Origin of the sequence: Colwellia sp. C2M11 (assembly GCF_018860915.1) — a bacterium.
In the GTDB taxonomy this organism is placed as follows: Bacteria; Pseudomonadota; Gammaproteobacteria; order Enterobacterales; family Alteromonadaceae; genus Colwellia.
Genome location: NZ_JAHKQD010000029.1, coordinates 1 through 57,039 on the forward strand (window position 1 = coordinate 1; position 57,039 = coordinate 57,039).

Annotated in this window: 49 protein-coding genes and 3 tRNA genes; 18 read left to right on the forward strand and 34 right to left on the reverse strand. The window is 36.1% G+C overall.

The genetic code is table 11. From position 1 onward, the window contains the following. From KO509_RS08435 to KO509_RS08445, 3 genes are all read right to left on the reverse strand, one after another. Positions 1 to 611: fumarylacetoacetate hydrolase family protein (locus KO509_RS08435; RefSeq protein WP_215972846.1), on the reverse strand; the 611-nt coding region annotated here is incomplete at its 3' end. Positions 612 to 665: 54 nt separating this feature from the next. After that, the gene (hda, locus tag KO509_RS08440) at positions 666 to 1,385 is read right to left on the reverse strand and encodes a DnaA regulatory inactivator Hda (RefSeq protein ID WP_215972847.1); all 720 of its coding nucleotides are present in this window, start codon (positions 1,383 to 1,385) and stop codon (positions 666 to 668) included. After that, positions 1,385 to 2,593, reverse strand: a complete 1,209-nt coding sequence (locus tag KO509_RS08445) for a DUF2066 domain-containing protein (RefSeq protein WP_215972848.1) — start codon at positions 2,591 to 2,593, stop codon at positions 1,385 to 1,387. The genes hda and KO509_RS08445 overlap by 1 nt, the downstream gene beginning before the upstream one ends. Positions 2,594 to 2,874: 281 nt before the next feature. Here KO509_RS08445 and purM point away from each other — a divergent pair, with 281 nt between their 5' ends. The 3 genes from purM to KO509_RS08460 are packed head-to-tail and all read left to right on the forward strand — an operon-like array spanning position 2,875 to position 5,465. Next, on the forward strand, positions 2,875 to 3,915 hold the full coding sequence (gene purM, locus KO509_RS08450) for a phosphoribosylformylglycinamidine cyclo-ligase (protein ID WP_215972849.1): 1,041 nt from the start codon (positions 2,875 to 2,877) through the stop codon (positions 3,913 to 3,915). 41 nt (positions 3,916 to 3,956) lie between these two features. Continuing rightward, the gene (purN, locus tag KO509_RS08455; protein WP_215972850.1) at positions 3,957 to 4,613 is read left to right on the forward strand and encodes a phosphoribosylglycinamide formyltransferase; all 657 of its coding nucleotides are present in this window, start codon (positions 3,957 to 3,959) and stop codon (positions 4,611 to 4,613) included. Between the two features lie 54 nt (positions 4,614 to 4,667). Continuing rightward, the gene (locus KO509_RS08460; protein ID WP_303495782.1) at positions 4,668 to 5,465 is read left to right on the forward strand and encodes a DUF3108 domain-containing protein; all 798 of its coding nucleotides are present in this window, start codon (positions 4,668 to 4,670) and stop codon (positions 5,463 to 5,465) included. Between the two features lie 88 nt (positions 5,466 to 5,553). On the opposite strand, the gene KO509_RS08465 is transcribed toward KO509_RS08460, so the two are convergent. Then, positions 5,554 to 6,339 (reverse strand): class II glutamine amidotransferase, encoded by a 786-nt coding sequence (locus tag KO509_RS08465; protein WP_215972851.1) that lies wholly within the window; start codon positions 6,337 to 6,339, stop codon positions 5,554 to 5,556. Positions 6,340 to 6,490: 151 nt separating this feature from the next. On the opposite strand from KO509_RS08465, the gene fadE reads away from it, so the two are divergent. Together fadE and KO509_RS08475 are read left to right on the forward strand one after the other, a co-directional pair. Continuing rightward, the gene (gene fadE / locus KO509_RS08470) at positions 6,491 to 8,917 is read left to right on the forward strand and encodes an acyl-CoA dehydrogenase FadE (RefSeq protein WP_215972852.1); all 2,427 of its coding nucleotides are present in this window, start codon (positions 6,491 to 6,493) and stop codon (positions 8,915 to 8,917) included. Positions 8,918 to 9,233: 316 nt separating this feature from the next. Then, the gene (locus tag KO509_RS08475) at positions 9,234 to 9,626 is read left to right on the forward strand and encodes a hypothetical protein (protein ID WP_252727460.1); all 393 of its coding nucleotides are present in this window, start codon (positions 9,234 to 9,236) and stop codon (positions 9,624 to 9,626) included. Positions 9,627 to 9,758: 132 nt separating this feature from the next. Here the strand turns inward: KO509_RS08475 and KO509_RS08480 are convergent, their stop codons facing one another. From KO509_RS08480 to KO509_RS08530, 11 genes are all read right to left on the reverse strand, one after another. Beyond that, positions 9,759 to 10,052 (reverse strand): integration host factor subunit alpha, encoded by a 294-nt coding sequence (locus KO509_RS08480; RefSeq protein ID WP_159820640.1) that lies wholly within the window; start codon positions 10,050 to 10,052, stop codon positions 9,759 to 9,761. Positions 10,053 to 10,055: 3 nt separating this feature from the next. Continuing rightward, the gene (gene pheT / locus KO509_RS08485; RefSeq protein ID WP_215972853.1) at positions 10,056 to 12,488 is read right to left on the reverse strand and encodes a phenylalanine--tRNA ligase subunit beta; all 2,433 of its coding nucleotides are present in this window, start codon (positions 12,486 to 12,488) and stop codon (positions 10,056 to 10,058) included. Positions 12,489 to 12,498: 10 nt separating this feature from the next. Further along, positions 12,499 to 13,494 carry a phenylalanine--tRNA ligase subunit alpha gene (pheS, locus tag KO509_RS08490; protein WP_215972854.1) on the reverse strand — a complete coding sequence of 332 codons (996 nt, stop codon included), beginning with the start codon at positions 13,492 to 13,494 and terminating at the stop codon, positions 12,499 to 12,501. Between the two features lie 334 nt (positions 13,495 to 13,828). Further along, the gene (locus tag KO509_RS08495; protein ID WP_215972855.1) at positions 13,829 to 14,416 is read right to left on the reverse strand and encodes a cytochrome c3 family protein; all 588 of its coding nucleotides are present in this window, start codon (positions 14,414 to 14,416) and stop codon (positions 13,829 to 13,831) included. A gap of 8 nt (positions 14,417 to 14,424) precedes the next feature. Further along, complete coding sequence (locus KO509_RS08500) at positions 14,425 to 14,934, reverse strand: nitrate reductase cytochrome c-type subunit (RefSeq protein ID WP_215972856.1); 510 nt, start codon at positions 14,932 to 14,934, stop codon at positions 14,425 to 14,427. 9 nt (positions 14,935 to 14,943) lie between these two features. After that, positions 14,944 to 17,439, reverse strand: coding sequence for a nitrate reductase catalytic subunit NapA (napA, locus tag KO509_RS08505; protein ID WP_215972857.1), 2,496 nt, complete (start codon positions 17,437 to 17,439; stop codon positions 14,944 to 14,946). Between the two features lie 72 nt (positions 17,440 to 17,511). Further along, positions 17,512 to 17,799: a chaperone NapD gene (locus tag KO509_RS08510; protein WP_215972858.1), complete on the reverse strand. Its 288-nt coding sequence runs from the start codon at positions 17,797 to 17,799 to the stop codon at positions 17,512 to 17,514. 45 nt (positions 17,800 to 17,844) lie between these two features. Continuing rightward, positions 17,845 to 18,408, reverse strand: coding sequence for a ferredoxin-type protein NapF (napF, locus tag KO509_RS08515; RefSeq protein ID WP_215972859.1), 564 nt, complete (start codon positions 18,406 to 18,408; stop codon positions 17,845 to 17,847). A 4-nt stretch (positions 18,409 to 18,412) separates the two neighbouring features. Continuing rightward, positions 18,413 to 18,577 carry a periplasmic nitrate reductase, NapE protein gene (napE, locus tag KO509_RS08520; protein WP_215972860.1) on the reverse strand — a complete coding sequence of 55 codons (165 nt, stop codon included), beginning with the start codon at positions 18,575 to 18,577 and terminating at the stop codon, positions 18,413 to 18,415. 142 nt (positions 18,578 to 18,719) lie between these two features. Further along, the gene (locus KO509_RS08525; protein ID WP_215972861.1) at positions 18,720 to 18,968 is read right to left on the reverse strand and encodes a hypothetical protein; all 249 of its coding nucleotides are present in this window, start codon (positions 18,966 to 18,968) and stop codon (positions 18,720 to 18,722) included. Positions 18,969 to 19,003: 35 nt separating this feature from the next. Then, positions 19,004 to 22,111 carry an FAD-binding and (Fe-S)-binding domain-containing protein gene (locus tag KO509_RS08530; protein ID WP_215972862.1) on the reverse strand — a complete coding sequence of 1,036 codons (3,108 nt, stop codon included), beginning with the start codon at positions 22,109 to 22,111 and terminating at the stop codon, positions 19,004 to 19,006. 651 nt (positions 22,112 to 22,762) lie between these two features. On the opposite strand from KO509_RS08530, the gene KO509_RS08535 reads away from it, so the two are divergent. Together KO509_RS08535 and alr are read left to right on the forward strand one after the other, a co-directional pair. Then, a complete protein-coding gene (locus KO509_RS08535) occupies positions 22,763 to 24,346 on the forward strand; it encodes a GGDEF domain-containing phosphodiesterase (protein ID WP_215972863.1) in 1,584 nt (527 codons plus the stop codon). 252 nt (positions 24,347 to 24,598) lie between these two features. After that, complete coding sequence (gene alr, locus KO509_RS08540; RefSeq protein ID WP_215972864.1) at positions 24,599 to 25,681, forward strand: alanine racemase; 1,083 nt, start codon at positions 24,599 to 24,601, stop codon at positions 25,679 to 25,681. A 103-nt stretch (positions 25,682 to 25,784) separates the two neighbouring features. Here alr and queE read toward each other — a convergent pair whose 3' ends face one another. Next, entirely contained in the window at positions 25,785 to 26,456 is a 672-nt protein-coding gene (gene queE / locus KO509_RS08545; protein WP_215972865.1) for a 7-carboxy-7-deazaguanine synthase QueE, read from the reverse strand. Positions 26,457 to 26,541: 85 nt separating this feature from the next. Between queE and queC the strand changes: the two genes are divergently transcribed. The 3 genes from queC (at position 26,542) to KO509_RS08560 (ending at position 28,604) form a co-directional block, all read left to right on the forward strand. Continuing rightward, positions 26,542 to 27,231: a 7-cyano-7-deazaguanine synthase QueC gene (gene queC, locus KO509_RS08550; RefSeq protein ID WP_215972866.1), complete on the forward strand. Its 690-nt coding sequence runs from the start codon at positions 26,542 to 26,544 to the stop codon at positions 27,229 to 27,231. A 56-nt stretch (positions 27,232 to 27,287) separates the two neighbouring features. Continuing rightward, positions 27,288 to 28,232, forward strand: a complete 945-nt coding sequence (locus tag KO509_RS08555) for an ion transporter (RefSeq protein WP_215972867.1) — start codon at positions 27,288 to 27,290, stop codon at positions 28,230 to 28,232. Between the two features lie 159 nt (positions 28,233 to 28,391). Continuing rightward, positions 28,392 to 28,604, forward strand: coding sequence for a hypothetical protein (locus KO509_RS08560; protein WP_215972868.1), 213 nt, complete (start codon positions 28,392 to 28,394; stop codon positions 28,602 to 28,604). A gap of 108 nt (positions 28,605 to 28,712) precedes the next feature. On the opposite strand, the gene uvrB is transcribed toward KO509_RS08560, so the two are convergent. Both uvrB and KO509_RS08570 read right to left on the reverse strand, forming a co-directional pair. Then, positions 28,713 to 30,713, reverse strand: a complete 2,001-nt coding sequence (uvrB, locus tag KO509_RS08565) for an excinuclease ABC subunit UvrB (RefSeq protein WP_215972890.1) — start codon at positions 30,711 to 30,713, stop codon at positions 28,713 to 28,715. A gap of 23 nt (positions 30,714 to 30,736) precedes the next feature. Further along, positions 30,737 to 32,125 (reverse strand): MATE family efflux transporter, encoded by a 1,389-nt coding sequence (locus tag KO509_RS08570; protein WP_215972869.1) that lies wholly within the window; start codon positions 32,123 to 32,125, stop codon positions 30,737 to 30,739. 492 nt (positions 32,126 to 32,617) lie between these two features. On the opposite strand from KO509_RS08570, the gene KO509_RS08575 reads away from it, so the two are divergent. From KO509_RS08575 to KO509_RS08585, 3 genes are all read left to right on the forward strand, one after another. Continuing rightward, positions 32,618 to 32,693, forward strand: a tRNA-Asn gene (locus KO509_RS08575). Between the two features lie 137 nt (positions 32,694 to 32,830). Then, positions 32,831 to 32,906 (forward strand) — tRNA-Asn (locus KO509_RS08580). Between the two features lie 326 nt (positions 32,907 to 33,232). After that, positions 33,233 to 33,308: transfer RNA gene (locus KO509_RS08585), tRNA-Asn, on the forward strand. A 300-nt stretch (positions 33,309 to 33,608) separates the two neighbouring features. Here the strand turns inward: KO509_RS08585 and KO509_RS08590 are convergent. The 3 genes from KO509_RS08590 to KO509_RS08600 all read right to left on the reverse strand — a co-directional run bounded on the left by KO509_RS08590 (position 33,609) and on the right by KO509_RS08600 (position 35,607). Continuing rightward, the gene (locus KO509_RS08590) at positions 33,609 to 33,944 is read right to left on the reverse strand and encodes a chaperone modulator CbpM (RefSeq protein ID WP_215972870.1); all 336 of its coding nucleotides are present in this window, start codon (positions 33,942 to 33,944) and stop codon (positions 33,609 to 33,611) included. A 4-nt stretch (positions 33,945 to 33,948) separates the two neighbouring features. After that, the gene (locus KO509_RS08595; protein WP_215972871.1) at positions 33,949 to 34,902 is read right to left on the reverse strand and encodes a DnaJ C-terminal domain-containing protein; all 954 of its coding nucleotides are present in this window, start codon (positions 34,900 to 34,902) and stop codon (positions 33,949 to 33,951) included. Between the two features lie 246 nt (positions 34,903 to 35,148). Further along, a complete protein-coding gene (locus KO509_RS08600; protein ID WP_215972893.1) occupies positions 35,149 to 35,607 on the reverse strand; it encodes a PGPGW domain-containing protein in 459 nt (152 codons plus the stop codon). Positions 35,608 to 35,656: 49 nt separating this feature from the next. On the opposite strand from KO509_RS08600, the gene KO509_RS08605 reads away from it, so the two are divergent. Further along, entirely contained in the window at positions 35,657 to 37,111 is a 1,455-nt protein-coding gene (locus KO509_RS08605; protein WP_215972872.1) for a phospholipase D-like domain-containing protein, read from the forward strand. A gap of 292 nt (positions 37,112 to 37,403) precedes the next feature. Here the strand turns inward: KO509_RS08605 and clpA are convergent, their stop codons facing one another. Beyond that, positions 37,404 to 39,665: an ATP-dependent Clp protease ATP-binding subunit ClpA gene (gene clpA, locus KO509_RS08610; RefSeq protein WP_215972873.1), complete on the reverse strand. Its 2,262-nt coding sequence runs from the start codon at positions 39,663 to 39,665 to the stop codon at positions 37,404 to 37,406. Positions 39,666 to 39,719: 54 nt separating this feature from the next. Next, complete coding sequence (gene clpS, locus KO509_RS08615; protein WP_215972874.1) at positions 39,720 to 40,040, reverse strand: ATP-dependent Clp protease adapter ClpS; 321 nt, start codon at positions 40,038 to 40,040, stop codon at positions 39,720 to 39,722. Positions 40,041 to 40,287: 247 nt separating this feature from the next. Between clpS and cspD the strand changes: the two genes are divergently transcribed. Next, positions 40,288 to 40,506 (forward strand): cold shock domain-containing protein CspD, encoded by a 219-nt coding sequence (gene cspD / locus KO509_RS08620; protein WP_215972875.1) that lies wholly within the window; start codon positions 40,288 to 40,290, stop codon positions 40,504 to 40,506. Positions 40,507 to 40,580: 74 nt separating this feature from the next. On the opposite strand, the gene KO509_RS08625 is transcribed toward cspD, so the two are convergent. From KO509_RS08625 to KO509_RS08665, 9 genes are all read right to left on the reverse strand, one after another. Beyond that, positions 40,581 to 40,880 carry a PilZ domain-containing protein gene (locus KO509_RS08625; RefSeq protein ID WP_215972876.1) on the reverse strand — a complete coding sequence of 100 codons (300 nt, stop codon included), beginning with the start codon at positions 40,878 to 40,880 and terminating at the stop codon, positions 40,581 to 40,583. Positions 40,881 to 41,026: 146 nt separating this feature from the next. Then, on the reverse strand, positions 41,027 to 45,061 hold the full coding sequence (gene hrpA / locus KO509_RS08630) for an ATP-dependent RNA helicase HrpA (protein WP_215972891.1): 4,035 nt from the start codon (positions 45,059 to 45,061) through the stop codon (positions 41,027 to 41,029). Between the two features lie 216 nt (positions 45,062 to 45,277). Continuing rightward, entirely contained in the window at positions 45,278 to 45,712 is a 435-nt protein-coding gene (locus KO509_RS08635; protein WP_215972877.1) for a CBS domain-containing protein, read from the reverse strand. A 174-nt stretch (positions 45,713 to 45,886) separates the two neighbouring features. Continuing rightward, positions 45,887 to 46,747 carry an aminotransferase class IV gene (locus tag KO509_RS08640; RefSeq protein WP_215972878.1) on the reverse strand — a complete coding sequence of 287 codons (861 nt, stop codon included), beginning with the start codon at positions 46,745 to 46,747 and terminating at the stop codon, positions 45,887 to 45,889. A gap of 41 nt (positions 46,748 to 46,788) precedes the next feature. Beyond that, on the reverse strand, positions 46,789 to 47,643 hold the full coding sequence (locus KO509_RS08645) for a glutamate cyclase domain-containing protein (RefSeq protein WP_215972879.1): 855 nt from the start codon (positions 47,641 to 47,643) through the stop codon (positions 46,789 to 46,791). A 27-nt stretch (positions 47,644 to 47,670) separates the two neighbouring features. After that, positions 47,671 to 48,618, reverse strand: coding sequence for a biotin-dependent carboxyltransferase family protein (locus tag KO509_RS08650; RefSeq protein WP_215972880.1), 948 nt, complete (start codon positions 48,616 to 48,618; stop codon positions 47,671 to 47,673). Further along, positions 48,615 to 49,370 (reverse strand): 5-oxoprolinase subunit PxpB, encoded by a 756-nt coding sequence (gene pxpB, locus KO509_RS08655; protein ID WP_252727462.1) that lies wholly within the window; start codon positions 49,368 to 49,370, stop codon positions 48,615 to 48,617. Before pxpB ends, KO509_RS08650 begins: the two co-directional genes overlap by 4 nt. Next, entirely contained in the window at positions 49,370 to 50,095 is a 726-nt protein-coding gene (locus KO509_RS08660) for a 5-oxoprolinase subunit PxpA (RefSeq protein WP_215972881.1), read from the reverse strand. The genes pxpB and KO509_RS08660 overlap by 1 nt, the downstream gene beginning before the upstream one ends. Positions 50,096 to 50,131: 36 nt before the next feature. Further along, positions 50,132 to 50,944: a putative hydro-lyase gene (locus tag KO509_RS08665; RefSeq protein WP_215972882.1), complete on the reverse strand. Its 813-nt coding sequence runs from the start codon at positions 50,942 to 50,944 to the stop codon at positions 50,132 to 50,134. Positions 50,945 to 51,172: 228 nt separating this feature from the next. Between KO509_RS08665 and KO509_RS08670 the strand changes: the two genes are divergently transcribed. Continuing rightward, positions 51,173 to 52,186: a phospholipase A gene (locus KO509_RS08670; protein WP_215972883.1), complete on the forward strand. Its 1,014-nt coding sequence runs from the start codon at positions 51,173 to 51,175 to the stop codon at positions 52,184 to 52,186. 661 nt (positions 52,187 to 52,847) lie between these two features. Continuing rightward, positions 52,848 to 53,450, forward strand: a complete 603-nt coding sequence (locus KO509_RS08675) for a thiamine biosynthesis protein ThiC (protein ID WP_215972884.1) — start codon at positions 52,848 to 52,850, stop codon at positions 53,448 to 53,450. A 451-nt stretch (positions 53,451 to 53,901) separates the two neighbouring features. On the opposite strand, the gene KO509_RS08680 is transcribed toward KO509_RS08675, so the two are convergent. Further along, positions 53,902 to 55,572, reverse strand: a complete 1,671-nt coding sequence (locus KO509_RS08680; RefSeq protein ID WP_215972885.1) for a 2-isopropylmalate synthase — start codon at positions 55,570 to 55,572, stop codon at positions 53,902 to 53,904. Between the two features lie 101 nt (positions 55,573 to 55,673). Here KO509_RS08680 and KO509_RS08685 point away from each other — a divergent pair, with 101 nt between their 5' ends. Beyond that, complete coding sequence (locus tag KO509_RS08685; RefSeq protein WP_215972886.1) at positions 55,674 to 56,468, forward strand: helix-turn-helix transcriptional regulator; 795 nt, start codon at positions 55,674 to 55,676, stop codon at positions 56,466 to 56,468. Positions 56,469 to 56,546: 78 nt separating this feature from the next. Here KO509_RS08685 and KO509_RS08690 read toward each other — a convergent pair whose 3' ends face one another. Next, positions 56,547 to 57,002, reverse strand: a complete 456-nt coding sequence (locus KO509_RS08690; RefSeq protein WP_215972887.1) for a DUF6194 family protein — start codon at positions 57,000 to 57,002, stop codon at positions 56,547 to 56,549. Positions 57,003 to 57,039: the final 37 nt, after the last annotated feature.

Consider the following 57,039-nt stretch of genomic DNA (forward strand, 5'->3'; position numbering starts at 1 on the left):
AGTGTTTGATTGCCTTTTTTTACTTTACCTATAAACTCACTACCGGCAACAATCTCCCCTACTCCCTTAGGTGTACCTGTCATTACAATATCCCCGTCTTCAAGCGTAACAAAACTGCTAAGCTGAGCTAAAATAGTATCAGGTTTATACATCATTAATTCAACACCGCCTGACTGCATAACCTTACCGTCTATTGTTAATTCTAACTGTAAGCTATTATCAATAGTATCAATCGCAACAAAATCACTAAATAATGCAGCACCATCAAAACCTTTAGCACGTTCCCAAGGTAAACCTTTCGCTTTTAATTTTGCTTGTAAATCACGTTTAGTCAAATCTAATCCAATAGCAACTGCAGTAAACTTACCTTGTTCATTTTTATCTTTCGGATCATTTTTTTGATATAAAAAACATAATTCAGCTTCATAATGTAGTTTTTCATGATGAAACGATATTAATTGGGAAGAAATCGCTGAATTGGGTTTCAAAAATACAACCATTTCATCTGGTACTTCATTCCCTAACTCTGCTATGTGGTCAACATAATTGCGACCAATACAAATAACTTTAGAAGGAGCAATGCTATTCTCGTCAAAATTTACTGTTTTCATCCTACTCTCTTATTTTAATAATTAAACTACAAGGTTCATCGATATCAAGTAGCATTAAGCAATATTTAGAATGTCTTTGATAAAGGGAATAGTGATCTTACGTTGCTCTCTAATAGAAGCTTTATCTAACACATCCAATGAGTCTATTAAATTTGTCATTGCACGAGATAACCTATTAAGAAGGAAGGCTGCAGCATCATCACTCAGCATTAAACCACGCTTTGACGCCCGATATTGCAAAGCAGATATTTTTTCAATGTCATTTAGCGGTTTAAGTTGTTCTGTTAATCCCCAACTTAAACGAGACACTAAATCAGGCAAAGTTAAACCTAATTGAACAGCACTTTGGTCGCCACTAATCAACAAACTATTATTTTGCTCTAAAACTCGGTTATACAGATCAAAAATAGCTTGCTGCCATAACTCATTATTCGCAATTAATTGAATATCATCTAAGCAAATAAAATCGATTGATTCTAAACCATCTAAGACTTCAACTGATAGTTGTAATAATTCGGCGCAAGATAAACAAACTGATGTTTTACCTAATTGAGAAGCGTAAGCACTAGCAGAATGTAATAAGTGTGATTTACCAACCCCTGATAAACCAAACAAATAAAAACAATTAGGTTGTTTTGAGCTAGATAGCAAAGTATTTTCTACAAAAAGAGATAATTGACTGACTACAGCACTATTTGATTCACTTAAATAGCTATCAAAAATCTCATCATCTGGAAGTTGCACAGATAAAGCCAGTTGCGCTGTTTTATTCATTACTTGCTCCAATTAAAAATTGGTACCAATATTCCTTCACCTTCTGCTGGTGAAGGTGTATTGAATTGAGCTAAAGGGTCAATGATTTGAACAAGTGTATTATCAAGTTTTAATGAAGCAAGTAAAGCATCACTGGAGCCAAGTAACTGCAGATTAAACCGTCTTGCACTACCTTTTGCACTGAGTAATGTTGCCGACTTTACGCCAGATAAATTATTTAAAAAATTAAATACGTCTACATAAGTTGCTAAACTATCTATATTAGCTACCTCAATAATGTAATCGTTTTGTTTCGTTGTAGACAAAGCATAACGTTGATAAATTAACTCTGTTATATCAGCTAAGCCGTGTTGCAATAATTCTTGAGGTTCATCACCTACATATTGTCGACTCAATTTTTGCTGTCCTTCGACAAGCCCCCAATCTAGTAAGCTCCAATCAAGCACATAATTATGTTTTTTTACTTTTGATTCTACACAGGATAAATCACAATCATTCGTTTCAATTGTAGCTGTATCTGTATACTGATCTGTATAGCTATCAGTAATCAAACTTGAATTTGAAATTCTCATCACAACAATTGCTTCTGCTAAATAACGGTTCGATGCTTCTTTTATTGGTTGTTGAAAGCGTCCCCATACATCACTAATGGTTAATTGACTCAAATCAGTTAAATCCATTAACGGCATAATAATAGGTAATCCTCGTTGAGCCGAAAATTCATTAACTTTATAAGGTAAAGTAGAAGCAGATGAACTTGATATGATACGACGTTGTAAACCCTGCTCTTCAATTAGCCAAAGTAATACTTGTGGGCGCAAACTACCCCATAAAGGTAAATTGGCTTGTTGAAATAGCTGGTTTATTTTCTCTTCATTAAAACTTGCTAAAATGAATAATTGTTTTTTCGAGCTAAGCTGACCTTCAACCTTGATTGACTTTTCTTGGTATCGATATTGATTCAGATATGAATCGAAATTATTCAATGATTGTTTAATAATTTCATTATCTAAAACACTTTGCTCACCACCTACTTTTAACATCACCGCGGCAAGTGCTTTTTTCAAAGCATGGGCTCTATCACCACTGCTTTGAGAATTAATAGCAACACTGGCCTGATATAAATCTTTTATTTCAACCGCTTCGAGCGTCATAGAAGATAAAATAGTAAGAATAACAAACAGTAAAAAATTAATTTTTTTGAACATATGAAAAAAAACAAGCTATTATGTAGATCCAATTCTATCATAATCAAATCAATATACATATCACTACAATCAATGCCTTGCCGAAAATAGTTGTTAATTCTTACCTAATCTACTTATAGTAGTGAATTAGACAATAATGAAATAAAAAAATTGATTAATTAAGATAAAGATTTTGAGTATATGCGCTTGCACTGCTAGAATACGCATCTTTTTAAACCTTAGTAAGTCTAAAATTTGCGCTTATTTAGGTATTATTCTATCGGTAATTTTTGAGGTTTCCTGTGAGCGAACAAAAACAATCTTTAAGTTATAAAGATGCTGGTGTTGATATTGACGCTGGTAATGCCCTTGTTGAAAACATTAAAGGTGCAGTAAAACGTACTAATCGCCCTGAAGTTATGGGTGGTTTAGGTGGTTTTGGTAGTGTTTGCCAATTACCTACTGGCTATAAAGAGCCTGTGTTAGTTGCAGGTACAGATGGCGTAGGAACCAAATTACGTTTAGCCATTGATCTAGCAAAACATGATACTGTGGGTATCGATTTGGTTGCTATGTGTGTTAATGACTTAATTGTACAAGGTGCTGAGCCTCTATTCTTCCTTGATTACTATGCTACAGCAAAACTTGATGTTGCAGTTGCGTCATCGGTAGTGGAAGGTATCGCTGAAGGTTGTATTCAAGCAGGTTGTGCTTTAGTTGGTGGTGAAACAGCTGAAATGCCGGGCATGTACCATCAAGGTGATTACGATATTGCCGGTTTTTGTGTTGGTGTTGCGGAAAAATCACGCTTACTTGATGGTAGTAAAGTAGCTGCGGGTGATCAATTAATAGCGTTAGGTGCCTCAGGCCCTCATTCGAATGGTTTTTCATTAATTCGTAAAGTATTAGAAGTTAATAATACTGATACAAGTGAATTACTTAACGGAAAAGCGATTAGCGAACATTTACTCGAACCAACAAAAATTTATGTTAAGTCTGTATTAGCATTACTTAAAGAAGTTGATGTTCATGCGCTTTCACATATTACGGGTGGTGGATTTTGGGAGAACATTCCACGTGTTTTACCTGCAACAGCTCAAGCAGTAATTAATGGTGAAAGCTGGCAGTGGCCTGAAATTTTTAATTGGTTAAAAGAGAATGGTAATATCACCGAACACGAAATGTACCGTACCTTTAATTGTGGTGTGGGTATGATTATCGTTGTACCTCAAGATAAAGTTGAACAAAGCATTGAAGTTTTAACTGCTCACGGCGAAAAAGCTTGGCATATTGGCTCAATAGCTGACAAAGCCGACGGTGAAGAACAGGTTGTTTTTTCTTAAGTTAGATACAAATCTAATCGTGAATATTATAAGGAAAGCAAATGTCTAGCCGAATAGTTGTGCTTATTTCAGGCCAAGGTAGTAATTTACAAGCAATCATCGATGCTTGTAAATTAACTGATTACCCCGGCTCAGTTGTTGGTGTGATTTCAAATAAACTTGATGCTTATGGCCTAACTCGTGCCAAAGATGCTGGCATTGAAACTGTCGCGCTTTCACATCAAAAATTTGAGAGCCGAGAAGATTACGACCAAGCTCTTATTACCCAAATAGATCTGTTCGCTCCTGATATTATTGTACTTGCAGGTTTTATGCGTATATTAACCCCTGCTTTTGTTAAATATTATCAAGGAAAGTTAATCAATATTCACCCTTCTTTATTACCTAAGTATCAAGGTTTGCATACGCATCAACGTGCCATTGATGCTGGTGATAAAGAACACGGTGTAAGTGTACATTTTGTTACTGAAACGTTGGATGGTGGTCCTGTTATATTACAAGCTAAAGTGCCTGTATTTGATGGGGATACTAGCGATGACTTAGCTGCTCGTGTGCATGAACAAGAACATAGAATTTATCCTTTAGTTGTGAAATGGTTATGTCAAAATCGTTTAAGAATGGAAACTAAAGATAAAAGTGAAGTAGCAATATTAGATAATAATATTCTCCCAATTTCAGGTTATGCGAACGACGAATAAACTGTTAGTATAAAGGTAGTTAATTTTTACCTTTATACTTTTTCAGGATAAACCGTGCCAATACAACACTCTTTCTTTTTTTTACCTGCCTTTATACTCATTTTTATATCAACTACTAGCTTTGCCAATACTGCTGAGGAAGTAATAACTCACAATCAAGAAAATAACCAATATAAAAATATTATTCCTGAATTTACAGCTGAATATACTGTATTTCATAAAGCCAACCCAGTCGGCACCGCCGTTAGAGCATTAAGTTATCAAACTGATGGCAGCATAGACTACCACTATAAAACTTATGTTGAATGGCTTATTTTTTCACAAACACGCAGTGAAACCTCAATTCTAACAATTAATGATAATCAAGTAACACCTCTGCATTATAAATATAGTAGAGAAGGTACAGGTAAAGATAAACATTACGAATGGCTTTTCAATGCAGCAGAAAATCAAGCAGAGGATCTTCAACGTAAAAGAACGCATACAGTAGATTTTTCTAATAATCTACAAGATAAACTCAGCTATCACCTTCAACACCGATTAAACCTTATAGCTGATGCTAACCAAAAAACCTATACTTACTCGGTGATTAATACTGCCGGATCAATTAAAGATTATATCTATGAATATGATGGCGAAGAGGAATTGATTCTTCCCTACGGTTTGATCAAAACTGTACGTTTCAAACGAGAAATCAAAGATATAGAACGTATTACTTATGCTTGGTTTGCCCCTGAACTCGATTACTTATTAGTAAAGTTATACCAAACTAAAGCAGGAAACGAACAGTTTGAAGCCCAGCTATCAGGCTATACGTTAAATGTGAAAACAGAAAAAGGCATAGTGAAATAGCGAGAAGATGATAACTCTATTTATCATCCTATCAAGTGTGCTGCATCAGCTAGCTATTAGAGTTTGAATTATTACCGCTCTCATTTGATTATTCTTTTTTACTACACGATATTGATTCACCTAACCGAAATAAGTGCCAATCACCGGCACTCATTTTATGCCAAGTTTCATCATCAGTCAGAGGTTGGGTTGCAATCACAGTCACAATATCTTTATCTGTCGTTTCCTGATGGAAATCAACAGCCATTTCAGCGTCAATCAAACTTGCTTTTCCAAAAGGAGCTCGACGCGTTATCCAATGTAAATTATTAGAACAATAAGCAAACAAACACTCGCCATCGCTGATAATGATATTAGCAACACCAAGGTTGTCAATTTTACTGGTTAATGTTGCAATAAACTCAAATAATACTACGGCTGAAGGCTCTTGCTCGGCAAACTTAAAATGAAGCTGATCTAGAATCCAACAAAAAGCATGCTCACTATCGGTAGTACCAATAGGTAAGTGCCATTTAATAGGTAATGATTTTTGAAAATCCTTTAATTGACCATTATGTGCATATGTCCAATTTTTTCCCCACATTTGTCTAATAAAAGGATGAGTGTTTTCTAAACAAACGCCACCTGAATTAGCTTGCCTAATATGACATACAACAGATTCACTTTTCATCGGGTACCTTGTTACCAACTCGGCAATAGGTGAATGTGCACTTGGTTGTGGATCTTTAAAGCTTCGACAACCTTTACCTTCATAAAATGTGATCCCCCAACCATCTTTGTGTGGGCCTGTATTTCCACCTCGTTGCATTAAACCACTAAAACTAAAACAAATATCTGTTGGGACATTAGCCGACATAGCTAAAAGTTCACACATAATTAACCTTAAAGAGAATCAAATGAAATAAAATTGCAAAGTAAAATAAAAGCTAGATAACCCAAACAAATACTTGGTTATCTTGTTAATATAATCTATATATAGATTATACAATTACTTTTATTCAATGTAACAAAAACAAGGATATTTTGTGGATATTTTACTTTGGTTAATTTTAGCTCTTTCACTTACTTGGTTTATGAGCTATTCGCGAGCTTCGCTATCATCATTTACTTTCGCATTTATGGGGTTAATGGTTGTTGGCACTTTATTCGATATTATTGGTTTTGTATCTTGGTTACTTTTTGCCGTGATCGCCCTCCCCCTCAATATTGATAATATTCGTCAACAATTTATTAGTATGCCGTTATTAACATTATTTAAAAAAATAATGCCACAAATGTCTGAAACAGAGCAAGAAGCTATAGATGCAGGCACTACTTGGTTTGAAGCTGAACTGTTTCGAGGTAATCCAAATTGGTCAAGATTACATAATTATCCTCAACCTCGACTTAGTGCCCAAGAAAAAGCCTTCTTAGAAGGCCCTGTAGAAGAAGTTTGTGGCATGGTTAATGATTGGCAAACTACCCATGAAATCGCAGATTTATCACCAGAGGTTTGGCAGTTCTTAAAAGATAACAAGTTTTTTGCCATGATTATCAAGAAAAAGTATGGAGGCCTTGAATTTTCTGCTTTTGCTCAATCAAGAGTATTACAAAAATTAACAGGAGTAAGCTCTGTTCTTGCGAGTACTGTTGGCGTACCAAACTCTCTTGGCCCAGGAGAGTTATTACAAGAATATGGTACTAAAGAACAGCAAGATTATTACTTACCACGTTTAGCTACCGGTGAAGAGATTCCTTGTTTTGCATTAACAGGGCCAGAAGCAGGCTCTGATGCAGGCGCAATACCAGATACGGGTATCATTTGTAGGCAAGTATTTGAAGATAAAGAAGTATTGGGAATAAAACTAAATTGGGACAAGCGTTATATTACGCTTGCACCTGTTGCCACAGTACTAGGACTAGCATTTAAACTTGAAGACCCTGATGGCTTACTCGGCGAGACCAAAGAATTAGGCATTACTTGTGCACTAATTCCTACAAATATAGACGGTATCACAATAGGCCGTAGACACTTCCCGCTTAATGTACCATTTCAAAATGGTCCAACTCAAGGTAAGGATGTGTTCGTGCCTCTTGATTATATTATTGGCGGCAGTGAAATGGCTGGCCACGGCTGGCGTATGTTGGTTGAGTGTTTATCTGTTGGTCGTGCAATCACATTGCCTTCAAATAGTGCTGGCGGAATAAAAACTGCTGCGCTAGCTACTGGTGCTTATAGTAGAATTCGCCGACAATTTAAATTGCCTATAGGTAAAATGGAAGGTGTAGAAGAGCCTCTTGCTAGAATTGGTGGTAATGCCTACTTAATGGATGCTGTTACAACATTATCAACCGGCGCAATAGATCTTGGTGAAAAACCTTCTGTTATTTCTGCTATTTCCAAGTACCATTTAACAGAAAAAATGCGCTCATCGATCATTGATGCCATGGATATACATGGTGGTAAAGGCATATGTATGGGCCCTAACAACTATCTTGCTAGAGGTTACCAAGGTGCACCAATAGCAATAACTGTTGAAGGTGCAAACATTCTCACGCGTAGCTTAATTATATATGGACAAGGCGCTATACGTTGTCATCCTTATGTTTTAGCCGAGTTACAAGCGGCAAATGAAAGTAACCCAGAAAAAGCGTTAGATGACTTTGATCACGCATTATTTGGGCATATTGGGTTTAGCATAAGTAATATCAGTCGAAGTTTATGGTGTTCTCTTACTGGCGCTCGTTTATTAGCTGCACCTTTTAACGATAAAAGTAAACGCTATTATCAACTGTTAACCCGCTTTAGCGCCAATTTAGCTATGCTTAGCGATGTTTCTATGTTGGCATTAGGTGCTGATTTAAAACGTAAAGAGCGTATATCAGCGCGTTTAGGCGACGTGTTAAGTAACCTGTATCTAGCAAGTGCTTGTCTGAAACGCTTTAATGATGAAGGCAGACAAGAAGATGATTTACCATTATTACAGTGGGCTGTAGAAGATTCTTTATATAATATACAAGAAGCCATAGATGCTCTGTTAAGCAACTTCCCGAATCGCTGGCTTGCACGTACGTTAAGGGCTGTAATATTCCCTTTCGGTACTTGGCTAACTAAACCATCAGATAATTTAGACCACCAAGTTGCAAATTTATTACAAACACCGAGTCCTGCAAGGGATAGATTAGGTAAATGGCAATATCTGACCAGAGATGGTAAAAATGTTTATGGTTTATTAGAGCAAACGTTAGAAGATATTATTGCTTGCGAGCCTATATTTAAAAAAGTATGTGATGCTATTGATAAAAAATTACCTTTTTATCAATTAGATAATGCTGCTAAATTAGGCTTAGCTGCCAATGCCATCACCGAAACCGAAGCACAATTATTGATCAAAGCTGAGCAAGGAAGAAAAGCCATTATAAGTGTTGATGATTTTGACTCAAGTGAGCTAACCGCCTTAAAAATCGTATAATAACACGACATATAAGCGTTGTAACAAACGACTGTTGCAACGCTTTAAAATAAAAGTAATTAAGCTGAGTTCGGCTTAAAAAATACTTCTCTAGCAGCCATTTTTCCTGTCTTCATTGCTAAGTTTACTTGTAATAGACTCACTATTAACACGAAATTAATCTTGCTCTTTTATGAACTAAAGTAAAATAATCAATTAAAAGGCACTTAAACAATTAACCGCTGAAATAATTAACCGTTAAATTAATCAATGACTATAATTAACTAAGCATAAAACTAAATACCTTTCTTATATTTCTTAACATCAAGGTGCTAAATTGTCTGATCTCACATCAATTCCTACTAAGTTTTTAGATATGTTGCCAATACCTATAGCTGTTTTGGCACTTGAAGATAGCACCCTTAACCACCCTATAGTTTATGTAAATAGTAGCTTTGACAGTGCTATAGGTTGGAATTTAGAGGATATTCCAGATAAAGAGCACTGGTGGAAAAAAGCATATCCAGATCCTAATTACCAAAAAACGGTTGAAAATTTATGGGAACTATATATAGAATCTGCAGGCGTTAGTGATAAAAGTTTCGCCATGATGACTGTAAATGTTATGACAAAATATCATGGGGTAAAACGCTTTAAAATTCATACCGAATTAAAAAGTGCGTTAATTGATGGGTACTATATTGTGGCATTCAAAGAAGTAGATGTATAAAGCAAACAACAAAAACTACTTTGATAGAGATAAAAGTAAAATATCTAACTCAAATCTAACATAATATAAGCCCTAGAGTAAGGGACTGAGTATGTTAGATCTGAGCTAATACAGATATTGAACTAAAGGTATTTAATCACTATTGCCATCTTCAACACGGCTCTTTAATTTTTGACCCGGTCGAAAAGTCACAACTTTACGAGCAGAAATAGGAATATCTTCTCCTGTTTTAGGATTTCGGCCTGGACGTTCGCTTTTTTGACGTAAGTCAAAATTCCCAAAACCAGAAAGTTTGACTTGTTCGCCACTTTCTAAGGTTTCGCGAATATCCTCAAAAAACATTTCAACCATATCTTTTGCGTCGCGCTTGCTAAGCCCAACTTTCTCAAATAAATGTTCTGCTACTTCTGCTTTAGTAAGCGCCATTGCTTAGTCCCTCAGTGATGCTTTCAACTCTGTTTGTAAAGAATCAACGACTCGATCAATAACATCTGTGATGTCTTTATCTTCAAGCGTTTTGTTTGTATCTTGTAATACTAAGGCAATGGCAAGACTTTTAAAACCATCGTCTATACCTTGACCTTTGTATACATCAAATAAGTTTAGATCAATTAGAAGACTTCCGCCAACCTTTTCAATAAGTTGTAACACTTTTTTTGCATCAATATCGTCTTTCACTACAACAGCAAGGTCACGTCTATTGGCCGGAAAGCGAGATATATCACAGGCTTCAGGTATTTTTTGAGCTAAAATTTCAGGTAATAATAATTCAAAAATTAATGTACGGCCATTCAATCCTAATTTTCGTTCTAATTCAGGATGTAAAGCACCAACATAACCAACTAATTGACCATTTTTAGTGATTTCAGCAGTTTGCCCTGGATGTAGTGCACTAATTTCTGCTTTAGAAAACTCATATGATGTAGCATCGCACGTGAGTGAAAGCAGAGCTTCAACATCACCTTTTATATCATAGAAATCTGTAGCCGCTTTCTCTACACTCCAATGTTCATCTGCACAATTACCACTAATAACACCAGCAATCATATGTTGTTGACGAACACCGTTTTCAGCACTTTCATCAGGTACAAAACGTAGACCTGCTTCAAATAAACGTACTCTACTTTGCTGACGGTTTTGATTATAAGCAACCGATTGCAATAAGCCTGTCCATAAGCTTAAACGCATAACCGACATTTCAGACGATATTGGATGAGGTAGAGTCATCACTTCTTGATCAGGATGAATTAACGATTGTACTTTAGGATCAACAAAACTGTATGTTATCGCTTCTTGGTAATCACGATTCACTAATGTATTTTTTAATTTGGCTAAATCAATATTCGCTTCTTTTTTATTGACCATTTTTAAACTAGCTTTTGGTGCAATATTAGGAATATTGTTATAGCCATAAATACGAGCAACTTCTTCAATTAAATCTACTTCGATTTTTATATCAAAACGGTAAGCAGGCACAACAACTTGCCATTGTGTTGCACTGCCCTCGCCTTCAACACTTACAGTAAAGCCAAGACGAGTTAAAATTTCAGTTACTTTAGCGTCTTCAATATGATGGCCAATACGACTATCTAACTTTGTACGTCTTAAAGAAACATGTTTAGTTTGCGGGATGTGACTGTCTGATTTCGCTTCAACAATAGGCCCTGCCTGACCACCAACAATATCTAATAACAATTGTGTAGCACGTTCCATCGCATCATTTTGTAATGTTGGGTCTATTCCACGTTCATAGCGATGTGATGCATCAGTATGTAAACCGTATTGGCGAGCTTTGCCTAAAATAGCAAGTGGAGCAAAAAATGCACTTTCTAAGAAAATATCAGTTGTTTGTGTAGTGACCCCAGAATTAAGACCGCCAAAAATACCAGCGATTGCTAATGCTTTACTATCAGCAGCACTATCAGCTATAACCAACGTTTTTTCTTTAAGTGTTACTTCATTTTCATCTAATAATGTTAATTTTTCTGCTTTATTGGCAAAGCGTACTTTTATGCCGCCGTCAATCTTTGCTAAATCAAAAGCATGCATAGGATGCCCAAGTTCTAACAACACATAATTAGTTACATCAACGACAGGGTCAATTGAACGTGTTCCACAACGACGTAATTTTTCTACCATCCATAATGGTGTTTGTGCCGCAGGGTTAATGCCTTTAATCACACGACCTAAATAACGAGGACATGCAGCACCTTCTTCAATTGTAATATCAAGAGCATCATCAATTGTTGGCGTAACAGCATTAATTTCAACTTCAGTAACTTCTTTTGAATTAAGCACGCCAACTTCGCGAGCTAAGCCTTTTATGCCTAAGCAGTCGCCACGGTTAGCCGTTAAATCAACATCGATAGTAACATCGTCTAGATCTAAATATTCGCGTAAACAGGTACCTACAGGAGCATCTTGCGCTAGCTCCATAATACCATCAGAGCTATCACTTAAACCTATTTCAGATTCGCTACACAACATACCAAATGAAGGTACGCCACGTAATTTAGCCTTTTTAATTTTAAAATTACCCGGTAATACTGCACCAACGGTCGCAACCGCAACTTTAAGACCGGTGCGGCAATTTTTAGCACCACAAACAATACTAACCAATTCACCTTTTTCTACGGTAGTAGAGCTATAGTCGCCAAGGCTTATTTTTGTTACTTGCAGTTTATCTGCATCAGGGTGCGGTCCGCATTCAACCACTTCACCAATAATAACATTGGTAAATTCGCCCGCAACAGGATCGACTCCGTCTACTTCAAGACCAGCCATAGTAATTTGATGAGCTAATTCATCAGATGAAAGTGCAGGATTTACCCACTCACGTAACCAAGATTCACTAAATTTCATTTGGGGTTTCCTACTTGAACTGTTTTAAGAAGCGAAGATCGTTTTCAAAGAATGCACGTAAATCATTTACGCCATAACGAAGCATTGTTAAGCGTTCAACGCCCATACCAAATGCAAAGCCGGTGTAAACTTCAGGATCTATACCGACACTTTTAAGCACATTAGGATGTACCATTCCGCATCCAAGTACTTCTAACCATTTACCATTTTTACCCATAATGTCTACTTCAGCTGAAGGTTCAGTAAATGGGAAATATGATGGTCGGAAACGAATTTCCACTTCTTCTTCAAAGAAATGGTGTAAGAAGTCATGCAAAATCCCTTTAAGGTGAGTAAAGCTAACATCTTTATCAACCATTAAGCCTTCGACTTGATGAAACATTGGCGTATGCGTTTGATCATAATCGTTACGATATACTTTACCCGGAGAAATAATACGTAATGGTGGCTTTTCGACCTCCATCGTACGAATTTGAACACCTGAAGTCTGCGTACGTAGCACTAATTTAGGATTGAAATAAAAAGTATCATGATCTTGACGGGCAGGATGATGCTCAGGAATATTTAATGCATCAAAGTTATGATAATCATCTTCAACTTCAGGCCCAGCTTTAACTTCAAAACCTAAATCACCAAAAAAGCTTTCAATACGATTGATAGTACGAGTAACAGGATGCAAACCACCAAGTTGTGGGCCTCGTCCAGGTAGGGTTACATCAATAGATTCTGCGGCAAGCTTTTGAGAAATTTCTTCTGCACGTAATAATTCCCCTCGCTCAGTTAATAATTTTTGTACTTTTTGCTTGGCAATGTTTATTACTTGACCCATTTTAGGCTTTTCTTCTTTAGGTAGTTTACCTAAGCCTTTCATTTGCTCTGTAAATAAACCTTTTTTACCTAAAAAGTTAACGCGCACTTGATCTAGTGCATTAGGATCGATTGCTTCACTAATCGCCTTTTCTGCCTGAACGACAATATCATCTATGGTGGTGGTGTCTAAACTCATGATTTCCTCTAAAACGGGACTAAAACAGCCTTTGTGAAAAGGCAAAATTGCCGTTCAATAAATAGACTTAAAAAATGAGGTCAATTTTACATTAAACTCTATAACCATGCCACCTTAAGATGATATGAGTCTATGATTATGTAGGATAAACTGCTTTTATTTAGTTTAAAGAGGCGTTGAAGTAAGAAATAAACATGATTTAACGCTATTAATGTTAAAAAATGAGGATATAAAAAAACCAGTGACCTGCACTGGCTTTAATTGATTAATATTTGCTAAGTATTAAATTAATAAAAATGCATTAATAACAATTCACAATCATTTTTACAATATACTACCAACCTTCCACATCTTTCATATCTGGTAATTGATGTGCAATACCTTTATGACAATCAATACACGTTTTTTCACCGGCAGCTAATGCAGTTGAATGTTGATAAGCAGCACGTTCACTTTGCTCAGTAAAATCCATATAATCAAAATTATGACAATTACGACATTCTAAAGAGTCATTAGCTTTTAAGCGTGTCCATTCATTTTGAGCTAACCGTTTGCGGTGATCTAAGAATTTTTCACGTGTATTAATGGTGCCAAAAATAGTGCCCCATACTTCTTTCGATGCTTGCATTTTACGTGCTATTTTATCTGTCCACTTGTGAGGCACATGACAATCAGGGCAAGTAGCCCGAACACCTGAACGGTTTGTAAAGTGGATGGTTGTTTTTAGCTCTTCATAAACATTATTTTCCATTTCATGACATGAAATACAAAATTCTTCTGTATTAGTTGCCTCTAAAGCAGTATTAAAACCACCCCAAAAAATGATACCGGCAATAAAACCACCAATGACTAAAACACCAAGGCTATAATAAGCACTAGGTTTTGTTAATGTTCGCCAACCAATTAATAGTATATTTTTCATAATAGCTCCTAATGCTGATCGGTATTAACAGTTTTACTCTTCATTAAACTATTCATATCAATAAAGCTATTTTCTATTAATGGTTCAGCATCTAATTGAATCACATGGCACTGGTTACAAAAATAACGACGTGGCGATACATCGGCTAAAAAGTTACCGTCACGATCCATATAATGTGTCACGCTTACCATAGGTGCTTGAGACTTTTCAGTACGATGACGAGAATGACAAGACATACATTTATTGTTATTTCTATTTACTTCATAACCACGAATAGTATGTGGAATAATAGGTGGCTGCATAGGATAATTCCGACCTTGTTTTATATCCTTATTAACCACCTTATAAATTCTATTTGGTTCTTTTTGCGTGTCAATTTCAGTATGATCACGTAGCGTTGCCACTGTATTTATTTCTAATTTATCTGCAGCAACCACCGTAAAGCTAATAGAAATCACTGTCAGTAAAGAAACAGCTAAAAGGTTAGTAATAGCTGATTTAATATTTAAATTTTTCATATCACGATCCTAAACTTTCACTATTTTTATTGCGCATTTTTTATAATCCGTTTGTTTTGACAACGGGTCAGTTGCATCTAGCGTAACTTTATTGACTAAACGGCTTGCATCAAACCAAGGCATATATACTAAACCAATAGGAGGTTTATTACGGCCTCTGGTTTCAACGCGAGTTTGTACTTCACCGCGTCGAGAAATCAGTTTTACTAAATCACCACGACGCATATTACGAGCTTTAGCATCATCAGGGTGCATGTAAACAAGCGCATCAGGCATAGATTTGTAAAGCTCTGGTACTCGTTGAGTCATTGAGCCAGAATGCCAATGTTCTAATACACGACCAGTTGATAACCATAAATCATATTCATCGTCTGGTGACTCTGCTGGTGGCTCATAAGGTAAAGCGAAAATAATCGCCCGACCATCTTTGTGACCATAGAAATCCCAGCCACTGCCTGGTTTAACATAAGGATCTGAGCCTTCCTTGAAACGCCATTGTGTTTCTTTACCATTCACTACTGGCCAACGTAAACCACGTTCTTGATGATATCTGTCGTACGGTGCTAAATCATGTCCATGACCGCGACCAAAACTGGCATATTCTTCAAATAAACCTTTTTGGATATAAAAACCGAAATCACGAGATTCATGATTTAACCGATCTTTTGGTATTTCATCCAATGAGAAATTACCTACAGAAGCATCTTTATAAAGCACATCAAATAATGTTTTACCACGAACGTCTGGTTTCTTAGCAATTAGCTCTTCAGGCCAAACATCTTCAACTTTGAAGCGTTTTGAAAATTCAACTAATTGCCATAGATCAGATTTAGCCCCTGTTGGCGCTTCCACCATTTGATACCAAGATTGCGTACGACGTTCAGCATTACCATAAACGCCCTCTTTTTCTACCCACATGGCTGTAGGTAAAATTAGATCTGCAGCTTGTGCTGTTACTGTGGGGTAAGGGTCAGAGACAACAATAAAGTTTTCGGGATTACGGTAACCAGGATAAGCTTCTTCATTAATATTAGCTGCAGCCTGCATATTATTATTACATTGTACCCAGTAAAAATTTAACTTACCGTCTTTTAACATGCGGTTTTGCAATGCAGCATGATACCCTGGTTTAGCCGGCACAGTACCCGAAGGTAAATTCCATATTTTTTCGGCTGTAGCCCGATGTTTAGGGTTAGTAACAACCAAGTCAGCAGGTAAACGATGCGAAAAAGTACCAACTTCACGTGCAGTACCACACGCTGAAGGTTGGCCTGTTAATGAAAACGGACTATTACCTGGTGTTGAAATTTTCCCTGTTAATAAGTGAATATTATAAGCGAGGTTGTTCGCCCAGACACCGCGTGTATGCTGATTAAATCCCATAGTCCAAAAAGAAGTGACTTTAATTTTAGGATCGGCATAAAGTTCAGCTAATGCTTCAAGTTTATGTACTGGTACCCCTGATAATTTAGCGGTATATTCAGCCGTATATGTGCTAACAAATTTAGCATAAGTATCAAAATCTATTTCGGTAGAGCTACCTGCTGTTTTACCATTATTTTTCGCCACTTGCTCTAACGGATGTTCAGGGCGTAAACCATAGCCAATATCTGTTTCACCTAATCTGAAATTAGTATGTTTATTAACAAAGTCTTTATTCACGCGATCAGTTTGAATAATATAGTTAGCAATAAAATTCAAAATAGCTAAATCAGTTTGTGGTGTGAAAACCATCCCGTTATCCGCTAAATCGAAGCTTCTGTGCTCAAAAGTTGATAATACTGCCACTTTTACATGAGGCGCACTTAAACGACGATCCGTTAAACGCGTCCATAAAATAGGATGCATTTCAGCCATATTTGAACCCCATAAGACAAACGCATCCGCGGCTTCTAAATCGTCATAACATCCCATAGGCTCATCAATGCCAAAAGTTCGCATAAAACCACCAACGGCAGAAGCCATACAATGACGTGCATTAGGATCAATATTATTAGTACGAAACCCTGCTTTCATTAATTTTACCGCAGCGTAACCTTCTTGCACTGTCCATTGACCTGAGCCAAACATACCAACAGCTTCAGGACCACTTTTATTCAATGTTGCTTTTGCTTTTTCAGCCATCACATCGAATGCTTTATCCCATGATACTGGTGCAAACTCGCCTTGTTTATCGTACTTACCATTAGTCATGCGTAATAATGGTTGAGTCAGCCTATCTTTCCCATACATAATTTTAGATAGAAAGTAGCCTTTAACACAGTTAAGGCCTTTATTGACAGGAGACTTAATATCGCCATGAGTGGCAACAACTTTACCATCCATGACCCCTACATTTACACTGCAACCTGTACCACAAAATCGACAAGGTGCTTTGTCCCATTTGAGTTTAGTAATATCTGAACTTGTAATTAAGTTTGATGCTAAAGAAGGCACAGACACCCCTGCAACAGCAGCCGCTGCGGCAATAGCGTTGGCTTTAATAAATTCTCGGCGATTAATCATTTTGTCACCTTCCCCACTTTATTTAATGTCGTTTTAAAATGTTTCATTCAATTTTATCGTTGTTATGCTGCTTTAATTATTTTCACTATCAGTACTTTCATCTAAAATCTGATGATAAACAGGTGATAAATTAATAACGCCTTTATGATTTCTTATCGTATCCATTTTGTTGCCAATATCCTTATAACTATGCCCCTCTATTGTAAAAACAATTTTACCTTCTGCACTGGTTGCATGAATTTCAGTACCATCTACCCTTGTTATTGCTTTTTGCACCTCGATTAACTGCTCAAAAATAGGATAAGCGACGAAACTTGCCACATGATATTCATCTGTTCTACTTTCATTATTTTTCGTCATATAATTTTTTAAATACCGCTTGTTTAATGTAAATACAGCTAAAGATTAGTTTGCTTTTGGCTCGAATATAAAGGAAATAGCATCTTGTGGACATTTACTGATGCAAGCACCACATTGAGTACAATCAACATCATTTATACTTGGCTCAGGAATACTGGAATTAAGGTAATGAAATTTAATAGCACTCGTTTCACACTCCTCACGGCAACTTTGACAATAAATGCTATTCTTAGCTAAACACTTATCACTAATATCTATGTTAACTGGCCAAGGTTTGTTATTTTGAGCAATCTTATCCTTGGTATTTTCATTATCAATAAAATCGCCAGAGAAAAGCGGTTGCTCACAAGCATCAATACACTTATTACAAAAAGAACATTCACCTAAACTAAAATCTACGGTTGGAAAACCCTCTTCATCTTTAGTAATGATCTTGGTTTCACAACTATTTATACAGTCTTGACACTGTGTACAACCCGAAGTAAATACAGATTCATTCACTACCCAAGGCAAACGTAATACTTGTTTTGTGTGTATCCGACCACGTAAAAGTCGCCTTCTCGCTGGATTATCAACACGTTTATTGGCTTTTGATGTTGAAGTAGACAAGGTATTAAGATCCAGGAGGACCAAAAATAAACATTTGGCTTATCCATATGGCAAAGCCAAAACCGGCAACGATGCAAACAGATAAAATGGGAGCAAGGAAAATAGTAAGAAAAATAAAAGTGTTACGCTCATATTTTTTTTGTTGTTTGTGAAGTGTTGTTAGGCTCATATCGTACTCGATAATCTATAATTAAAATCAAATTATAATGTGTACTTTAATATCATAGTTAAGCTTAGGGCTTGATATAGATCAAGATTCAGACATAAAAAAACCACCGTCTATCGAAGGTGGTTTTTTATAAAAGTTGGCTTTATTTCAATTTATGATTTTGGGGAGGATCTTCTGTTTCTCGCTTAACAAGTATAAAAGTTAAATACATTTTTGTCGGCAAAGAAAAAACTAAACCCAACGCAATACAGACCGCACTAATAATGATGCCTGTAACGCCTAAAGACTCCATATAATCACTATAATTATGTAAATATATACCTAAAATTAACAAGCACAAACCAATACAAATAGATATTTTCAATAATAAAATAAGTTTTTTATCTGACATAGTTGCCTCAAATAAAATGGTTATTTAGTGTTTTGTTATTGTAATTTAGCTAATAACGCCTCTACAGGATGTTTTGCTTTGAGTGCTGTTAAACGTTTCACCTGTGACCGACAAGAAAAACCTGTAGCCAAAATTTGTGTTTGCTCTAACTCAGCTAACTTAGGCTGCCAACTTAGATTAAATAATTCTTTAGAGTTATCTAAATTAGACTTTTCATGTCCATAGGTACCGGCCATACCACAACATCCGACAGTCACTTTTTCTAAATTCAAACCAAAATGGTTAAAAATATTTGTCCATTCATTTTCACTATTCACTAAAGCGGTCTTCTCAGTACAGTGAGTAAATAATTTAAACGCTTGCTGATTTTTATCTGCAATGCTTTTGAATTTTTCATCTTGTTCAATAAACGACAACAGCCATTCATGGGCGAGCAATACTTTAAAGTCACCGCGTTTATCACCCAAAATTTTTGCGTATTCATCGCGATAACAGAGCACCATTGACGCATCCATACCTAACATGGGTATATTCAGTTGAGTTAATTGATTTAAAAAATCACTCGATGATTGAGCTGTTTTGGCAAAGCGAGCTAAAAACCCTTTCACATGTTGCGCCTTACCGTTTGGTTTAAACGGTAATAAAATAGGCTCTAAACCTAACGCTTTTATTAACGCCATCATACTTTCGACAGTTTTAGCGTCATAGAAAGATGTAAAGGGATCTTGTACAATTAATACGTAACCCTTACGTTGTAGGTTCGTTAAACCTTGTAATTTATTTAAATCAAACCCTGAATAACCCGCTTTTTTGACCTGTTTTTTTAATGTAGGAACACTTAATAATGGAGTGTTCACGTAACCAATAGTTTTTTCAGATAACTTATCATAAGCATTCAAACTTAAAATACTATTCATCAACTTTGGCGCTTTAGCCATTAATGGTGCTAATATTTCTACATTAGCGACAAGATGATCTTTTAGTGGTCTAGGATAGCGTGAGTGATAAATGTTGATAAACCTGCTTCTAAAATCTGGCACATCAACCTTTATTGGACACTGGCTAGCACAAGCCTTACACGCTAAACACCCTTGCATTGCTTCCATAACTTCATGAGAGAAGTCATTTTTATTCTCTTCTTTTTCAAAAAAAGTAAGCTTGAATTTAGTAATAGTCGTGTCTAGTAATTTTTTAACTGACCAATGATTTACTTGTGTTTCTAGTGCTAATATATCAACACCTTGCTTCTCTAGTAACCTTAACCATTCACGCATTAAACCAGCACGGCCTTTAGGTGAGTGACGTCTGTCCTTAATTACCTTGCTTGATGGACACATAGGACTATTAACATCATAGTTAAAACATAAACCGTTACCATTGCAATCTAAGGCAGCACTATATGAATCTTTTACCGTAATAGGAATCTGTCGATCAAAAAAACCACGTTTAGTATCATCAACACTGACTAATTGTTCGCTTGAATCAATCGGGGTACATATCTTACCTGGATTCATTTTATTGAGTGGATCAAATGCGGCTTTGATTTTCCTTAATTCAGCGAATAATTCCTCGCCAAAAAACTCAGGGCCATATTCACTACGATAGCCTTTACCATGTTCCCCCCACATTAACCCGCCATATTTAGCCGTTAATTCTACCACCTTGTCAGACAAAGTTCTCAGTAACTTTTCTTGCTCTGGGTCACACATATCAAGTGCCGGACGTACATGTAAAACACCTGCATCTACATGACCAAACATACCGTAATGCAAGTTATAACTATCAAGCAACGCTCTAAATTCACTAATGAAATCAGCTAAGTTTTCAGGCGGTACCGCAGTATCTTCTGCAAAAGCTAACGGTTTTTGCCTGCCATCTGTATTACCTAAAAGTCCTACCGCTTTTTTACGCATAGCATAAAGCTTATTGATACTACTTAAATCAGAGGTGACTTGATAGCCAATCACTCCACAAGCACTACCATTTTCTTCATTGGCAATTGTTTCATCTAAACCAGCTGTTAAAATGGCAACCTGCTCAGCTAAGTCTTCAACGCTTGTCCCATTAAATTCAACAATATTAATACCATCCATGACTTTGTTAGGCACGTCAGTAATTAAGTCACTTACGCTGTGCCAAACAATATCTTGTTTAGCTAGGTTTAACACTTTACTGTCGATAGTCTCTACTGAAGTTGCTTTTGCCTTCACTAAAAAAGGTGAATGACGTAATGCAGAATCAAAACTATCATATTTAATATTAATTAACGTTTTAGCGGGGCTAATAGGAGTAATATTAAGTTTAGCCTGACAAACAAAAGCTAATGAGCCCTCTGAGCCAGTTATTATTCTGCTTAAATCAAATGTATTCAGTTCCTCATTTTCACTACCTTGAGCTTGTAATACATTTTCCAAATCATAACCGGTTAAAAATCGATTTAAACGGGGGAATTTTTTCAGAATAAGCTCGCGGTTATCAACACTAGACGCGAGAACCTGTTGAACTATTCTGCCATGACTAGTTTCTTCTTTTGCCAACGCTTGTGCTTGGGTGATCGTCATAGGTTCAGTATTAAGTACATCGCCATTTGCTAGCACAGAAGTTAAAGCTAAAACATGATCAGACGTTTTACCATACACTAATGAGCCTTGGCCAGAAGCATCAGTATTAATCATTCCACCGATAGTGGCACGGTTACTTGTTGATAAATCGGGTGCAAAGAAAAAACCATGTGGACGTAAATAATCATTTAATTGATCTTTTACTACACCCGCCTCTACTTTCACCCAGCGTTCTTCAATATTTATTTCTAATACTTTATTAATATATTTAGATAAATCAACAATGATACCCGGTGTTAAACTTTGTCCATTGGTTCCTGTACCACCACCTCTAGCACTAAATTTTATATCGCTATAATTATCTTCACTTGCCGTTTTAGCCAATAAGATAATATCTTGTTGTGTGCGGGGGTTAATAACTAACTGGGGCAATTGCTGATATATACTATTATCAGTTGCAACAGCAAGACGTGCACTATATTTGGCACTAATATCACCCGTGAAGTTTTTAGCTTTTAACGCACGAACAAAATTATCGTAAAGAGGAGAAAGGTGTGTTTGATGATCAATACGAGGTAGCATGAATATTTATCTGTAAACAAAAAGGAATTGCTTGAGTATATCATGTAAAAACTGACTTTTGATCAGCTTATTAAGGTTCCTTTATATTAAAATTATATTTTATAAACATTCAATTAATCGATAACATTATATTCACAATCATGTCTCCCCAAAATAATTTAAAATTTAACTTTCAATTGGTTGTTCTTTGGTACTTATCATAAGATTCATCGACTTATTATCAAGAATAGTGGAAATATTTTTTTATCAGTCATCATGGTAGATTAACCCAATAAAACTAGGATAATATTTCTTTGTCTTATTGATTAACCTAACAATTTTCGCCTCAACCACCCTACTTTAAAGCACAAAAAGCTTGCATTGAAAATGATTGCCACACTATAATCTTAATTACTCTTGTATGTTCTTTATTTTCAAAAGGATTTATTTTAAATGTCTCAGCAAGTGTTGGTATTATATAATCGTCACTCAAAAATATTCCTTTTACTTTGCATTATTCCCCTCACCATATTTGCTACCGTACATTATCTGAATCAAAATTATGTTTTAGCTAGTAGCCTATTATTTACGTTAATTGTTTTTGCAACCAGTCTTCTGAAAGTTAAAGATAATACCATTAGCACTCTTTGTAAATTCAGCATGATTTTCTCCATGTTTTTAACCATAGCATTTGCCTGTTATTATATGGGATTACATGGAATTGTTTATGCCTTTCCAGCCATTACTGGGCTGTTTTTTCTTACATCCATTAGAACAGCTCTATTAATAGCTATTCCCTCGATATTATTTTATTTAGCATTAACCACATTACATGAAGAAACATTTAAAGCGGCCAAATTATTAACGTCTTTTATTTTAACTATTATTTTTACCGCTTATTCAGCTTATTATTCAAGAAAGCAAAAAGACGCCGTAGGTGAAGAAGCCAAAAAAGATCCTTTGACCGGTTTAGCTAATCGTCATTCCTATAATAAATGGCTAGATGAATGTCATTTAAACACTGATATTAAGAGCATTACTTCTATCAATTTAGATATTGATAAATTTCGTATTATTAATGACACCTTAGGTTTTGATACGGGAGATGAATTAATTCAGCAACTTTCTAAAAAATTATCCACTATAATAGAAAAAGATATAACACTTACGACGGCCGAATCCTATTATTTTGCTCGATATTCAGGAGATTCCTTTGCGATAGGCTTAACCAACCTACCTGAAGAGTTTGATATATTGCCCTTCATTAACAGATTAAAACTAGCTGTTAATGAATTAACTATTATAGCTAAAAATCCCATTAAAATTTCTGCATCTATCGCGATTGTTAGAGCCAATAGATTTAAAGGGAAATTTCAAAATATTATCGATAACGTGGATATAACATTAAAACAAGCAAAACAGCTTGGAGATAATAGTATACAAGTCTTTGATGAATCTATTAGCAAGCAATTTAAGGAGCAAAAACATATAGCACAAGAACTAACAAAAGCACTGAATAACAACGAATTTCATATGGTATTTATGCCTATTTTTCGTCATAACAAAAATAACATTGTTGGTGCTGAATTATTGCTTAGATGTGATAGGAAGGAACTCAAAGAGTATGGTCCAGATAAATTTATTCCAATCGCTGAAAGCACGGGATTAATTCAACAAATCGATTATTGGGTACTTAATGAATCATTTAAAATAATTGCTAACACTGATATGTTAAGAATTCCCAGTATTGAATTTTATTCAATCAATATCTCCTCTAAACAACTTCATAATAAAGACTTTATTCCGCGTATTAAAAAAATCCTTAACCAATATAATCTCGACCCAACAATTATTGAGCTTGAAATTACTGAGACCAGCTTAGTAGAAAGTGACTTGCAAGCAATCGACACCCTTATTTATTTAAGAAGAATCGGATTTAAGCTATCACTCGATGATTTTGGTACTGGCTACACATCCTTTAACCAACTAAAAAAATTCCCACTCAATAATTTAAAAATAGATAGAAGCTTTGTTAGTGGCGATATGGAAAACACATCACCACTAATTGGCATGTCTCTTGTTATTTTATCAATTGCTAAACTTTATAACTTCAGTGTCATCGCAGAAGGAGTAGAAACAGAAAAACAATACCTTGAATTAAAAAATAACGGCTGTGAATATTTCCAAGGTTATTGGTTCTCTAAGCCCATTACAGTCAAAGAGTATGTATCCTTGCTCGTGCAGACAGATGAATAAAAAGTAAAGGCCTAACAATATTTAGAAATAAAAAGCGTTAACATGATTAAGTCCAATATGTGTAATATTGGTTTCGATAATAACTCTATAATTAAGCCTCATCAATACCATAAATATCAAACTAAACAAAGACTATTTATAGCTAAAATTCCTTGTTAAATCGTTAGCTAATGCTCCCAAAAATTTATAAACATGGTAAACTGAGGCAAAGGGCCATGCCTATCAGATGAATACTTTGAATCAATAAACTGTATGAATAACCATTCTAGAAAAACTTACGCCACTGTAAACTTACCCGCATTATTAAGTAACTACACACATATTGCTAACCTCGCACCAAGAAGTGAAACGATAGCTGTAATAAAGGCGAATGCATATGGCCATGGTGCCATTGAAATAGCTAAATACTTAAGCCCACATGTCCCAGCCTTTGCTGTTGCTTTTATTGATGAAGCAATTCAACTGCGCGATGCAGGTATAACCTTACCTATTTTGGTAATTGAAGGTGCCTTGTCATATCAAGATTTCTCAATAGCCTTACAGCAAAACTTTTGGTTGATGCTTCACTCTACGGAGCAAATGGATTGGTTAAAGCAGTTTCCTACACCATATGTTGGTAAATTGTGGCTAAAAGTAGATACAGGCATGAATCGTTTAGGTATAAAACCAAATGATGTTGATAGTATTTTAACTCAATTATCACCAGAGCAATTAGAAAACTTAGTGCTATGTACTCACTTTTCTAGTGCTGATGAGTTAGACAATCCCAAAACACAATTACAGATTCAACAATTTGAACAAGTAAATGAAAAACATGGTTATAAAAAAAGTTTAGCTAACTCTGCTGGTATTTTAAGCTGGCCGAAAAGTCATGGTGACTATAATAGGTTAGGACTTGCTTTATATGGCGCAACACCAATACCGGTTAATGATTTACCCGTTAAATTAGCACCGGTGATGACATTAAAATCTACAATTATGGCGCTGAGAAAATTAAAAGTTGGCGAGTCTGTTGGTTATGGCGAAACATGGCAAGCTAAACGCCCATCAATAATAGCCACTGTCGCAATAGGGTACGCAGACGGTTATCCTAGAAACGCGAAAAATGGTACGCCTGTTTGTATTAATGGACAGATTGCAACACTTGCCGGAAGAGTATCAATGGATATGATCACCATTGATGTTACTAATGTTGTTGGTGTTAAGGTTGGCGATAGTGTTGAATTATGGGGTGAAAACTTAACGATTGAAACTGTCGCCGAACACCTTGAAAGCAACAATTATGAGCTACTGACTAGAATATCTAACCGTGTTCCAAAGTTTTATATAAAGTAACCTCACAATAAAATCAAAACATGATGCTAAAAATATTGCTTCTAAGCTTTTTAACCCATTTAACATACTTACGTGACATAAGTTAAAAAGCTCAGCAATATAACTATTCTATTCCTATATATTTATGCACCTGTATTGATAAACGCCAATTATTAGCAATACAAGTATCAATTGCCAATTGTGTTGCTCGATCTTTTTGGCTAATGGGTTGTAAGTATATAGGCGTATTGCCAATATCATGTTCTGCCAATAATGTTTTCAGATCATCGACATGTTGCTCTGTTGCAACAGGGTGTTTAATTTCATCTGCGCGGGCCATTGCACTAGATAATATCGGATAACCACCACGCATATTAATTTTAGGTGAAACCGTTACCCAGCACTTAGTTGACACTAAAATATCAAAGGTACCTGAAGTTTCAACTTGAGTGCTGTAGCCAATATCTTCAAAAGCATCACACAGAGGTGTTAAATCAACCATACAGGGCTCTCCTCCTGTAATGACTACATGTTTAGCCTGGTAACCTTGCTCTGTAACTAATGCTTTAATTTGCGTCACAGAAAGATTACTCCATTGCGGCGTTTCTTGCGATTTAGCTAACATTTTTTCTTTGGTTACTTCATCACTTAATTCAACTTCCCAAGTATGCTTTGTATCACACCAAGAGCAGCCGACAGGACAACCTTGTAAACGAATAAATATTGACGGCTGACCAGTAAAAGAGCCTTCGCCTTGTATTGTTTCAAACATTTCATTAATTTTATATTGAATCATTTTAATTTGTGCTTTTGCCTAAGATTTTATTCAAGTAAAATGGACATAACTGATTATACCCTATTTATTTTTAAGAGACTTAACTATGACTGAAAAACTATCCACAGAACAAATAAAAACAGAGAAAGTTGTGGTTATTTATTCTGGTGGAATGGATTCATTTACCGTATTGAATCGTGCATTAAAAGACGGCAAAGAAGTATTTGCGCTTTCGTTTGATTACGGCCAACGTCATGTAAAAGAACTTGAGTGTGCCAGTAAAGTTTGCGCCTCTTTAGGGGTTGAACATAAAGTTATTGATATTTCGTCTATTAATCAATTATTAGCAGGCTCTTCTTTAACCGATGATATTGATATTCCTGAAGGTCATTACGAAGCTGAAAATATGAAGTCAACCGTGGTACCTAACCGAAATATGATTTTATTATCGTTAGCGGTAGGTTATGCGGTTTCAGTAGGTGCTGCTCAAGTATATTATGGTGCACATAGCGGCGATCACACCATTTATCCTGATTGTCGACCAGAATTTGTTCAAAAAATGAATGATGTTTGTCTTATAGCGAATTATGAAAGTGTTGAAATCTTCAGTCCATATTTAACAGTAAATAAATCAGCTATTTTGAGCGATGGGATAAGTATGGGTCTAGACTATAGCGATACATGGACTTGCTATAACGGCAGAGAGAAGGCCTGTGGGAAATGCGGCGCTTGTGAAGAACGCCTTGAAGCATTCAGTGACAATAATGTTATAGATCCTATTGAATATGAAGCATAACTAAGAGCCTACACTCAGCGTTATTCAAACTAACAGTCACATGAGTAAGTAACGATATGTCTACTGCAAATAAAAATATTTTACGAGTTAAGACATATCAGTTACTTGAAAGTGAAACTAAGTCGGGCATTACTGCAAAACTCGTTACTTGGCTGTTGATTATACTTATTATAAGCAACGTTGCTGCAGCGATCACCTCTTCTGATTCTGACTATTATTTATTGTATAAACATGCATTTATACTTTTTGAGACTATTTCGCTTTCAATTTTTTGTTTTGAATATTTATTACGAGTATGGTGTTGCGTTGAAGCGGAAGAATATCAAACGGTCACCAATTTAAAAGCAAGAATTAACTATATATTCACGCCTATGGCATTAATTGATTTAATTGCCATTCTACCTTTCATTATCGCACTATTCTTTTCTCTAGATTTACGCACTTTACGCTTAATAAGAGTATTACGATTATTAAAATTAACCCATTATTTTAAAGGGTTTGATATTTTTATCTCTGTTATCACAAAAGAGTTAAAAAATATTATTGCCGTCATGATAGTGATGTTATTTTTTATTATTATCGCTGCAAGTTTAATCTATTCTATCGAGGGAAAAGTACAACCTGAAACCTTTGGCAGTATTTTTGAATCTTTTTGGTGGGCTGTGGTTACCATGACAACCGTAGGTTATGGCGATGCCGTACCAATTACTACCTTAGGTAAAGTCATCTCAACCTTGATCATGCTTGTTGGTGTCGTTTTTGTAGCATTACCTGCGGGTATGCTAGCTGCACGTTTTGGCGAAGAGTTACGACGAAGAAAAGAACGTTTAGACGCCAACATTAAAGGGGCATTAACTCATGGTTATATCGACAACGATGACTTTAAAACATTACAATCACTAGCAGAAAAGTTAGAGATTGAGCCTGAAGACTTGCAACGTAGCATTACAATGTTAAAAGAGAAGCACCATGAAAATAAGTGCCCGCATTGTGGTAAATAAAATCTATCGTAATAAAGAAGTCCGCAAAATAATTTAAATAACAATAAAATAACCACAATAGTACTTTATTGTTATTTTAAGACTAAATACGTCTAACCGTTAGTAAATCATAAGCTACACTTATTAATACCTTGTCTATTAAGCTATTAAGGATGTTGTATGAATGAAGAATTCAGACATCAAACGCAGTATATAAATAAATTTATTAATGGCAATAATGATACCAAAACACATATTTATCTTGAACAAATATTACTACTACCTGCTGATATGCAAGATAAAGTCATTAATGAAATTAGCTATTTAAATAATTGCAACTGCTTCGCTATCGCAAAGATAATAGGAAAATATTCAATTATTTATCCTAAATAATGTACTTAATAATCAAGCTTAAATATATTAACCTTAAATTCTTAAACATTATCTTCACAAATCAGGAATAACAACTCAATAACACACCTGAGCCAATAGTTTGATTCACTAAGTGTTCAATTGTTGAGTTCTTAATTTCGCAATTTCATCGCGAGTCGCGGCTGCTTTTTCAAATTCAAGGTTTTGTGCATGTGAATACATAGCTTTTTCAAGCTCTAAAATCTTTTTATCTATTTCTTTCGTCGTTAATGCTTGGTAGTTAGCCACTTTTTCAGCAACTTGATCCAACGCTTTTGATTGACTGAAATCACCAACATCCATTACATCCGTTATTTTACGGATAACGCCTTTCGGCGTAATATTATTGTCGATATTATATTGATGTTGTAATCCTCTACGACGTTCGGTTTCATCAATCGCTTTACGCATAGACTTAGTAACTTTACTCGCATATAAAATAGCTCTACCATTAATATTACGTGCTGCTCGGCCAATTGTTTGAATTAACGAACGCTCTGATCGTAAAAAACCTTCTTTATCCGCATCAAGTATCGCAACAAGTGAAACTTCGGGCATATCTAAGCCTTCACGTAATAAATTAATTCCCACCAACACATCAAATTTACCTAAGCGAAAGTCACGAATAATTTCAACACGTTCAACAGTATCAACATCTGAATGCAAATACCGTGTTTTAATACCGTGTTCATCTAAATAATCAGTTAAATCTTCAGCCATACGTTTAGTTAGCGTTGTTGCTAACACGCGTTCATTCAATGGTAATCGTTTATTAATTTCTGACAGTAAATCATCAACCTGGGTTTCTACGTCTCGCACTTCAATTTGTGGATCAAGTAACCCCGTTGGTCGAACAACTTGCTGAGCAACCTCTCCTGCAGACTTCTCTATCTCATAATGACTTGGAGTAGCAGAAACATAAATAGTTTGAGGTGATAAAGCTTCAAACTCCTCAAATTTCATCGGTCTGTTATCAAGTGCAGAAGGAAGCCTAAAACCATATTCTACTAAATTTTCTTTTCGAGACCGATCACCTTTATACATGGCGCCAATTTGAGGCACAGTAACATGTGATTCATCAATAATAAGTAACCCATCGTCAGGTAAATAATCAAATAAAGTCGGCGGTGCTTCTCCTGCTTCACGACCAGACAGATAACGTGAGTAGTTTTCAACGCCTGAGCAATAGCCAAGCTCTGTCATCATTTCAATATCAAATTGAGTACGTTGAGAAATACGTTGCTCTTCTACTAAACGGTTATTATCTTTAAGAAACTGAGAGCGCTCTTTTAGCTCTATTTTTATTTTTTCTACTGCCGATAATATTTTATCGCGTGGTGTTGCATAATGCGTTTTAGGGTATACAGTAACCCGTGCTAGTGTTCGCTCTACTTGTCCCGTTAAAGGATCAAACTGACTAATACGTTCTATTTCTTCATCAAATAATTCAACCCGCAGTGCAAGACGATCAGATTCAGCTGGAAAAATATCAATGACATCACCGCGTACACGGTAAGTTGCACGTGCAAACGCCAGATCATTACGTTTATATTGTAACTCCGCCAGTCGACGTAATATATCTCGTTGATTAATAATGTCACCAACACTTATATGCAACATCATTCTTAAATATGAATCAGGATCCCCTAACCCATAGATAGCCGAAACAGATGCAATAATAATAACATCACGACGTTCTAACAATGCCTTAGTTGCCGACAAGCGCATTTGTTCGATATGTTCATTAACCGAAGCATCTTTTTCAATAAAAGTGTCTGTTGTTGGCACATAAGCTTCGGGTTGATAATAGTCATAATAAGAAACAAAGTATTCCACAGCATTGTTTGGAAAAAATTCTTTCATCTCACCATAAAGTTGAGCCGCTAAAGTTTTATTTGGCGCTAATAACATCGTCGGACGGTTAAGCTGTTCAATCACATTCGCAATAGTAAAAGTTTTACCCGAGCCAGTAACTCCTAATAAGGTTTGATGCGCTAATCCTGAATCAATGCCTTCTAATAACTGTTTAATAGCCGTTGGCTGATCACCACTGGGTATATAATCCGATTCTAATTTCAGTGATTTAACCATTGTTTCTTTAAATAATTCTTCTTTCAAGACAATTGTTCCTTAGTAATAAACTCATCATGATTAAACTGCTTAATGAATAATCGGTAAGAAATAAATGCCATCACTAAGTTACCAAGTAAAGCGCCAATAAAAAAACCATGTAAACCATACAAATAACTTCCTAAATAAGCTAAAGGTACATAACAAATAAATAACCTTATAATACTCAATATCAAAGCGGTTATCGGTTTATGAAGCGCATTAAACGATGAATTAGTTAATATGACTACACCTTGAAGACCATAACCTAAAGGTAAAATCCACATAAATAATACGATAATGTCTGCGACTTCTTTTTCTTTAGCGAAAACGGATGCAATCAATGGAGCTGCAATTACTAAGACCATATAAATCAGTATTTGCCAAAATATAATAAACTTAATAGACGTTTTATAGGCTTGTTCAACACGTTCCATATTACCTGCACCAAAATTTTGGCTAATAAAAGGTGGCAAAGTCATTGTCATTGCTAAGACGACTAATGAAGCAATAGATTCTATACGAGAGCCAACCCCAAAGCCAGCCACAGCGGACTCACCATAACTCGCAGCAATAGCAGTCATAATCGCTGCAGCAATTGGTGTTAACATATTAGCACCTGCAGCAGGTAAACCTATTTTCAATATACCACGACATGAAATCATTAATTGTTTCATGGGGATAAAATGCGTATGAATTAAGTTTTTTTGTTTTGTTAAAATGATCAATATCAGTAAAAAACCAACAATCCAAGAAATTAAGGAAGCTATGGCAGCACCTTCGATTCCCATCGCAGGAATAGGGCCAAAACCAAAAATAAATATAGGGTCAAGCACAGCATTGATTAACCCTGAACTGCCCATCACGATACTAGGCGTCTTTGTATCACCCGATGCTCGAAGTACAGCATTACCTATCATAGGGCCAATTAAGCACACACTACCTAGGTACCATATATCCATGTACTCATGGATTAAAGGTAATAAAGATTGCTTTGCACCAAGCAAAGTAAAAAGTTCATCTGTATATAAATAACCAATAAATGACAATATGATAACGACAATTGCTGACATGTATAAGGCAGCTGTAGCTGAGTTTTTTGCCGATTCATGATCATCACGCCCTAAAAACTTAGCAATAACTGCCGACGTACCTATACCTAAACCAATCATCAAACTAATAACGGTAAAGGTAACAGGAAAAGTAAAGCTAATAGCAGCTAACGGCTGTGTCCCTAGCATACTGACAAAAAATGTATCGACTAAATTAAAAGTCATTAACAAAATCATGCCGTAAATCATTGGGATGGTCATTCGTTTTATAGTATTACCAACAGGATCTTTGAGTAAATTGATCGGTTGCTTATTATTTTTTATCTTTTTAATTGACGTCATTAATAAATTTTAGAGAATTCCTAGTGATAATACATAAGTTTAACAATTGCTATTGTAATCAAAAGCAAAAGAAATGCACAGTAAATGCAGTCAAATATATAACTGATTAAAAACCAACCTAAAGTGCTAATAAAAACACAAAAAACTCATAAGTTACTGATAACAAATAAGTAAATAAAACATTCATTTTGTTGTTGACTTACCTACACGCTAAGGAAAACGATAATGTCACTAGTTTTTACAATTTAACTAACATAGTTATCCACAAGTTTCGTGGATAACTACATTTTCATCAGGTTTTATAAGCAATTAAAAATTGATGCATAAGAAACGGTCAAGAAGCGATGACAAACTAACGTTACTGAACGCAATTTGAGCAAACAAACGAATAATTCATTTTTTTCTTATTTTAGTGTTGACAGTTTGCCATCAGGTCTTTAATATTCCGCCCCGTTAGCCAAGACGGTTAACACGCAATCGAAAGAAAGCAATTCCCCAATAGCTCAGTTGGTAGAGCGATGGACTGTTAATCCATGTGTCACTGGTTCAAGCCCAGTTTGGGGAGCCACATTTTAAAACAACGACAGATGTAGAGCGATGAACTGTACTCTCTAATAATAGCATGTGTCGCTGTTGGTTTCTCAAGCCTAGTTTGGGGAGCCATATTAAAGAATGAGAATTAACAAACTCATGTAAAAAGTTTATTCCCCAATAGCTCAGTTGGTAGAGCGATGGACTGTTAATCCATGTGTCACTGGTTCAAGCCCAGTTTGGGGAGCCACATTTTAAAACAACGACAAATGTAGAGCGATGGACTGTACTCTCTAATAATACCATGTGTCGCTGTTGGTTTCTCAAGCCCAGTTTGGGGAGCCACATTTTAAAACAACGACAAATGTAGAGCGATGAACTGTACTCTCTAATAATAGCATGTGTCGCTGTTGGTTTCTCAAGCCCAGTTTGGGAGCCACATTTTAAAACAACGACAAATGTAGAGCGATGGACTGTACTCTCTAATAATAGCATGTGTCGCTGTTGGCTTCTCAAGCCCAGTTTGGGGAGCCACATTAAAGAATGAGAATTAACAAACTCATGTAAAAAGTTTATTCCCCAATAGCTCAGTTGGTAGAGCGATGGACTGTTAATCCATGTGTCACTGGTTCAAGCCCAGTTTGGGGAGCCACATTAAAGGCTACGAGAAATCGTAGCCTTTTTTCTTGCCTAAAATATACTCACCTATAACTCACCTTATAGCTCAAGCTGATTTAAGTAATAAAAACATAGCGATGGACTGTACTCATTATTAGCCAGGCATGTGTCATTGGTTCAAGCCCTTATCATACAAAGATCAGGGAGCCACATTAAAGGCTACGAGAAATCGTAGCCTTTTTTCTTGCCTAAAATTACTCCCTTGTAACTCACCTTATAACTCAAGCTGACTCAAGTAATAACAACATAACGATGGACTGTACTCATTATTTAGTCAGGCATGTGTCACTGGTTCATTACACAGCGCTAATGTTGACTCTAATCTTTCAATTTTCTCTAGTAAATCCAAAGCAAGAGCGATCCCAGCTTGATTAACACCAAGATCCCGTTGAAGCCTCATAGCAGTTCGAGCACGTTTAAAACTATAAACTGAAAATATCCAGCTCGTCTGCTCTACTGGTGTTGCTTGATAATTAATAGGGTCTAATACTCCAACTTCAACTAGTGCTATAACCCATTCTGTAGAACTTGAACACGCATAAGACAGTTCCTCAAGAGAAAATTCAGCCTCGTCATCGATAAGTACACCGTCTAATATTATTTCTTTCATTAGTTTATACTCCTAATAAGGTTCGAGGGTTAAAGTCTAATTCATCTTGCATTTTTTTATAGATCGCTTTAGCAGCCTCACTGTCGGCCGGTGGTAAAACAATCTGAGTTACTACGTATAAATCACCTGCTGTTTTAGCAGGAATACCACGCGCTTTTAAACGAAGCTTCTGGCCACTTTTTGTCGCAGGTACAATTTTTAAATCTACTGGACCTAATGGTGTTGGCACTTTAACCGTTGCACCCAGCGCAGCTTCCCAAGGAGTGATGGGTAAGTCGAGATATACATCATGCTCGACCACACGATAAATAGAGTGAGTATTGAATGATAATTCTAGATAAAGATCTCCTGCGGCCCCTCCCCCGTGACTTGGCGTACCTTGACCGGATAATCGGATACGTTGACCTTCTTTGACACCTCTGGGGATTTTAATTTTCAAGGTACGTTGTTTATTTACAACATGCCCTTGCTTATCCAACTCCGGTGACTGAAGTACAATACTCCTTGTTGCACCAAGATATGCGTCTTCAAGATCAATCACCACTTTAGCATGGTGATCTTCACCACGGGTCTTATAATCAGCTTGATGTTGATTGTTTGGTTTCTGTGAGCCATATCCTCTACCAAATAATGAATCAAAGAAATCACTAAAGTCTGCCTGACTTGCTCCGCTTGACCCACCATCCTTAAATTCAAACCCAGCATCCCAATCAGGTGGTGGATTAAAATCTTGTCCTGATTGCCAGTCGCTACCAAGTTGATCATAAGAAGCACGTTTATCGGGATCTTTTAGTACCGCATATGCTTCACCAACCTCTTTAAAACGAACTTCTGCGTCAGCAGCTTTATTAACGTCAGGATGATATTTTCTCGCTAACTTTTTATAGGCACGCTTAATTTCATCCGACGTTGAATCTCGATTGATCCCCATTACTTTGTAATAATCTTTAAAATCCATAAATCACTCCAGTGCGGCCCGTTAACAAAATATATTGTATAAAACGATGAATAGCATAAGCTTCAGAAATCATTATGCGCTTACTGGCTATAGATAAAAGATCTTTTAATCACAATGACAACACAAATCAATAAAAAGTCATAAAGCTGAAATACCGTAGAACGAACATTTCGTGCTATCACTTAATCCGTGATATTTTTAATATAGGTATCGTCTATCAGACTTGATAAATAATAGCCCTTAATATTAGTCAAAAATAAAGGGAGCTTTATTGGCTTTTACTCGAATCCAATTTAGAGAATGCTGCACTGATTTTCGAGCAAGTAGATTTTTTTCAATCTTATTCTTACCAGGGAGTGGCACTAAACTCAGACCGATTAATAATGTGATTATGCCTTGGCCAGGTAGCACTAACATCACGAGACCAGACACAATCAAGACTATTCCAATCATGACTTTTGCTAAGCTAATTACGTAGGTTATGCTGCGACTCATTGAGGTTAATTGTTTCTTTTTATTAGCGATATCATTCGGAAACTCTTTACGGATAAAGTATTGTGAATCCATTTGTGTAATGATGTAAGTTATCGCCATAAAATATGCAATTGAAGCAAATGTTGTTGCTAAAAAAATTACAAAAATATAATCGAAATCAACGATTCCTATTAGATAAGTTGAGATAATATTGTAAATTTCTTTGAGCATTTTTTGCAATCCGTTATTACTTAGTTTCACATTATTTTAGTTGGGTATTATGCAATTATTCGAAACATTGGTTCAATGGCTCACTACCCATTGGGTAACGATCATAGTTATCTTTCATATTAGCTTATCTCTTGTGACATCAGTACACGTACTGCTTTTTAAAGAAAATGAACGTACCTCATTGGCTTGGATTGGGCTAGTGATACTTTCACCTGTTATTGGAAGCCTATTTTATTGGCTATTTGGTATAAATCGCATCAAACGTTTAGCTCAAAAAAAACACCCTAATATGCTTAAAAAAAGCGTTAGCCAACAAGGTAAGCAAAAAAAGTTTACCAATATCCCTGAAAACTGGCATTCAATCATTACATCTGGCCACTCTATTCATTCTGTCAATTATGTTGCAAATAACAGTATTGAACCGCTTATTAATGGAGATATGGCCTATCCTGCCATGATTAAATCAATTGAATCTGCGAAACACCATATTGTTTTATCAAGTTACATTTTCGATTATGATTCAATTGGGCGACAATTTATCCAAGCTGTAACCGTTGCACATAAAAGAGGTGTGATTGTAAATATTTTATTAGACGGTATAGGCATTGGCTATGGTTGGCATAAATCAGATCGCGCTTTAAAAAAACAAGGCATAAAAGCTATGCGTTTTTTGCCAGCCATTTCACTAACGGGCATTCGGTTTATTAATCTTAGAAACCATAGAAAGATACTTTGTGTAGATGGTGAAGAAGCCTATATTGGCGGGATGAATGTCAGTCAAAATAATCTTGTTAAGTTAGCAGAAAAGCCCATCGATGATGTTCACTTTAAAGTAACAGGCCCTGTAATTGATCAAATTAGTCAGGTATTTATCGAAGATTGGTTTTTTGCAACACAAGAAACACTTCAATTTCCTCAGTATCGTCCTACCCCAGAAAAAAATAATGCTGATAAGCCTGTGGTTGCTCGCGTTATTCAAGATGGCCCAGACGAGCACCATAATAGAATACGTTGGACATTAATTAATGCCTTAGTATGCGCAAAAAAGCGTGTCAAAATAATTACACCATATTTTTTGCCTGACCATACGTTAATGACTTCTCTTCACGCCGCGGCATTACGAGGGGTATTGATTGAGATTATTATTCCAGAGCATACGGATATACGGTTTTTAGACTGGGTAATGGAAGCTAATTTTTTAAGAATAATGGAGCATGGGATAAAAATATATAAAAATAACAGGCCTTTTGATCATAGTAAAATAGTTATTATTGATGATATATGGTCATTTATAGGCTCGTCCAACTGGGATGCTAGAAGCTTAGAGTTAAATTTTGAGATTAATCTTGAATGTTTTGATACCGCTCTCAATAGCCAGTTAAATGATATTTTTACCTTAAAAAAAGAAAACTCTCAACCGGTTGATAAAACTAAGATTAGTAGTTTGCCGACCTACAGAAAAATTCGCAATAATTTGTTTCGCCTATTTTCATCTTATTTATAATCGTTATGCTTACTACTATTATTACTACATATTACTACTACCAAATACATTAAGGCTTTAAAGCCAATGTAGCATAGTAGGATCCCTAAAATTATGGCAATTGCTTAAAAGCTGAGCTAGAAGAAAAATTAACGATATTACTTTGAAATACAGTTAAATGTAAAAAGATAGACTGATAGGATGGTTTTAAATACCTCATGTATAACAGGTATTTATTCTTATTATCGGAAGCAATAAAAAAGTCTTATACTCGATAAGAATATAAGACTTTAACTGTTAGCAGAGTTAATTTTTATTTTTCAGAAATTAACTCTTTTTTATTTTCAAAAGAAATAACTAACTTATCTTTCTTAACACCTACTTTAGCAACACCACCATTAGTTAACTCACCAAAGAGTAGTTCATTAGCCAACTCTTTTTTAAGCTTTTCTTGTATCAAACGAGACATTGGACGAGCGCCCATTGCTTTATCGTAACCATGCTCAGCAAGCCACTTTTTAGCGTCACGTGTTAACTCTAAAGAAACACCTTTTTCGTCAAGTTTTGCTTGTAGCTCAACAATAAATTTATCAACAACTTGTTGAATAACCTCATTATCAAGATGATTAAACCAGACAATATTATCAAGGCGGTTTCTAAATTCCGGCGAAAATACTTTATTAATTTCACTCATAGCATCTAAGCTATGATCTTGTTGTTTAAAGCCAATAGACTGACGTACAGTTTCTTGAACACCGGCATTGGTTGTAAGAACTAAGATAATATTTCTAAAATCCGCTTTACGTCCATTATTATCGGTTAATGTACCATGGTCCATTACTTGTAATAAAATATTGTAAACATCCTCGTGAGCTTTTTCTATTTCATCAAGCAATACTACCGCATGAGGGTTCTTGATTACTGCATCAGTAAGTAAGCCGCCTTGTTCATAACCTACATAACCAGGAGGAGCACCAATTAAGCGACTAACCGCATGTTTTTCCATATATTCGGACATATCAAAACGTAGTAATTCAACACCTAATATTTTAGCTAGCTGTTTTGTTACTTCTGTTTTACCAACCCCTGTAGGGCCTGCAAATAAGAAAGATCCTACAGGTTTTTCTTCTTCACCTAAACCGGCACGTGAAAGACGAATAACCGATGATAACTCTTCTATTGCTTGATCTTGACCAAATACGACTAGTTTTAGGTTGCGATCAAGCATTTTAAGGCTATCTTTTTCCGTAGAAGAAACTGATTTTTCAGGAATTCTAGCCATCGATGCCACAACACTTTCAATATCAGTATTACTGATCGTTTTTTTACGTTTTGAAGCGGCAACAAGTTGTTGTTTAGCACCGGCTTCATCAATAACATCAATCGCTTTATCAGGTAAAAAACGTTCATTTATATATTTATCTGATAATTGAGCCGCTGCACGTAAAGCAGCGTTGGTATACCGAATACCATGATGCAATTCATATTTTTCTTTTAACCCTTGTAAAATCTTAGTGGTATCTTCCACACTTGGCTCAACAATATCTATTTTTTGAAAGCGCCTTGCTAGTGCTCGGTCTTTTTCAAATACACTTTGATATTCTTGATAAGTAGTCGAGCCCATACAACGAAGTTTACCCGCTGACAGTAATGGTTTGAGTAAATTGGAAGCATCTAGCATTCCGCCAGATGCTGCGCCTGCGCCTATAATAGTATGAATCTCATCAATGAATAAGATCGCATTCTCATCAGTTTCTAGATCTTTTAATAAGGCTTTAAAGCGTTTTTCAAAATCACCACGGTATTTTGTTCCTGCAAGCAAAGCGCCCATATCAAGAGAGTAGATTGTCGCATTACTTAAAAATTCGGGTACGTCCTCGTTAACAATCATATTTGCTAACCCTTCAGCTATCGCCGTTTTACCAACACCGGCTTCACCTACAAATAAAGGATTATTTTTACGTCGACGACTTAATACTTGTAATGTTCTTTCAAGCTCGCTATTTCGACCAATTAAAGGGTCTATATTGCCTTTTAACGCTTCTTCGTTAAGGTTAACAGAGAAGTTTTCAATAGTACGCGGCTCTTCTTCAGCAACTTGTTCACCATCTTCTAAAGGTGAGTTACTCGAATCATTTCCTATTTTAGCAATACCATGTGAAATATAATTAACAATATCTAAACGACTAATATCTGCTTTTTTCAATATGTAGGCGGCTTGCGATTCTTGCTCACTAAAAATAGCGACCAAAACATTGGCACCATTGACTTCGCTCTTACCTGATGATTGCACATGAAACACAGCACGTTGTAATACGCGTTGAAATCCCAAAGTTGGTTGAGTTTCTCTTTCTTCTTCTTCAGCTGGAATTACGGGAGTAGTCTCTTGAATAAATTCAAGTAAATTAGTCTGTATCTTACTGAGATCTGCACCACACGCCTTTAAAACTTCAATAGCTGATGGATTGTCTAATAGTGCTAATAATAAGTGTTCAACTGTCATAAACTCATGACGGTACTCTTTGGCTTGACGAAAAGCTAAGTTAAGGGAAATTTCTAAATCTTTATTAAGCATAGGTACTCCAATTTAATTCCTTGCTAATTTCTCTTTTAAATTAAAAAGAGAACATTAAGCTTTTTCTAAAACACACATTAATGGATGGCCATTATCGAGTGCATAACGTGCTACAAGATCCACTTTTGTTTCAGCAATATCCGCAGTATATGTGCCACAAAGCGCTTTGCCTTCATAATGAACGGTTAACATGATGTCGGTAGCTTGTTCTGAATTTTTATGAAAAAATTTACACAAGACATCAATAACAAAATCCATTGGTGTATAATCATCATTAAGTAAAAAAACATGATACTTAGGTGGTTTTTCTACTTCGTCTTTTATTTCTTCTTCAATAAACTCATGATTGTCAATTAACTCTTTCCAATTACTCATATCTTTATATTAGTCTCTGCTGATAACTTTTGCTGTAACTTATTTGTTAAAAAAAATATATTTTTTTTCATTATTCACTTGACTAATCTTTTATTTTATCTACGATTCATTAAGTGGTTATTTTTTAGCCACGTACTTAATTATGTCTATGCTTCATTATATCTCTCTTTTAAAGGAGCTAAAGTCAATTATAAAATTGATATATAGCAAGACATATAATACTAAAGGATATAGAGGAAGTAGAAGTATGGCTCACGGTACAGTTAAATGGTTTAATAACGCAAAAGGCTTCGGTTTTATTCGTCCTGATAGTGGTGGAGATGATATTTTCGCTCACTATTCAACTATTGAAATGGAGGGTTACCGCACACTTAAAGCTGGTCAAGATGTCAATTATGAGCTAAATGACGGTCCTAAAGGGCATCATGCAGCAAGTATAAAGCCCACTGATGAAGAATTAGATTAATAAAAAATTACCTATATCATTTTCTACAATATAATTTATTTATATTGTAGAAAATTTATGCCGTTAATCAATTTTTAATCTAATTCTTCTATTGCTACTCCAATTAAATATAAATTGTCACACTCTTCGTCAATACGAACCACTTTGCCCCGTATATCGAGTGACTGTATTTGGTCAGAAGCGGAGTTAAGCTTAATTTTTACATGCGTCGACATCGCAATTGGATGTTCAACTTCAATAGCTACACCTGTAGCACTTAAATCTCGACAAGTCGCTTTTATCTGACTATTGGATTCATCATCAATAATGGTAACAACTACCTCTGTATTCAACATCATGCGATAGAAATTACGTTTATCATCAAAATTTATCATTTGTACCTCAATATAATCAAACTTAAAAACGATAATATCTAAGTCATTTAGTCACATTCGTTTTGCACGGTTATGGCTAATTTACTTAAAGGATAAGTATTTATACTGAGGTTAAGTCTTGCTGTCAAATAACAGTTATAGAGAATCTAAGAAAAATCCTTTAAATGGTTAATTATTCTCTTTAAAGAAATAGGCTGTGCCGTGCCTAAATTTTGAGAAAAAAGTGAAATTCTAAACTCTTCTATCATCCACTTAGTTAATAAAATTTCTTGTGCTATAGGTTTATCTTTACGCTGTTGTGATAATACACTAGTGTATAAATCTACTGCCTTCTTCACTTCAATTAACTTCAGCCTATCTTGGTTAGGATCAATAGGTAACTTTTCTAATCGGCGTAAAATACCTTTTAAATAACGTGTAATATCATCTAATTTGTCAAACCCTGAAGCACTAACAAACCCTTTAAAAACTAAGGCTTCACTTTGTTGTTTAATATCACTATGAGATTGAATTACATTAAGTGCTACATTACCTTTTAACTTTCTCGCGATATCGTGCCTTAAGCTTAATGTTTGTTCTACTTTAATTGCCGCTGTTAAGACACAATCTGATATTTCAGCACGCACATATTCACGCAGTAATTCAAAACTTTTTTCATCCCGAGGTAAAATAGTCATTTTCTTAGCTAACATATACTCTTTAACTAAAAAGACACATGCCCCCTGAATACAATCTTGCAATAAATCAGTAATAGAGCCAAAAGGATTGAAGTACAAACCTAATTTAGCCTTATTAGGCATTTTTTCTTGTAAATATTTTAATGGTGATGGAATATTCAATAAAATAAGTCGACTAATACCATTTAACATCGCTTGCTCTGCATGCTCTTCTTGCTCAAACAGTTCAATGGCAACACTACTTTTATGATCTACTAATGCAGGAAATGCCTTAATAGTCATATTAGCGACTTTCTTCTCATAACCTTGAGGTAATTTACCAAAATCCCAAACAGTTAATTTAGACTTCTCTATGCCCTTCTCTGCCACTTGTTTAATCGAGGCTTTTACCTTACCTTGTAATTGTGCTTTCAACTCATTAAGGTCTCGTCCCTGTTTTAATAATTGACCTTTCTCATTCACTACTTGAAAATTCATCGTTAAGTGCGCAGGCAACTCAACATCTTGCCAAACATCTTCAGGTAATCTAACCCCAGTCATACGCAACAGTTGTTTTGCTAATGCATCAACTAAACTTTCTTGAGTATTATTGATATTCGCCATTTTTTCTAAGCACGCTTGTGCATAATTAGGCGCAGGAACAAAGTTGCGCCGTAATGCTTTTGGCAACGCCTTAATTAATGCTACAACTAAATCATAACGCAGAGCCGGAATAAGCCAATCAAACCCTTCATATTGGCACTGATTAAGTAAGGCAATAGGAATAATTACACTAATGCCATCATCAATATCTCCAGGACTAAAGTGATAAGCTAACGGTAAAGTAAGATTATTTTGTTGCCAAGTGTCTGGATATTCTTTTGCAGACAGCTCATTTGATGATTTGTTAAGTAAAAAATCTTTAGTGAAATTAAGTAACTTGGCATTTTCTTTTTTAGCTTTCTTCCACCAAGATAAAAAACTACGTTGACAGATAACAGTCTCAGGAATTTTACTTGAATAAAAATCAACAAGTTGCTGTTCGTCAATTAAAAAGTCTTTACGGCGAGCTTTTTGCTCAAGAGCCTCAATACTGGCAATTAATGCTTGGTTCTCATCTAAGAATTTTTCTTTTATAAAGCAGTCACCATTGACAAGCGCTTCACGGATAAATATTTCTCTGCAAGTGATCGGCTCAATTGTATTAAAGTTAATCTTTCTTTTAGTAACAATTGGTAAACCATAAAGACTCACTTGCTCAAAGGCCATTACAGCGCCTTGTTTTTTCTCCCAATGGGGTTCGCTGTAACTTCGTTTTAATAAGTGTTCAGCTAAAGGCTCTATCCAAGTTGGATCAATGCGTGCATTCATGCGCGCAAATAAACGACTAGTTTCAACGAGTTCAGCTGACATTAACCATTTAGGCGGTTTCTTGGATAACGATGACCCAGGAAAAACGAAGAATTTACTTCCTCTTGCGCCTTTAAACTCTCTGTTCTCATCTTGTTGACCTAAATGACTTAATAAGCCCGACAATAGTGCTTGATGTACTGTCACTAGACTACTAGGTAATGTTTTGTCTTGTTTTTTATCTGAGCTAGTTTCATTAATTGAAAACTGATAATCAACGGACGTTAATGATATTTTTTGCTCTTTTAAGGTTAACTTCAGCTGAGTGAAAATATCTTGCCACTCTCGTAACCTTACATAAGATAAATACTCGCGTTGACATAACTTTCTAAAGTGATTTTGTGATAAATCATTTTTTTGCTCATTCACGTACTGCCATAAATTAAGTAAACTAACAAAGTCTGAATTATGATCTTTAAAGCGATTATGTTTTTCATCAGCTGCTTGCTGTTTTTCGTGTGGTCGTTCTCGTGGGTCTTGAATACTTAACGCACTAACAATAATAAGCACTTGTTCAATACAACCCAGTTCAATTGCAGTTAACACCATTTTTGCAAGTCGTGGATCAATAGAGAATTTAGATAATAAACGTCCTGACTTAGTTAACTTAGTTCCTTTGTTTTTTTGTCCCTTTAATTTCTTCTCATCATGAGCGCTATTGTCTATAGCCGCTAATTCTTCTAATAATTTAACACCATCATTAATATTTCGATTATCTGGTGCTTCTACAAAAGGAAAGTCGCCAATTTCTCCTAAATCTAACGCTAACATTTGTAAAATAACGGTAGCTAAATTAGTACGTAATATTTCAGGATCGGTAAACTCAGGTCGACTTAAGTAATCTTCTTCACTATACAAGCGTATACAAATGCCTGATGATACACGACCACAACGACCTGAACGCTGATTAGCACTCGCTTGTGAAATAGGTTCAATAGGTAAACGTTGCACTTTAGTGCGGTAACTATAGCGAGAAATACGTGCAGTTCCCGGATCAATCACATATTTTATACCTGGCACAGTTAAACTCGTTTCAGCAACGTTAGTTGCTAGTACAATATTTCGCCCAGAATGTGGTTTAAAAATAAGATTTTGTTCACTAACCGTTAAACGAGAATAAAGGGGTAATATTTGAGTGTGCCGTAAATTAGCTTTATTTAAGGCTGCTGCTGTATCTCTAATTTCTCGCTCACCATTTAAGAAAATTAATATGTCGCCCAAACTATCAGAAGAAAGTTGTGAAAATTCATCTACGGCATTTAAAATTCCATTAATAACATCATTACCATCATTTGAATTTTCATCTTGTTCATTATCATCCGAGCGACTCTCATTTAATGGTCTATAACGCATTTCTACCGGATAAGTACGACCAGAAACCTCAATAATAGGGGCTGGTTTACCCTGTTTATCGGCAAAATGATTAGCAAAACGTTGTGGATCAATAGTCGCTGAAGTCACTATCACTTTTAAGTCAGGTCGCTTAATTAAAACTTGACGCAAATACCCTAATATAAAATCAATATTTAAGCTCCGCTCATGTGCTTCGTCAATAATAATAGTGTCATACTGACGCAGTAAGCGATCTCTTTGCATTTCAGCTAACAAAATACCATCGGTCATTAATTTTATATAACTGTGTTGGCTCACTTGATCGTTAAAGCGAACTTTATAACCTACTTGCTCACCAAGTTTAGTATTTAGTTCGTCAGCAATACGATTCGCAACTGTTCTGGCGGCTATACGTCTGGGCTGGGTATGACCAATCAAACCATCAATACCTCGCCCTAATTCAAGACAAATTTTAGGTATTTGTGTGGTTTTCCCTGAGCCTGTTTCCCCTGCAATAATAACAACTTGGTTATCACGGATAGCTTGAGATATTTGTGCAGCATTATCGCTAATGGGTAAGCCTTCCGGATAAGTTATTTTAGGAAGGTTATTAATTTTATGTTGTTTTTCTTTAATTGACTTATCAATTGCTTGCACAGTTTTAGTAAACTGTTTAAGTTGCTGATCTACTTTTACTTTATCAGGATGTGATTCAAGTTGAGCAAATATTCTTTTATGGTTAATAAGTTGTTGCTTCAAGCGATAAAAATCTGACTTTTTCACTTGAGTTAACGCATCAAAAGACGATTGTATATTCGGAGATTTACTTAGGGAAATATTTGACGGCAAAATAGACTCAACTAATGTAACAAAACAAAATGTAGAAAAGTCTATTTTATCAGTTATACCTAAACTACTTCAAGCTGGAGTTTCAGGCGTAGTAGTAAACCTCAGTTATATCAAGAAGTGATTAGAAACAATAACAATAAATCGCAACAATTATTGAGCGGCCTGTACTTTACCATTTTTTAAATTTTCACGTAAAATTTTGTCTATAGAGCGTAAAACATCATTACGACAAATCGTTCCTAATAAGTGATTACTTTCATCAACAACAGGATAAACTTTTGGCTTGTTCTGAATCATTAAACGCCCTAATTCAATAACACTGTCATAGGGTTTCATTGATAAAACGTCTTTACGCATTAAATCTGAAACATTAATGATATGCGCGTTGTGATACATAGTTTCAAGCATTTTAGCAAGAACATCACTTTCAGATAAAAAGCCAATTAATTTACCATTATCATCAATAACAGGTCCACCTATTTGCTTTGTTTTTAAAAACCGTAATGATGCCTCTTCAACGCCCATATCAGCAGTAAAGGTAACAGGATAGTGGTTCATATATTCTTCTATTTTTAACGACTCCATCATAACCCCTTATACATTAAACAAAAATAATCATACATTTGCATTAGGATATCTCCCTAACTATTAATGTAGATAACTATTTTTAAAAACACCAATTTTTCATAGATTTATCTAAGTTTAATTGTGTAAAGGTTTATGCTTTAAAATAAGAGTCGCTAAAAAGTTGAAAAAGTATTAATACGAAAATTTATTATCTGCGTATAAAGTTGAGGCTTTCAACCAAATATCACCAACTTTACCATCTCCTATCGCAACACCATCAAGCTTAGTTACTGGCGCAATTTCTTTTGAAGAGCTAGTTATCCAAACTTCATCGGCAGCACGAACTTCATCTAGGGTTATAGTGCGCTCTTGAACAGTTAATGTTCCATCTTTAGTCAATATATCAATGATTAAACGACGAGTAACACCTGGTAAAATTTGGTTATCTTGAATCGGCGTAGCAATAATTCCATCTTTTACGATAAAAATATTTGATGCACTTGCTTCTGTTAATTCATTTTTGCTATTAAACAATAAAGTTTCTTGGCTACCAGCATCAAAACCATCTTGAAAATGTAAAACATTGCCTAGTAATGAAGTTGATTTTATATGACAACGTTTCCAACGAAGATCTTCAGTGCTTGTTAAAGCATACCCGTTACCTACAGTATCTAAAGACGGTATCTTAGGTACAGGGATTTCAAAAGCCATTGCAAATACAGTTGGAGATACGTTCGTAGGGAAAGCGTGAAAACGTTTAGTATCAGTACCACGGCTTACATGCAAATATAGCCCTAGAGGGCCACCACCATTACTACTTGATAACTTGTCACATAAGGCTAACCACTGACTATCATCCCAATTTAACTCAATGCCAATAGCCTTTAAGCCATCATTCATTCTATCTATATGGGCTTGAAAACCAACCATTTTGCCAAAGTATGATGGGATTACTTCATATATTCCATCACCAAATAAAAATCCACGATCTAAAGGGGAAATTTTGGCTTCTTCAATTGGCATATAATCGCCATTTAAAAATACTGTGCTCATTTTACTTTTCCTGATAATTTAAATTTACTATTTAATTTTTCTTAACTGGCAGTTGGATAACCAATTAAGGATCTCATTCTTGCGATTAAAGCAATCCCCTCTGAAGCAGGAAGACTGTCTTCGGTTATTTCATTTCTGCGTGTAACACCATCAACACTGCCTAACTTTGAAATATATTTCAAAATTTGCTCTGGGCAGGTTTCATTCAATAAATCTTTTTTAGACCAAAGGCTTAAAAAGACTAAAATACCATAAACGCCCCAATTTGATACATCACTTAATATCAATTCATCACACGTTGTCGCAGCAGGAACAATATCAAGTTTTGCTAATAGATCTTTCACGTTCCCCATGCCTATTTCATTACCACCATCACCAATAGCAATCGTAGGACAATTTGCTTCTGTCATAAAAAAATCAAAAGACGCTGATTTAGCGCTTATATCTTCACCACGCATATTATGGTAATTTCCATTTTCCGCAGCGCCAGGACATTCAATAGCGATGATAGCTTGAGGTTTATACTGTAAAAGTGCCGCTTTCGCTTCAGCTAAACCGGATTTTTTATCACCAACACTAATAACACATACGTTATAATCATCTTTGAGTGCATTAGCTAATGGGTTACCACACACTAAGATAGGAGTAGCACCTAAAAGAGCCAACGCTTTATATAAAATTAAAGCCCCTACAGGACCATCTGTTTCAAACGTATCTAAAACAGGAAATCCAGTACCTATAAGTACTGTCCCTGTGATATTGCTCAAAGATTTAGCCGCACGTAAACAATAACCGGAAGTAACTTGTTGTTGTAAATCCTTCATACCACGTAAATTACGCTCAACAAGCATACATTCAATTTGTTCACTAAGTGATGCTTCATTTTCTATATTCATGTTTCTTATACCAAGCTTGCTCTAATTTTAATCACAAACATTGAGTTTTTTACGATTAAAATAACTTAAATTCAAATGAAAACAGTTATGTGCCTGTTCCATACTAATAGGCTCAAAGCGAACTTTATCACCTTGTTTGAGTTGCCCTAATTTTGCAATGTCAATGGATATAACAGCGCCAATTTTAGGATAGCCACCAATCGTTTGTCGGTCATTCAACAACACAATTGGCTGACCATCTGCGGGGATTTGAATAGCCCCCTGACAAATACCTTCAGATAAAATGCCTTCAATATCCCCCGTAATTTTTTTACCGGTTAACCGATAACCCATTCGATCAAAACTTTTACTCACGGTATAGTCACTTGAGTAAAATAACCGTTGTTGAAACGATGAAAAGTTTTTTTGTTGATAGCTTGGTACTGTGCGTAACACCACATCATTGCAATACCTTGGTCTGAATTGCTCAGGTAACACTAAATTAGTTTTTCTTCGTTGACTGGCACAAGGTAAGATATTGTCTTTTTTAAGCTTGTCACCAACTAAACCACCAACACCTTCTCGACACACGGTTGCCGTACTACCAAAACTTTCTTTGATAGTAAAACCACCAGCAACAGCCAAATAACTTCGTATACCTTCGCTAGCAAATCCTAACTCAATAAGGTCACCCGCTTTAATCGCGTAACTGCGCCATAAATCTTTGTTAGTATGATTAATTGACAGCGACATATTTGCACCAGTCACGGCAATAGTTGTATCAACTTGTGCAATAAGTGCTAAACCGCCAATACTAATTTCAATAGCCGTAGCATTTAATTCATTAGCACATAAGCGATTAGCCCATTGAAATGCCTGTAAATCTATTGGACCACCATTGGTTAATCCAATATTAAAAGAGCCAAAACGCCCAGCATCTTGAATAAGGCTTAGCATGCCTGGCTCTTTCACTAAAAAACCTGTAGAAAAACTCATGATAGTTTGCCAAATCCTTCCGGTAATTCACCACCTAATGATAAAAACTCATTCTTATCAATTGACTTAAACCTTACTTTATCACCAACTTTAATTGGCATGATTGGAGTTGCCGTGACATCAAACATATCGACTGGGCATAAACCGACTATATTCCAACCTCCTGGGGAGGTATTTGGATAAACAGCAGTTTGTTTGTCAGCAATAGCAACAGCTCCTTTGGGCACTTTATTTCTTGGGGTACTTAAACGTGGTGAAGCAATTCTTTCATCAACTTCACCTAAATAAGCAAACCCAGGCGCAAAGCCGATAGCATACACGTGATAATCTTTAGCTTGATGAATTTCGATTACTTGCTCAACACTTAATTTGTTTCGCTGGGCAATAACGGTTAAATCCGGACCAGATTCTTCAGAGTAATATACTGGTAATTCAATAATAGAAGATTGCTCTACATCACTATCAGTTGCTGAATTATCATCTAAACGTCGTAATAAAGCTCTCAGTTTATTTCGCACCTGGTGATGATCGGTATGAAGTATATTAAATACCACCAACATCGATGCATAAGATGGAATTAAATCTACAATATCATCAGACAAGTCAACCTTCATTGCTTGACGAATCAATTGTTCAACTTGTTTTATTTTTGCCGACGTGTCATCGCTAACTTCATCAGAAAAATAAATAATTAACGCATTTTCACCTGCAATACTAATCGTTGGCATACTAAGCCCTTGTTCTTTTAACATTAACCAATGAGCTCCCGAATAGATTCAATCGCTTGTACGCCTTCAATATTGTCGCCATGAACACACAAGCTGTCGGCATTTAGAGTTAAAATGTTACCACTTACCGAGGTAACGCAACCTTGCTCTTTCAGTTGTTTCACTTGAGCAAGCATTTTTTCTTTATTATGAACAGCGCCAGGCTTAGTGCGAGCTAACAGTTTACCGTCATCGTCATAACAACGATCCGCAAAAGCTTCGCTCAATATATCAATATTATATTGTTTAGCCTCGGCTCTGTGTTCTTCAATTTTAGGTGTCGCTTGTAACATTAATTTTAGAGGACGATGATAACGACTTAATGCACATAAAATAGCATCTCTGACTTCTTTTTTTACCATCATGTCATTATATAAAGCACCGTGTGGCTTTACATATTCCAATTCAATTCCTATTGACTTAGCAACACCATCAATAGCTGCCACTTGATACATGACCAACGCTATCAATTCCTCAGTTGAGCAATTAATTGAACGTCGTCCAAAACCGACCAAGTCAGAGTATCCAGGATGTGCACCAACACTAACGTTATTTTCTTTTGCTAATGCTAATGTCTTTTGCATCACTAAAGGGTCACCCGCGTGAAAACCACAAGCAATATTAGCTTGATCGATATGCGGCATAACTTTCTCATCAAGCCCCATTGTCCAGCTGCCAAAACTTTCGCCTAAATCACAATTCAATTTCATTATTCTTCCTCATCTCGCTAGTATTTTTAGCAAAATTTATAACACTGCTAATGTTGAATTGGCAATATCGGTTACTAACATTTTACCCGGACTATGAGTTATGCAAAACGGAGGCTTTGTTTGCTCTAATACCAGCTGTGGTGTTACACCACAAGCCCAAAATACCGGCACTTCGTTTTCTTTAATAGTGACACTATCGCCATAATCAGGTTTATTAATATCATCAATACCAATCAGCTCAGGTTGACCAAAATGTATAGGTGCTCCATGAACCGATGGAAAACGGCTACATATTTGAATCGCTCTAATTGCATCCTTAGCTAACATTGGTCGCATACTTACTACTGTTTCACCGCTAAATCTTCCTGCAGTTTTGCAAGGTATATTAGTACGATACATAGGGACATTTTTATTTTCACTGATATTACGAATTTCAAGCCCATCAGCAATAAGTGCATCTTCAAAAGAAAAAGAGCATCCTAAAACAAAAGTGACTAAATCATCACGCCAAAGCTCTTTAATGTCTGTGAATTCTTGTTGAAATGTGCCATCAACAAATAAACGATAACCAGGGACATCAGAGCGGATATCAATATCTTTACCTAGTTCAGGTAAAAGAAAATCTCCTGCATTTTCTGACATACCAATTAATGGACAAGGCTTAGGATTAAATTGACAAAACTGTAAAAAGTCATTCGCCCAATCTTTTGGCAAAATAACAATATTTCCTTGTACACAACCTTGAGCAAAACCTGAGGTGTTTTCATTGAATTTATCATGACGAATTAATTGACGTAATTCATAAGCACTAAGCTGTGCCGAAGCAGGATCATTAATATTTATAGACATGGCTAACCACTTTATTGACGAAAAATAAGAAGAATATTTTATGGGGTAATATTATTACTAATAAATGAAAGAAATACTACGATAATCATGTCGACTTCAGATATATTTTTAAACATGATGAATTGCTAAAATAGCATCATTTACAGTGAATAGACATATTTGTGACATTTTACATATTCAACGCTATACTGACCTTCTAATAATAGAATATTCCTTAAGATATTTAATATGTTAAAACTATTTATTCCACTGATTAGCTTAAGTTGTTTTTTCGCTATGTCATATTCTTATGCACAGTCATTTGAAACCCTATTAGATAGGTGTTTAATTAAAACAATTAAAAAAACAGATAAAAATAAAACATTACAACAGATAGAAGATTTTTGTGAAAAAAAAATAGTAAAAGAGCAACTTGGTAGTGAAGAACTTGGTGCTATTTCTGAACGTATGATTAAAGAAAAAAAATCAGCGTTTGACCCCTATGTCATCACGCCACATAAAATGAATTATATTTTACCTGTAACGATAACAGATGGTATTAATAAAGCCGCCTATGCTGGATATTCAAATTGGGAAGAACAACTGCGGGATATTGAAACCAAGTTTCAACTAAGTATTAAAGTACCGTTAACCACCGGTAGTTTTTTAAATAGTGGAGATCAGCTTTTTTTTGGCTTTACTTTAGAGTCTTGGTGGCAATTATATACGCATAAAATTTCACGACCTTTTAGAGAAACTAACTACCAGCCAGAAATATTTTATTTTACACCTACCAGCTGGCACCCATTTAAAACCAACACAGCCATGATGATCGGTTTTGAACATCAGTCAAATGGTCGTTCTATGCTACTGTCAAGAAGTTGGAATAGAGTTTATGCTAACTTCCTTTTTGAAAAAAACAATCTCGCGGTATCATTTCGCACCTGGTATCGAATTCCCGAAGGTAGTCAAGCAACTACGGTTGATATAATTGGTGATGATAATCCTGATATTAATGAATATATGGGATATTTTGAATTAAGCACTGTGTATAAATGGAACAATAAATATGAAGCATCGATGAAATTACGAGAAAGTTTCGCTCATCACCATGGAGCCATAGAACTTGGTATCACTTTTCCTTTATGGGGAAAATTAAAAGGTTATGCTCAATACTTCAATGGTTATGGAGAAAGCTTAATTGATTATAATCATAGACAACAACGCTTAGGTATTGGCTTTGCTTTAACAGACATCTTATAGAATTTACCGTTTAAATATACATCACCTTTTTTGTCAACAATATAAAAACAAGTCAAAGAGATGTTGGATAATAAAAAATTTAGCTAATATTTATTATCCAAATCGCCTCAAGCACACAGTATTACAAGCGATAAAGCGTTAATAGTTTTCGCGCTGAATTTAAAGCAATGCTCGTGGTATACGAATAGCACATTTAAAAGAAAAAGGATCACAACTATTCCTAACAGCCGATTATGGGCTAAATGTTGTCAACTTACATTCAACGCTACCACAGCTAAGGTGTAATTAATGTCATCCTTCATTGAACTATATTGCAAACCGTTAATGACTACTTATAGCACTTCACACATTGCAGACATAAGGAATTAGCTTCAATCCTTGCTTTAGAGTAGATATTGTATCTATGTCCTAGCTACTATGAGTGACTGTCTCTTATAAATTTTTTTAAACTGCATCACCTTTGGCAACATAAAAAGACTGTAGTATTACTCGTATGTTATTAATTATTATTTTTATAGGTTTGAGTGAAAGAATTAAATAGTTTTACCTGTCTTATACCGCAAGTATGAGCGCTATTTATATAAAAAGTCTCATCTGTTTGATGTATTCAAATCTGTTGCATCTATTAAAAGCGTAAAATATAAATTATAAGAGGTAAATAATGGAATTCACGAATAAACGCACCATCCTAATTACAGCATCTTTATTGTTGGTATTGGCGATATCACAAACTATTTATTCCGCCCTTTACAGTGCAGAAATTAGTTTTTCAAGGCAGTTTTCATGGGGACTAGAAGCTCTAGTATTTACTTTACTTGCCGCCTTTGCGGGTTCTGCCATGGTTCAAGTAAAAAACTCTCAGCTAGGATGGTCAGCTATCGCGTTTAGCGCGGTACTTAACATAGTTCAGGTGAGTATTGGCCTAACTTTGTTTTCAACGTTTGGAAAAGTAGCGGGTACTGTAGAAGGCGCACAACCTTTAATTGGTGGCGTAGTTTCTTTGTCATTCATGATTTACTACGCAGCTAAATTATTATTGGGATTAGCAGCACTTGTTTTTGGCCTGTCTTGTATGGCTAAAGGTGGCAAGGCGATAGGTACGCTTACGGCTTTGGCGGGTGTGGTTGCTATGTTTGCCAATGGTATTTTAATTACCTTTGGCCGTGATGGATTTCTTCCATCAGCTGTTGCTGGCGCTTCAGGCATGATCGCAACGTTACTTTTAGCAATATGCTTAATAGGCCTTTACCGTAAACAAGACTAAAGCTTAACACCTCACAAGTGATGTAGCATTTTTGAATAAAGTATAAACATCGGCGCATAGTAAACCGTTAATTCGTCGATGTTTTACGTTTAGAGCATTGACCTATTACAATAAGTGGCTTTTTCAAAGTCGCTCAAAATTACAATTAATACAATAACAACAAAGGACATTCTATCAAATTTGAGCGACTGTACTCGTTAAATTTTCTTGTTGACTACGAGATTGAGTCATAAGAAAACCTCCTTGTTTGGCTATCATTTAACCATAGTAAAGAGACGCTATTTATTCAACAAAGTATGGGTGTCCTATTTTACTTCCATAAAAGATGGGTGTCCTATTTTATTGTCCTTTCCGAGTGCAGCAACTTGTTATAAAGCATAGTGCACAACTATATAGCCAAAGCTCCATCTTGAGGGTAAGGAGCAACAAACAGGTTTATTTTTTATTAAATTTATTTACATTGAAAACCACTTATTCTTGCTAATGCACTTAACACAGCAAAAATAGAAGCTGTTGTGCTATTGGCATGAATGCCTACGCCAAAATACGAGCCGGATAAACCACTTGTAGTTAGCTCGATTAACGCAATCGCTTCGGCATCATTACCTTGCCCTAGATTTCGCTCTTCATACGACAACACCGTTGCCTGCTGTACTAGCGCATCCAGTGTTGCAGCGATGGGGCCATTACCTTGTCCTTTTACTTGCCTATGTTTGCCTTGAACCGATGTTAAGTCTAATACAATTTCTTGTCCTGATGAAGTTTCAAATAAGGAGTGTCGTTGATAACTGTATGCACCAGAGGCTTGCTCGGGCTGTAAATAGGTGCGGCTAAACAGTTCCCACAGTTGCTGGCTGGATAGTTCAGCCTCTGCACTGTCCGCTTGCTTTTGTACGATTGAACTGAACTCCACCTGCATACGGCGTGGCATCTGTATGCCATAATCTTGCTCCAGCAAAAATGCGATACCTCCTTTACCTGATTGGCTGTTAACGCGTACGACTCCCTCGTAAGTGCGCCCTAAGTCTTTAGGGTCAATCGGCAAGTAAGGAACGCGCCACGGTGCACCGGCTTGTTGTCGCTTAAAGCCTTTGGCTATGGCATCTTGATGCGAACCAGAAAATGCCGTGAATACCAAATCACCGGCATAAGGATGACGAGGATGCAAAGCAATTGCCGTGCATTCTTCAACCGTTAATGCTAAGCCTAAGATATCGGAAAAATCCAAACCAGGAGAAATGCCTTGAGTGTACATATTCAAAGCAATGGTAGCCAAATCCACGTTGCCGCTGCGTTCGCCATTGCCAAACAAACAGCCTTCCACTCGATCAGCCCCTGCTAATAAGGCTTGCTCTGCACAAGCGATTCCTGTACCACGGTCGTTGTGCGGATGCACAGATAGAATCACTTGCTGGCGGCGCTGCAAATGACGGTGCATCCACTCGATTTGATCAGCAAACACATTCGCCGTGCTGACTTCTACTGTGGTTGGTAAGTTGATGATCATGGTTTGAGTATCGTCTTCTAGCCACTCATCCATCGCCGCATGGCACATCCGTAAAGACACCTCTAACTCAGCCATGCAAAACGTTTCTGGTGAGTACTGCAACACCCATTCTGTCTCTGGAAAGTTCGCAACGCGCCTTTTCAAATAGCGAACATTATCACGAACTAACTGCTCGACCTGTTCTACCGATAATCCAAAAACAATCTCACGCCAAGCTGGTGCTACTGCATTATATAAATGCACGATGACACGTCGTGCACCGCTCATACTTTCCAAAGTACGATCAATAAGATCATGACGTAACTGCGTCATGACCATAGGGGCGACATCTTCTGGAATCAGATTTTGCTCAATTAACTGGCGACAAAAATTAAAATCGATTTGCGAACCCGCTGGAAACCCCACCTCTATTTCTTTAAAACCAACCTGCACCAAAGTCTTAAACAATTTATGTTTTCTATTCAGGTTCATTGGCTCAAATAATGCCTGGTTGCCATCTCTTAAATCGGTAGACAACCAGATCGGCGCATTACTAAGCGTCTGATCAGGCCACTGACGATCGACTAACTGAACTGGTGAGTGTGAAATATACTTACAACTTGGGTCAAGCAACATGGGTAAACTCCCTAAAAATAAAAAATCAATCTGCATTTTAGGTTTTCATTGGCAGTCTTGATATCTATAATGGAGCAATTTATATAGGAAAAAAGACACAGATGGGTAAGTCCGTAGCCGACATACACAAGCTCAACCAATTTGAAACATCTAAGCTGCCGCTGCATGGCATAGCCGTAGATTATCCAAAAGGGCACTTTATTGCCTCGCACAAGCACAGCAACAGCGGGCAGTTGATGTATGCCATTTCAGGCACGCTGTTGATTGAAACTCAGGCTGGGCGTTGGTTGGTACCGCCTAATCGAGCGGTATGGCTGGCAGTTGGTGAAGAGCATTCTGTGATCATGCGCAGCCGTACTCAAGTGCGTAGCGTATTAATCAAAGCGCACGCTTCTAATTCAACGCTACCTAATGGAACTGTTGTTATTAACGTCACGCCATTACTCAAAGAATTAATACAAGCTGCCACCTTGCTGCCCATTGACTATGGAGCAGATAGACACGCAAATTTATTAGTAAATTTATTATTGGAAGAGTTAAAACGGCATCACGCTCTAAATCTATTATTGCCTTGGCCCAAAGAAGCTCGTTATCACAACGTCTGCGAATACCTTACACACCATTTAACCGATGCACGCCCAATCGCTGAATGGGCAAGTGAACTGCATATTTCAGCCAAAACCTTTGAACGACAGTTTGTACAATTAACAGGTATTTCTTTTGGTAAATGGCGACAACAAGCCCGTTTGCTCTATTCTCTGGAAGCGCTTAACGAAGGACTCCCCATAACTGAAATTGCCCTAAGTTATGGCTACAGCAGTCACAGTGCTTACAGCGCAGCTTTTAAGGCGTTTTTTGGACAAAGGCCATCTGACTTTATGAAAGACCACGGATAAAGACATTGCCTCGATATATGAGATCTCATACTTTATAACGCTTAGCTCACCGAGCGAGCGGTAGCGAGTCCAGTGCAGCTACTTGTTAGCAGTTTTTTTGTTGAACTTGATGACGGCATTTGAATGCGCCTCTGCTATTAAAGGAAGTATACCTTCAAAAGTGGATGTGCTTGGATTTAACACCTGAACCCAAGACATCCACCCGTAGATTGGGTGTGGCATGAGTTCATTTAGTGCTGTGAAATCATGACCAGTATCAATGATGCCACCCTTTTGCGGCCTTTTAGGTTTACTACCAAAGAGCTTTTCATAAGATTCTTTTGCGATACCGATACTTAACCTAAATATACCAGCACGATCTAGTTCAGATGCCTTGTCATTATCGCCGTTCTTTTCTTTTAGAGTGCAGAAATATACGCCATTAGGTAGCTTCATGCCGGGGTTATAAAACAATGAGGTTTCTCCCCAGCTTGATTTGGGAACAACACTTTCAAAATCATTTTTGATTTTTTCAACAATATCTTCTACTTGCACTGAATTTCCTTAAGACTGCTAACGAGCTTGTAGAATA

Bases quoted from the DNA above. Each gene is read 5' to 3' on its own strand.
- hda (WP_215972847.1), bottom strand. From the start codon at position 1,385: ATGAATAAAACAGCGCAACTGGCTTTATCTGTGCAACTTCCAGATGAT.
- KO509_RS08445 (WP_215972848.1), bottom strand. From the start codon at position 2,593: ATGTTCAAAAAAATTAATTTTTTACTGTTTGTTATTCTTACTATTTTA.
- purN (WP_215972850.1), top strand. From the start codon at position 3,957: ATGTCTAGCCGAATAGTTGTGCTTATTTCAGGCCAAGGTAGTAATTTA.
- KO509_RS08465 (WP_215972851.1), bottom strand. From the start codon at position 6,339: ATGTGTGAACTTTTAGCTATGTCGGCTAATGTCCCAACAGATATTTGT.
- KO509_RS08480 (WP_159820640.1), bottom strand. From the start codon at position 10,052: ATGGCGCTTACTAAAGCAGAAGTAGCAGAACATTTATTTGAGAAAGTT.
- pheT (WP_215972853.1), bottom strand. From the start codon at position 12,488: ATGAAATTTAGTGAATCTTGGTTACGTGAGTGGGTAAATCCTGCACTT.
- pheS (WP_215972854.1), bottom strand. From the start codon at position 13,494: ATGAGTTTAGACACCACCACCATAGATGATATTGTCGTTCAGGCAGAA.
- KO509_RS08495 (WP_215972855.1), bottom strand. From the start codon at position 14,416: ATGAAAAATATACTATTAATTGGTTGGCGAACATTAACAAAACCTAGT.
- KO509_RS08500 (WP_215972856.1), bottom strand. From the start codon at position 14,934: ATGAAAAATTTAAATATTAAATCAGCTATTACTAACCTTTTAGCTGTT.
- napA (WP_215972857.1), bottom strand. From the start codon at position 17,439: ATGATTAATCGCCGAGAATTTATTAAAGCCAACGCTATTGCCGCAGCG.
- KO509_RS08510 (WP_215972858.1), bottom strand. From the start codon at position 17,799: ATGACGAAAAATAATGAAAGTAGAACAGATGAATATCATGTGGCAAGT.
- napE (WP_215972860.1), bottom strand. From the start codon at position 18,577: ATGAGCCTAACAACACTTCACAAACAACAAAAAAAATATGAGCGTAAC.
- KO509_RS08525 (WP_215972861.1), bottom strand. From the start codon at position 18,968: ATGTCAGATAAAAAACTTATTTTATTATTGAAAATATCTATTTGTATT.
- KO509_RS08530 (WP_215972862.1), bottom strand. From the start codon at position 22,111: ATGCTACCTCGTATTGATCATCAAACACACCTTTCTCCTCTTTACGAT.
- KO509_RS08535 (WP_215972863.1), top strand. From the start codon at position 22,763: ATGTTTTTAACCATAGCATTTGCCTGTTATTATATGGGATTACATGGA.
- alr (WP_215972864.1), top strand. From the start codon at position 24,599: ATGAATAACCATTCTAGAAAAACTTACGCCACTGTAAACTTACCCGCA.
- queE (WP_215972865.1), bottom strand. From the start codon at position 26,456: ATGATTCAATATAAAATTAATGAAATGTTTGAAACAATACAAGGCGAA.
- queC (WP_215972866.1), top strand. From the start codon at position 26,542: ATGACTGAAAAACTATCCACAGAACAAATAAAAACAGAGAAAGTTGTG.
- KO509_RS08555 (WP_215972867.1), top strand. From the start codon at position 27,288: ATGTCTACTGCAAATAAAAATATTTTACGAGTTAAGACATATCAGTTA.
- KO509_RS08560 (WP_215972868.1), top strand. From the start codon at position 28,392: ATGAATGAAGAATTCAGACATCAAACGCAGTATATAAATAAATTTATT.
- uvrB (WP_215972890.1), bottom strand. From the start codon at position 30,713: ATGGTTAAATCACTGAAATTAGAATCGGATTATATACCCAGTGGTGAT.
- KO509_RS08570 (WP_215972869.1), bottom strand. From the start codon at position 32,125: ATGACGTCAATTAAAAAGATAAAAAATAATAAGCAACCGATCAATTTA.
- KO509_RS08590 (WP_215972870.1), bottom strand. From the start codon at position 33,944: ATGAAAGAAATAATATTAGACGGTGTACTTATCGATGACGAGGCTGAA.
- KO509_RS08595 (WP_215972871.1), bottom strand. From the start codon at position 34,902: ATGGATTTTAAAGATTATTACAAAGTAATGGGGATCAATCGAGATTCA.
- KO509_RS08600 (WP_215972893.1), bottom strand. From the start codon at position 35,607: ATGCTCAAAGAAATTTACAATATTATCTCAACTTATCTAATAGGAATC.
- KO509_RS08605 (WP_215972872.1), top strand. From the start codon at position 35,657: ATGCAATTATTCGAAACATTGGTTCAATGGCTCACTACCCATTGGGTA.
- clpA (WP_215972873.1), bottom strand. From the start codon at position 39,665: ATGCTTAATAAAGATTTAGAAATTTCCCTTAACTTAGCTTTTCGTCAA.
- clpS (WP_215972874.1), bottom strand. From the start codon at position 40,040: ATGAGTAATTGGAAAGAGTTAATTGACAATCATGAGTTTATTGAAGAA.
- cspD (WP_215972875.1), top strand. From the start codon at position 40,288: ATGGCTCACGGTACAGTTAAATGGTTTAATAACGCAAAAGGCTTCGGT.
- KO509_RS08625 (WP_215972876.1), bottom strand. From the start codon at position 40,880: ATGATAAATTTTGATGATAAACGTAATTTCTATCGCATGATGTTGAAT.
- KO509_RS08635 (WP_215972877.1), bottom strand. From the start codon at position 45,712: ATGGAGTCGTTAAAAATAGAAGAATATATGAACCACTATCCTGTTACC.
- KO509_RS08640 (WP_215972878.1), bottom strand. From the start codon at position 46,747: ATGAGCACAGTATTTTTAAATGGCGATTATATGCCAATTGAAGAAGCC.
- KO509_RS08645 (WP_215972879.1), bottom strand. From the start codon at position 47,643: ATGAATATAGAAAATGAAGCATCACTTAGTGAACAAATTGAATGTATG.
- KO509_RS08650 (WP_215972880.1), bottom strand. From the start codon at position 48,618: ATGAGTTTTTCTACAGGTTTTTTAGTGAAAGAGCCAGGCATGCTAAGC.
- pxpB (WP_252727462.1), bottom strand. From the start codon at position 49,370: ATGTTAAAAGAACAAGGGCTTAGTATGCCAACGATTAGTATTGCAGGT.
- KO509_RS08660 (WP_215972881.1), bottom strand. From the start codon at position 50,095: ATGAAATTGAATTGTGATTTAGGCGAAAGTTTTGGCAGCTGGACAATG.
- KO509_RS08665 (WP_215972882.1), bottom strand. From the start codon at position 50,944: ATGTCTATAAATATTAATGATCCTGCTTCGGCACAGCTTAGTGCTTAT.
- KO509_RS08670 (WP_215972883.1), top strand. From the start codon at position 51,173: ATGTTAAAACTATTTATTCCACTGATTAGCTTAAGTTGTTTTTTCGCT.
- KO509_RS08675 (WP_215972884.1), top strand. From the start codon at position 52,848: ATGGAATTCACGAATAAACGCACCATCCTAATTACAGCATCTTTATTG.
- KO509_RS08680 (WP_215972885.1), bottom strand. From the start codon at position 55,572: ATGTTGCTTGACCCAAGTTGTAAGTATATTTCACACTCACCAGTTCAG.
- KO509_RS08685 (WP_215972886.1), top strand. From the start codon at position 55,674: ATGGGTAAGTCCGTAGCCGACATACACAAGCTCAACCAATTTGAAACA.